Source organism: Devosia ginsengisoli (genome assembly GCF_007859655.1).
Lineage (GTDB): Bacteria > Pseudomonadota > Alphaproteobacteria > Rhizobiales > Devosiaceae > Devosia > Devosia ginsengisoli.
The window spans coordinates 793,395-850,689 of the sequence record NZ_CP042304.1; the positions used below are offsets into that span (position 1 = coordinate 793,395).

The 57,295-nt window shown below is 63.5% G+C and carries 52 protein-coding genes, 1 tRNA gene, 1 pseudogene and 1 riboswitch (2 of these 55 only partly in view); of the genes and pseudogenes, 32 read left to right on the top strand and 22 right to left on the bottom strand.

Annotation, left to right across the window (positions count from 1 at the left end; all coding sequences use genetic code 11):
- The 5 genes from FPZ08_RS03880 to FPZ08_RS03900 all read left to right on the top strand — a co-directional run.
- Positions 1–790: the 3' portion of a beta-ketoacyl-ACP synthase III gene (locus tag FPZ08_RS03880; RefSeq protein WP_146288766.1), read on the top strand. Its footprint begins 188 nt before the window's first position; only the last 790 of its 978 coding nucleotides appear in the window; its start codon lies off the left edge, out of view; the stop codon is at positions 788–790.
- A 246-nt stretch (positions 791–1,036) separates the two neighbouring features.
- Complete coding sequence (locus tag FPZ08_RS03885; protein WP_146288767.1) at positions 1,037–1,348, top strand: integration host factor subunit alpha; 312 nt, start codon at positions 1,037–1,039, stop codon at positions 1,346–1,348.
- Between the two features lie 24 nt (positions 1,349–1,372).
- Entirely contained in the window at positions 1,373–1,828 is a 456-nt protein-coding gene (locus tag FPZ08_RS03890) for a MerR family transcriptional regulator (protein ID WP_146288768.1), read from the top strand.
- Positions 1,829–1,983: 155 nt separating this feature from the next.
- Complete coding sequence (iolG, locus tag FPZ08_RS03895; RefSeq protein WP_146288769.1) at positions 1,984–3,021, top strand: inositol 2-dehydrogenase; 1,038 nt, start codon at positions 1,984–1,986, stop codon at positions 3,019–3,021.
- Positions 3,022–3,098: 77 nt separating this feature from the next.
- Entirely contained in the window at positions 3,099–3,569 is a 471-nt protein-coding gene (locus tag FPZ08_RS03900) for a hypothetical protein (protein ID WP_146288770.1), read from the top strand.
- Here the strand turns inward: FPZ08_RS03900 and iolB are convergent, their stop codons facing one another.
- From iolB to FPZ08_RS03960, 12 genes are all read right to left on the bottom strand, one after another.
- Positions 3,570–4,370, bottom strand: a complete 801-nt coding sequence (gene iolB, locus FPZ08_RS03905) for a 5-deoxy-glucuronate isomerase (protein ID WP_146288771.1) — start codon at positions 4,368–4,370, stop codon at positions 3,570–3,572.
- Complete coding sequence (locus tag FPZ08_RS03910) at positions 4,315–4,566, bottom strand: hypothetical protein (RefSeq protein ID WP_146288772.1); 252 nt, start codon at positions 4,564–4,566, stop codon at positions 4,315–4,317. The genes iolB and FPZ08_RS03910 overlap by 56 nt, the downstream gene beginning before the upstream one ends.
- A 45-nt stretch (positions 4,567–4,611) precedes the next feature.
- The gene (gene iolE / locus FPZ08_RS03915; protein ID WP_146288773.1) at positions 4,612–5,529 is read right to left on the bottom strand and encodes a myo-inosose-2 dehydratase; all 918 of its coding nucleotides are present in this window, start codon (positions 5,527–5,529) and stop codon (positions 4,612–4,614) included.
- 11 nt (positions 5,530–5,540) lie between these two features.
- Positions 5,541–7,388 (bottom strand): 3D-(3,5/4)-trihydroxycyclohexane-1,2-dione acylhydrolase (decyclizing), encoded by a 1,848-nt coding sequence (iolD, locus tag FPZ08_RS03920; RefSeq protein WP_146288774.1) that lies wholly within the window; start codon positions 7,386–7,388, stop codon positions 5,541–5,543.
- 128 nt (positions 7,389–7,516) lie between these two features.
- Positions 7,517–9,454: a bifunctional 5-dehydro-2-deoxygluconokinase/5-dehydro-2-deoxyphosphogluconate aldolase gene (locus tag FPZ08_RS03925; protein WP_246132799.1), complete on the bottom strand. Its 1,938-nt coding sequence runs from the start codon at positions 9,452–9,454 to the stop codon at positions 7,517–7,519.
- Between the two features lie 109 nt (positions 9,455–9,563).
- The gene (locus tag FPZ08_RS03930) at positions 9,564–10,406 is read right to left on the bottom strand and encodes a MurR/RpiR family transcriptional regulator (RefSeq protein WP_146288776.1); all 843 of its coding nucleotides are present in this window, start codon (positions 10,404–10,406) and stop codon (positions 9,564–9,566) included.
- A 121-nt stretch (positions 10,407–10,527) separates the two neighbouring features.
- Positions 10,528–11,505: a DMT family transporter gene (locus FPZ08_RS03935; RefSeq protein ID WP_146288777.1), complete on the bottom strand. Its 978-nt coding sequence runs from the start codon at positions 11,503–11,505 to the stop codon at positions 10,528–10,530.
- Positions 11,506–11,607: 102 nt separating this feature from the next.
- Positions 11,608–11,756, bottom strand: a riboswitch (FMN riboswitch).
- 569 nt (positions 11,757–12,325) lie between these two features.
- Positions 12,326–14,329 carry an aldo/keto reductase gene (locus tag FPZ08_RS03940; protein WP_146288778.1) on the bottom strand — a complete coding sequence of 668 codons (2,004 nt, stop codon included), beginning with the start codon at positions 14,327–14,329 and terminating at the stop codon, positions 12,326–12,328.
- Between the two features lie 125 nt (positions 14,330–14,454).
- On the bottom strand, positions 14,455–15,534 hold the full coding sequence (locus FPZ08_RS03945; protein WP_146288779.1) for an ABC transporter ATP-binding protein: 1,080 nt from the start codon (positions 15,532–15,534) through the stop codon (positions 14,455–14,457).
- Between the two features lie 10 nt (positions 15,535–15,544).
- Positions 15,545–16,357 (bottom strand): carbohydrate ABC transporter permease, encoded by an 813-nt coding sequence (locus FPZ08_RS03950; protein ID WP_146288780.1) that lies wholly within the window; start codon positions 16,355–16,357, stop codon positions 15,545–15,547.
- A complete protein-coding gene (locus FPZ08_RS03955; RefSeq protein WP_146288781.1) occupies positions 16,354–17,244 on the bottom strand; it encodes a carbohydrate ABC transporter permease in 891 nt (296 codons plus the stop codon). The genes FPZ08_RS03950 and FPZ08_RS03955 overlap by 4 nt, the downstream gene beginning before the upstream one ends.
- A 69-nt stretch (positions 17,245–17,313) precedes the next feature.
- The gene (locus FPZ08_RS03960) at positions 17,314–18,582 is read right to left on the bottom strand and encodes an ABC transporter substrate-binding protein (protein ID WP_146288782.1); all 1,269 of its coding nucleotides are present in this window, start codon (positions 18,580–18,582) and stop codon (positions 17,314–17,316) included.
- 108 nt (positions 18,583–18,690) lie between these two features.
- Here FPZ08_RS03960 and FPZ08_RS03965 point away from each other — a divergent pair, with 108 nt between their 5' ends.
- The 5 genes from FPZ08_RS03965 (at position 18,691) to FPZ08_RS03985 (ending at position 25,540) form a co-directional block, all read left to right on the top strand.
- Positions 18,691–19,605, top strand: a complete 915-nt coding sequence (locus FPZ08_RS03965; RefSeq protein WP_146288783.1) for a helix-turn-helix domain-containing protein — start codon at positions 18,691–18,693, stop codon at positions 19,603–19,605.
- Positions 19,606–19,608: 3 nt separating this feature from the next.
- Positions 19,609–21,702 carry a CHASE2 domain-containing protein gene (locus FPZ08_RS03970; protein WP_146288784.1) on the top strand — a complete coding sequence of 698 codons (2,094 nt, stop codon included), beginning with the start codon at positions 19,609–19,611 and terminating at the stop codon, positions 21,700–21,702.
- Positions 21,703–21,785: 83 nt separating this feature from the next.
- A complete protein-coding gene (locus FPZ08_RS03975) occupies positions 21,786–22,631 on the top strand; it encodes an N-formylglutamate amidohydrolase (protein WP_146288785.1) in 846 nt (281 codons plus the stop codon).
- Positions 22,628–24,481: a flavohemoglobin expression-modulating QEGLA motif protein gene (locus FPZ08_RS03980; protein WP_146288786.1), complete on the top strand. Its 1,854-nt coding sequence runs from the start codon at positions 22,628–22,630 to the stop codon at positions 24,479–24,481. Before FPZ08_RS03975 ends, FPZ08_RS03980 begins: the two co-directional genes overlap by 4 nt.
- Before the next feature lie 12 nt (positions 24,482–24,493).
- Entirely contained in the window at positions 24,494–25,540 is a 1,047-nt protein-coding gene (locus tag FPZ08_RS03985; protein ID WP_146288787.1) for a glutathione synthetase, read from the top strand.
- 203 nt (positions 25,541–25,743) lie between these two features.
- Here the strand turns inward: FPZ08_RS03985 and FPZ08_RS03990 are convergent, their stop codons facing one another.
- Entirely contained in the window at positions 25,744–27,636 is a 1,893-nt protein-coding gene (locus FPZ08_RS03990) for a bifunctional sugar phosphate isomerase/epimerase/4-hydroxyphenylpyruvate dioxygenase family protein (RefSeq protein ID WP_146288788.1), read from the bottom strand.
- Between the two features lie 496 nt (positions 27,637–28,132).
- Complete coding sequence (locus FPZ08_RS03995; protein WP_146288789.1) at positions 28,133–28,819, bottom strand: TetR/AcrR family transcriptional regulator; 687 nt, start codon at positions 28,817–28,819, stop codon at positions 28,133–28,135.
- Between the two features lie 154 nt (positions 28,820–28,973).
- Between FPZ08_RS03995 and FPZ08_RS04000 the strand changes: the two genes are divergently transcribed.
- From FPZ08_RS04000 to FPZ08_RS04010, 3 genes are all read left to right on the top strand, one after another.
- Complete coding sequence (locus FPZ08_RS04000; protein WP_342780160.1) at positions 28,974–29,888, top strand: shikimate dehydrogenase; 915 nt, start codon at positions 28,974–28,976, stop codon at positions 29,886–29,888.
- Positions 29,889–30,015: 127 nt separating this feature from the next.
- The gene (locus FPZ08_RS04005; RefSeq protein WP_146288790.1) at positions 30,016–30,609 is read left to right on the top strand and encodes a hypothetical protein; all 594 of its coding nucleotides are present in this window, start codon (positions 30,016–30,018) and stop codon (positions 30,607–30,609) included.
- Entirely contained in the window at positions 30,599–31,018 is a 420-nt protein-coding gene (locus FPZ08_RS04010) for a lysozyme inhibitor LprI family protein (RefSeq protein WP_146288791.1), read from the top strand. Before FPZ08_RS04005 ends, FPZ08_RS04010 begins: the two co-directional genes overlap by 11 nt.
- 44 nt (positions 31,019–31,062) lie before the next feature.
- On the opposite strand, the pseudogene FPZ08_RS04015 reads toward FPZ08_RS04010, so the two are convergent.
- Positions 31,063–31,735, bottom strand: a pseudogene (locus FPZ08_RS04015) (GntR family transcriptional regulator).
- 248 nt (positions 31,736–31,983) lie between these two features.
- On the opposite strand from FPZ08_RS04015, the gene FPZ08_RS04020 reads away from it, so the two are divergent.
- From FPZ08_RS04020 to FPZ08_RS04045, 6 genes are all read left to right on the top strand, one after another.
- Positions 31,984–32,964 carry a sialic acid TRAP transporter substrate-binding protein SiaP gene (locus tag FPZ08_RS04020; protein WP_146288792.1) on the top strand — a complete coding sequence of 327 codons (981 nt, stop codon included), beginning with the start codon at positions 31,984–31,986 and terminating at the stop codon, positions 32,962–32,964.
- 63 nt (positions 32,965–33,027) lie between these two features.
- Entirely contained in the window at positions 33,028–33,546 is a 519-nt protein-coding gene (locus FPZ08_RS04025; protein WP_146288793.1) for a TRAP transporter small permease, read from the top strand.
- Positions 33,543–34,853 carry a TRAP transporter large permease gene (locus FPZ08_RS04030; RefSeq protein ID WP_146288794.1) on the top strand — a complete coding sequence of 437 codons (1,311 nt, stop codon included), beginning with the start codon at positions 33,543–33,545 and terminating at the stop codon, positions 34,851–34,853. The genes FPZ08_RS04025 and FPZ08_RS04030 overlap by 4 nt, the downstream gene beginning before the upstream one ends.
- Positions 34,850–35,287: a type II 3-dehydroquinate dehydratase gene (locus tag FPZ08_RS04035; protein WP_146288795.1), complete on the top strand. Its 438-nt coding sequence runs from the start codon at positions 34,850–34,852 to the stop codon at positions 35,285–35,287. Before FPZ08_RS04030 ends, FPZ08_RS04035 begins: the two co-directional genes overlap by 4 nt.
- Positions 35,288–35,380: 93 nt before the next feature.
- Positions 35,381–35,457: transfer RNA gene (locus FPZ08_RS04040), tRNA-Pro, on the top strand.
- 66 nt (positions 35,458–35,523) lie between these two features.
- Positions 35,524–36,495 carry a phosphotransferase enzyme family protein gene (locus FPZ08_RS04045; protein WP_146288796.1) on the top strand — a complete coding sequence of 324 codons (972 nt, stop codon included), beginning with the start codon at positions 35,524–35,526 and terminating at the stop codon, positions 36,493–36,495.
- Between the two features lie 59 nt (positions 36,496–36,554).
- On the opposite strand, the gene FPZ08_RS04050 is transcribed toward FPZ08_RS04045, so the two are convergent.
- The 4 genes from FPZ08_RS04050 to FPZ08_RS04065 form a co-directional block, all read right to left on the bottom strand.
- Complete coding sequence (locus tag FPZ08_RS04050; RefSeq protein ID WP_146288797.1) at positions 36,555–37,841, bottom strand: O-antigen ligase family protein; 1,287 nt, start codon at positions 37,839–37,841, stop codon at positions 36,555–36,557.
- Positions 37,838–39,361: an undecaprenyl-phosphate glucose phosphotransferase gene (locus tag FPZ08_RS04055; RefSeq protein ID WP_146288798.1), complete on the bottom strand. Its 1,524-nt coding sequence runs from the start codon at positions 39,359–39,361 to the stop codon at positions 37,838–37,840. Before FPZ08_RS04055 ends, FPZ08_RS04050 begins: the two co-directional genes overlap by 4 nt.
- A gap of 71 nt (positions 39,362–39,432) precedes the next feature.
- Positions 39,433–40,560 (bottom strand): glycosyltransferase, encoded by a 1,128-nt coding sequence (locus FPZ08_RS04060; RefSeq protein ID WP_146288799.1) that lies wholly within the window; start codon positions 40,558–40,560, stop codon positions 39,433–39,435.
- A complete protein-coding gene (locus FPZ08_RS04065) occupies positions 40,560–41,111 on the bottom strand; it encodes a polysaccharide biosynthesis/export family protein (protein WP_146288800.1) in 552 nt (183 codons plus the stop codon). The genes FPZ08_RS04060 and FPZ08_RS04065 overlap by 1 nt, the downstream gene beginning before the upstream one ends.
- A gap of 152 nt (positions 41,112–41,263) precedes the next feature.
- Between FPZ08_RS04065 and FPZ08_RS04070 the strand changes: the two genes are divergently transcribed.
- Together FPZ08_RS04070 and FPZ08_RS04075 are read left to right on the top strand one after the other, a co-directional pair.
- A complete protein-coding gene (locus tag FPZ08_RS04070; RefSeq protein ID WP_146288801.1) occupies positions 41,264–43,573 on the top strand; it encodes a GumC family protein in 2,310 nt (769 codons plus the stop codon).
- Positions 43,574–43,588: 15 nt separating this feature from the next.
- Complete coding sequence (locus tag FPZ08_RS04075) at positions 43,589–44,629, top strand: polysaccharide deacetylase family protein (protein ID WP_146288802.1); 1,041 nt, start codon at positions 43,589–43,591, stop codon at positions 44,627–44,629.
- A gap of 65 nt (positions 44,630–44,694) precedes the next feature.
- Here the strand turns inward: FPZ08_RS04075 and FPZ08_RS04080 are convergent, their stop codons facing one another.
- Positions 44,695–44,901: a DUF2842 domain-containing protein gene (locus FPZ08_RS04080; RefSeq protein WP_186767200.1), complete on the bottom strand. Its 207-nt coding sequence runs from the start codon at positions 44,899–44,901 to the stop codon at positions 44,695–44,697.
- A 78-nt stretch (positions 44,902–44,979) separates the two neighbouring features.
- Here FPZ08_RS04080 and FPZ08_RS04085 point away from each other — a divergent pair, with 78 nt between their 5' ends.
- The 8 genes from FPZ08_RS04085 to FPZ08_RS04120 all read left to right on the top strand — a co-directional run bounded on the left by FPZ08_RS04085 (position 44,980) and on the right by FPZ08_RS04120 (position 51,185).
- Positions 44,980–46,059, top strand: coding sequence for a COX15/CtaA family protein (locus FPZ08_RS04085; protein WP_146288804.1), 1,080 nt, complete (start codon positions 44,980–44,982; stop codon positions 46,057–46,059).
- 150 nt (positions 46,060–46,209) lie between these two features.
- Positions 46,210–46,674, top strand: coding sequence for a 50S ribosomal protein L13 (gene rplM / locus FPZ08_RS04090; RefSeq protein ID WP_146288805.1), 465 nt, complete (start codon positions 46,210–46,212; stop codon positions 46,672–46,674).
- Position 46,675: 1 nt separating this feature from the next.
- The gene (gene rpsI / locus FPZ08_RS04095; protein ID WP_146288806.1) at positions 46,676–47,158 is read left to right on the top strand and encodes a 30S ribosomal protein S9; all 483 of its coding nucleotides are present in this window, start codon (positions 46,676–46,678) and stop codon (positions 47,156–47,158) included.
- Positions 47,159–47,390: 232 nt separating this feature from the next.
- The gene (locus tag FPZ08_RS04100; RefSeq protein WP_146288807.1) at positions 47,391–48,026 is read left to right on the top strand and encodes an SdpI family protein; all 636 of its coding nucleotides are present in this window, start codon (positions 47,391–47,393) and stop codon (positions 48,024–48,026) included.
- Between the two features lie 177 nt (positions 48,027–48,203).
- Entirely contained in the window at positions 48,204–49,577 is a 1,374-nt protein-coding gene (locus tag FPZ08_RS04105) for a dicarboxylate/amino acid:cation symporter (protein WP_146288808.1), read from the top strand.
- A 232-nt stretch (positions 49,578–49,809) separates the two neighbouring features.
- Positions 49,810–50,079 carry a metalloregulator ArsR/SmtB family transcription factor gene (locus FPZ08_RS04110; protein ID WP_210246857.1) on the top strand — a complete coding sequence of 90 codons (270 nt, stop codon included), beginning with the start codon at positions 49,810–49,812 and terminating at the stop codon, positions 50,077–50,079.
- The gene (locus tag FPZ08_RS04115) at positions 50,076–50,723 is read left to right on the top strand and encodes an SdpI family protein (RefSeq protein ID WP_146288809.1); all 648 of its coding nucleotides are present in this window, start codon (positions 50,076–50,078) and stop codon (positions 50,721–50,723) included. Before FPZ08_RS04110 ends, FPZ08_RS04115 begins: the two co-directional genes overlap by 4 nt.
- Positions 50,724–50,828: 105 nt before the next feature.
- Positions 50,829–51,185: a VOC family protein gene (locus FPZ08_RS04120; RefSeq protein ID WP_146288810.1), complete on the top strand. Its 357-nt coding sequence runs from the start codon at positions 50,829–50,831 to the stop codon at positions 51,183–51,185.
- A gap of 202 nt (positions 51,186–51,387) precedes the next feature.
- Here the strand turns inward: FPZ08_RS04120 and FPZ08_RS04125 are convergent, their stop codons facing one another.
- A complete protein-coding gene (locus tag FPZ08_RS04125) occupies positions 51,388–52,707 on the bottom strand; it encodes a glycosyltransferase (protein ID WP_146288811.1) in 1,320 nt (439 codons plus the stop codon).
- Positions 52,708–53,142: 435 nt separating this feature from the next.
- Here FPZ08_RS04125 and FPZ08_RS04130 point away from each other — a divergent pair, with 435 nt between their 5' ends.
- Positions 53,143–54,357 carry an LL-diaminopimelate aminotransferase gene (locus FPZ08_RS04130; RefSeq protein ID WP_146288812.1) on the top strand — a complete coding sequence of 405 codons (1,215 nt, stop codon included), beginning with the start codon at positions 53,143–53,145 and terminating at the stop codon, positions 54,355–54,357.
- Positions 54,358–54,402: 45 nt separating this feature from the next.
- On the opposite strand, the gene FPZ08_RS04135 is transcribed toward FPZ08_RS04130, so the two are convergent.
- Positions 54,403–55,896, bottom strand: coding sequence for a lyase family protein (locus FPZ08_RS04135; RefSeq protein ID WP_146288813.1), 1,494 nt, complete (start codon positions 55,894–55,896; stop codon positions 54,403–54,405).
- A 298-nt stretch (positions 55,897–56,194) separates the two neighbouring features.
- On the opposite strand from FPZ08_RS04135, the gene FPZ08_RS04140 reads away from it, so the two are divergent.
- Complete coding sequence (locus FPZ08_RS04140) at positions 56,195–57,166, top strand: iron-siderophore ABC transporter substrate-binding protein (protein ID WP_146288814.1); 972 nt, start codon at positions 56,195–56,197, stop codon at positions 57,164–57,166.
- A gap of 25 nt (positions 57,167–57,191) precedes the next feature.
- On the top strand, positions 57,192–57,295 hold the start of the coding sequence (locus tag FPZ08_RS04145) for an ABC transporter substrate-binding protein (RefSeq protein WP_146288815.1). Its footprint extends 874 nt past the window's final position; only the first 104 of its 978 coding nucleotides appear in the window; the start codon lies at positions 57,192–57,194; the stop codon falls past the right edge of the window.

Genomic DNA, 57,295 nt, shown 5'->3' on the forward strand with positions numbered 1-57,295 from the left:
GCAGGCCATGGCCAATGCTGGCGTTACCCCTGATGAGATCGATCTCATCATCGTCGCCACCACCACGCCGGATTATACGTTCCCGGCTGCCGCGACCCTGGTGCAGATGAAGCTGGGCATGCATCACGGCATGGCCTTCGACATACAGGCGGTGTGCTCGGGCTTCGTCTATGCCATGGCCACGGCCGACAGCTACATCAAGAATGGCATGGCCAACCGCGCCCTGGTTATCGGCGCCGAAACCTTTTCGCGCCTGCTCGACTGGACCGATCGCACCACCTGCGTGCTGTTTGGCGACGGCGCCGGCGCGGCCGTGGTGGAAAAGCTCGAACTCGACGATGACGCCCCCGAGCGCGGCGTGCTGGCCTCGGCGCTTCGCTCAGACGGGCACCATTGGGACAAACTCTATGTCGATGGCGGGCCTTCCACCACCGGCACGACCGGCCATGTGCATATGCAGGGGCCGGAAGTGTTCCGTCATGCGGTCGGCAAGATCACCGACGTCGTCTATGCGACGCTCGAAAAGACCGGCTACACCGTGGCTGATCTCGACTGGTTCGTGCCGCATCAGGCCAACAAGCGCATCATCGACGGGGCAGGGGCCAAACTCGGCCTGCCGCCCGAAAAGGTGGTGATGACGGTGGACCGGCATGCCAATACCTCCGCAGCTTCCGTTCCTCTGGCGTTGAGCGTCGCAGTGGCCGATGGCCGCATCAAGCAGGGCGATCTCGTCATGCTCGAGGCCATGGGCGGCGGCTTTACCTGGGGCGCGTCCCTCATTCGCTGGTAGAGGCCACCGCGAGCCGATTGACCTTAGCCGTTTCAAGGCGTTAGTGTCTTTTGGGCGGAGGAACCCAGCGCAGAAATCGATCGCACGAGGGTCTTGTGACGAACCGATAGCGCTGAGCGAAGGGAAGGATTCCCGCGGTATGGCTCAACTCCCATCAGGGTTGCGCCGAAGCCAATTTTGATCAGGGACGTGACCCATTCGTCCCGGCGTGGGGGTTTTGCACCTTTCGGCAACACGGGGGTACGAATGACGCAGAGGACGATAACGCGGGCCGATCTGGCTGAGGCAGTCTATGGCACTGTCGGACTATCGCGGACCGAGTCGGCGGAACTGGTGGAGAGGGTGCTCGAGCTTATCGGCGATGCCCTGGTCACCGGGGCGAACGTCAAGCTGTCATCCTTTGGCTCCTTCCAGGTGCGGTCCAAGAACGAGCGTATCGGCCGCAATCCCAAGACCGGCGAGGAGGTTCCGATCCTTCCACGGCAGGTTCTTGTGTTCAAACCATCCAACGTGTTGAAGTCCAAGATCAACAAATCTATGGTTCGTGCTGGAAAATAAGCCATCCAGCGAGTCTAAGCCTCCGTGGATAAGTCGCCAGACGCCTTCCGGACGATATCCGAAGCCGCCGATGAGCTGGACCTGCCCCAGCATGTCCTGCGCTTCTGGGAGACGCGTTTCTCCACCATCAAGCCGCTGAAGCGCGGCGGGGGGCGCCGCTATTACCGCCCCGAGGACGTGATGCTGCTGCGCGGCATCCGCCATTTGCTCTACGATCAGGGTTTCACCATCAAGGGCGTGCAGCGCATCCTCAAGGACCAGGGCAGCCGCTATGTCATCGCCGTGGGCGAGGGCCGGCCGCTCGAAGATATCCTGCCGATGATCGAACAGGCCGAAAGCGCCAGCGACGAGGCCGAAATCGAAGAAGCCGTCATGCTGGCCAGTCCCGGTCTCGACCGGGAGGCACGCGACAAGCTGTCTGACGTGCTGCGCGAATTGCTGGAATGCAAGCGCATCCTGGAACGCGCCAGGGAAACTTGAGCGCGGCCCGCAGGGACAAATCGCTCCAGTGGAGCGATTTGAGCGCTCAAGGCCATGAGGGCTACGCCCGAATGGCGGTCATGGAACGAACGTTCTAGATTGACACTATGGCGGTGCATATGTTGCATCGGCACATCGTTCCCGGAGACTTCAAAATGACCACTCGCTTCGGCCTGCTCGGCGCTGGCCGCATCGGCAAGGTGCATGCCAAGGCCATCTCGTCCAATCCCAAGGCCCAGCTTGTGGCGGTGGCCGATGCCTTCGAAAAGGCCGCCAATGATCTGGCCTCCCAGTACGGTTGCGCCGTGCGGAGCGTGGGTGAGATCCTGAAGTCATCCGATATCGATGCGGTGGTGATCTGCACGCCCACCGATACCCATGCCGACCTGATCGAGCAGTTTTCCAAGGCCGGCAAGGCCATCTTCTGCGAAAAGCCCATCGACCTCGATGTCGAACGTGTCAAGGCCTGCCTCAAGGTGGTCGATGCTGCCGGAGGCACGCTAATGGTCGGCTTCAATCGCCGCTTCGACCCGCATTTCCAGGCGGTCAAGCACACGATCGACCAAGGCGAGATCGGCGCCGTGGAGATGGTCACCATCGTTTCGCGCGATCCCGGCGCCCCGCCGGTCGACTATATCAAGCGCTCCGGCGGCATTTTCCGCGACATGACCATCCACGATTTCGACATGGCCCGGTTCCTGCTGGGCGAGGAGATCGACACCGTCTCCGCCCAGGCCTCGGTGCTGGTCGATCCTGATATCGGCACGGCCGGCGATTATGACAGCGTCTCGGTGATGCTCTCCACCGCCTCGGGCAAGCATGCCACCATCTCCAATTCGCGCCGCGCCACCTATGGCTACGACCAGCGCATCGAGGTGCATGGTAGCAAGGGCGCCGTTTCCGCCGAAAACCAGCGCCCGGTTTCCATCGAAGTGGCCAATGCGTCGGGCTATACCCGCCCGCCGCTGCATGACTTCTTCATGACCCGCTATACCGAGGCCTATGCCAACGAAATCAGTGCCTTTATCGACGCCGTTGAATCGAAATCTCCGGCTTCCCCCAGCGGCATTGACGGGCTGATCGCCCTGGCACTGGCGGAGGCGGCGCTGAAATCGGTCAAGGAAAGCCGGGCGGTGAAGGTGAGCGAAATCACCGGCCCGCTGGCCGACAGGTCGGTCTTCCAGGGCCGCTGATCGCAAACGAATACGAGGGGCGCCGCTTTGGCGCCCTTTTTTGTCTAGGCTGCGATTGGTCCAAACGCGATGAACCAATGAAATTTTTGCCCTTGCTTGCCGGTCTGTTGCTTGCCTCGCCTGCCGCCGCGCAGGGCACCGACCCGCATACCGTCCTCACCCTGCGCGGCGAATGCCAGGCGCTTGCCGCCGGCTCCGAGGACCTGATCGACATCTGTGCCGGCGAAATCATGCAGGTGATCTACACCGACCACCGCATGGAACTTGCCATCTGGACAGACAGCCCAAGCGGCCGTTTCCTGGTTTTCAGCGGCCCCGCCACCGAGGACGAGGCGGGTCTGGCCCAGCAGATCGACCTCGTGATCGATGGTCAGGATGGCAGCGGCAACAACAATGTCGACCGCGCAGCCACCGGCCAATGCACCCTGAATGGCAATCCCTCGGAAGGCCCGGTCCAGTTCACCTGCGAGGCCACGGACGACGCCGGAAATGGCTATCGCTTCGCCTTCCTCACCGATGGCGGCGTGCCGGAAAACATGCTGGATTAGCTATTTCAACAGCCACTCATGCTCGGCCGCATTGTGGAATTTCCACACCCGCTTCGGCCCTGCCATGACGTTGAGATAATAGAGATCATACCCCGCCGTGGTCGCCACCGGGTGATACCCCCTGGGCACCAGCGTTACGTCGCCATCTTCCACCGCCATCGCCTCGTCGAGGCTCCGGTCGTCGGTATAGACGCGCTGGAAGGCAAAGCCCTGGGGCGGGTTGAGCCGGTGGAAATAGGTCTCTTCCAACTGGCTTTCATGGGGCAGGTTGTCCTGGTCATGCTTGTGCGGCGGGTAGGACGAGGTATTGCCCTGCGGGGTGATCACTTCCACCACCAGCAGCGAATGGGCCGCGCCGTCATCCTCGGGCATGATATTGTAGACATGGCGCACATTGGCGCCCGTGCCACGGCTGATGCGCGGATGCGTGCCGGGCGGAATGACCCGGGCGGGATAATCCCCGCCGCCCGGCGCGGCACAGACAGCCAGCTCCAGGTCAGTCGTCGCGTCGGCGGCCCAGGTGGCGCCCTGCGGCACATAGACGGCCCATGGCGCGCCCTCGAACGGACTCATGCGCTCGCCGATCTCGCCCAGATCCACGCCATTGACGGAAATCCGCGCCTTGCCGCCCACCAGCACCAGGCACAATTCCTGCGTGCCGGATTCGCCGCCGGTCACTTCACCCTCGGCCAGCTTGTGCAGGGCGAAGCCGACATAGGTCCAGCCGGCTGAGGCCGGTGTCACCTCATGGACGAGGCCCGTCGTCCCCTTCGGGCGTATCAGGAGGTTGGATTTGCTCATTGGTCGGCTCCTCCTTGGGAAAGGCATAGAAGAAATTATACAGCGAATAGGCGAGGGCAGCGCCCACCAGCAGCGCCCAGAACATGTCGCCGCTCCACAGCAGCTCCCAGCCGAGCCAGAGCGCCAGGAACAGCACCACGGCCACGCGCCGCCAGAGCGGGCGGAACCAGTTCAGATCACTTTGCTTGAGCGCCATCGGGTCCCCTCGGACAAATCCACATTGACCATGCTCTAGCACAGCTCACCCCTTGGGAAAGCCCTCGGTCTCGACCGTGTAGCCCGCCGCCGTCATCACGCGCATGAGTTCCCTGTGGCCCACCTGCGCCATTCGGAGCGGCGTGTTCTTGACCGGATCCTGTTCGGCCTCGACCACGAACCAGCCTTCATAGCCGTAATCGGCGAATTTCTGCACGATGGCCCCGAAATCCAGCGATCCATCACCCGGCACGGTGAAGGCGCCAAGTGCGACCGCATCGAGGAAGCTCTGCTTGCTGCGGTCCAGCCCGTCGACCACGGCGCGGCGAATATCCTTCACATGCACATGGGTGATGCGGGCGTGGTGATTGTCGATGGCGCGCAGCACATCGCCCCCGGCAAAGGCCAGGTGCCCGGCATCGAGCAGCAGCGGAATGCCTTCGCCCGAATGGCGCATGAAGGCGTCGAGCTCCGGCTCGGTCTCCACCACGGCGGCCATATGATGATGATAGGCGAGGGGCATGCCCTGTTCCGCGCACCACTCGCCAAAGGCCGTCACCTTCCGCGCATAGGCCTTCATCTCGTCATCGGAGAGTTTGGGCTTCTGCGCCAACGGAATTTCGCGCTTGCCCTGAATGGAACGGCCCACTTCGCCATAGACGATGCAGGGCGCGTTGACCGCCTTGAACAGGTCGATCATCGGCGCGATGCGGTCCTGGTTGGCCGAAATGTCTTCATCGACCAGCGTGCCGGAAAACCAGCCGCCGCACAGCGTCACATCGGCCGCCCTAAGAATGGGCAGCATGACGGCAGGATCGTCAGGAAAACGACGACCTTTCTCCATGCCGGTAAAGCCCGCCGAGCGAGATTGGCGCAGGCATTCCTCCAGCGACACGTCATCGCTCAATTCCACCAGATCGTCGTTCCACCACGCGATGGGCGACATGCCGAGTTTAGCTTTCATCTTCGTTCCTCTCAGCCGGCTCGCTGCGCTTTCAGCGCCACCACATAGGCCTCGCGTGCTGCATTTACCTGCGGCCGGTCGCTGACTTCTGGCACCGCCACGTCCCACCAATGCCCACCGGCATCGGTGGTGATGAGCGGGTCGGTGTCGATGACGATAACAACGGTGCGGTCGACGCTCTCTGTTTCCTGCAGGGCCGTTTCCAGCTCGGCGACGGACGCCACCTTGCGCGCTACCGCACCCATCGACGCCGCATGGGCGGCAAAATCGATTCCGGGCAGAGTGACATGCTGCGTATCCTTCAAGAGATTGTTGAAGTTGGCGCCGCCGGTCGCCATCTGCAGCCGGTTGATGCAGCCATAGCCGGCATTGTCCAGCAGCACGATGGTCAGCTTGGCCCCCAGCATGATCGAGCTGGCGATTTCTGAATTCAGCATCATATAGCTGCCATCGCCGACCATCACGACCACGTCGTCCTTGGGCCGGGCCAGCTTGACGCCGAGCCCGCCGGCAATTTCGTAGCCCATGGTCGAGAAGCCGTATTCGAGGTGGTAGCTGCCCGGCGCATCGGCCTTCCAAAGCTTGTGCAATTCCCCCGGCAAACCACCCGCCGCGCAGACCAGAGTGGCGCTCTGCCGGGCCCGCTGCACGGCGCCGATCACCTGAGCGTCGGAAGGCAGTTCGGCATTGGTGCTTGATGTGGCCTGGTCGGCGGCCACCAGCCATTCATCCTTGCCCGCTTGCGCCTTGTCGGTCCAGGCCTCGTCGGCCTGCCAGCCGGTCAGCGCGGCGTTCAGCGCTTCCAGCCCGGCCCGGGCATCCGCAACGAGGGGCAGGGCCTGATGCTTATGGGCATCGAAAACCTGCACATTGAGCCCGATGATCTTCAGATCATCATTCTTGAACAAAGCCCACGAGCCAGTGGTGAAATCCTGCAACCGCGTGCCCACCGCCAGCACCAGGTCGGCCTCTTCGGCCAACTGGTTGGACGCCGACGTACCGGTTACGCCGACCGAACCCATATTCAGCGGATGATCATGCGGCAGGCTGGACTTGCCGGCCTGCGTCTCCAGCACCGGCACGCCATGGATTTCGGCAAACTTGCGCAGCGTATCGCTTGCCTCGGAATAGAGCACGCCGCCGCCGGCAATGATCATCGGCTTGCTCGCCTTGAGCAGCGCAGCCGCGGCCGTGGCGAATTCGTCGGCATCGGGCATGATCCGCCTGACGGTCCAGACCTTTTCGGCAAAGAAGCTCTCGGGATAATCGTAGGCCTCGGCCTGCACATCCTGGCATAGGCTGAGCGTCACCGGCCCGCATTCGGCAGGATCGGTCAGCACGGCCATGGCGCGGCGCAAGGCGGGGATGATCTGCTCGGGCCGCGTGATGCGGTCGAAATAGCGGCTCACCGGCCGGAAGCAGTCATTGACGGAAACCGTGCCGTCGCCGAAATCCTCCACCTGCTGCAAGACCGGGTCGGGCAGGCGGTTGGCGAAGACGTCGCCCGGCAGCAGCAGCACCGGCAGCCGGTTCACATGCGCCAGAGCGGCCGCCGTCACCATGTTGAGCGCGCCCGGTCCGATGGAACTGGTACAGGCCATAAAGCGGCGGCGGAAGCTGGCCTTGGCATAGGCGATGGCGGCATGGGCCATGCCCTGCTCATTCTGCCCGCGATAGGTCGGCAGTTCATCCTTCACGGCATAAAGCGCCTCGCCGACGCCGGCCACATTGCCATGCCCGAAAATAGCGAAGACACCGCCGAAGATCGGCACGGTCTCGCCGTCGATCACGGTCTTCTGCGCGGTCATGAACCGCGCCACGGCCTGGGCCATCGTCAGTCGGATCGTCTTCTGGCTCATCGGCCTGTTCCTCAATTCAGTCAGTAGACCTCATCCTGAGCTTGTCGAAGGACGGGGTCGTGGCAATGTCATGCCAGATCAACCTCGTGGTTCGACAGGCTCACCATGAGGTTGATTGTGAGCGCGGGCTAGGCCGCCTCGCTCTTGCCCAGCCGTTCCCATATCTCGACCAGCGCGCCGAACTTGCGCGCCATTTCGGCCACGGCCTGCTCGTCGCCGATCCTACCCGCCAGCCAGGCCTTTGCCGACTCGGCAAATATGGTGCGGCCCACGGCAAAGCCCTTGACGCTGCGCGCAGTGCGGGCGGCGGCAAAGCCAGCCTCCAGCGCCTCTTGCGGTGCCTCCAGCCCCAGCAGCACCACGCCGCGGCACAGCGGATCGCGCGTCTCAATGATGGTGTCGATGGCAGCCCAGGCGGCACGGCTGGCCTGCGGTTCGAGTTTCCACCAATCCGGCCTGACGCCGGCATCGTAGATCTCGCCCAACACGCGCGCCACCGTGTCGTCATCCAGCGCGCCATGCCGGCTGGCGATGATCTCGATCAGCAATTCGCGACCAACCTTGCGGGCCGCTTCATAGGCCGTGCGCAGTTTGTCGATCTGCTCGCGCTTCAACTCCTCCAGATCGTCCGGATGATAGAAGCACAGCACCTTGATGCAATGATCCACCGGCCAATCCACCAGCCGCGAGCCCAGGTCTTGGCTGAATTCGAATTGCAGCGGCCGCGAGCCGGGCAGTTCGATCGGCTTGCCGATCCAGAAATCCGGCAATGCCCCCGCGGCAAACAGTGCATCCCGCCCATATTTGTCGTCCAGCAGCATGCCGAAGCCGGGTCGGCCCTTGGCGACGTTTGCGGCCGCCTTGACGGCAAGCGCCTTGAAGGCCGGGATGCGCGCCAGCAATTGTGCATCGCCATTGGCGAGTTCTTCGAGCTGGCTGCGATGGTCGATGGCCAAGGCCATGAGGCTAGGAATTTCCCGCCGGCGATTGGTTGCCCAGTGAAGGTGGTTGAGCGCGGCATCCTTGCGCAAAGCGCGCTCCGTGCTGCCATGCTCGAGGAAGTAGGTGAGTTCCGGCCAGCTCGGATATTCCGGTGCGCAGAGCAGGCGGCTGACGGCGAAGGCGCCGCAGGCATTGGCCCAAGTCGCGCTGGTGGCGTGTTTCTCGCCGCGCAGCCAACCCCGCAGCCAGCCGCTCATGAAAGCGTCGCCCGCACCCAGTACGTTATAGACCTCGATGGGAAAGCCCTTGCCGACAATGCCCTGTTCCAAGTCGTCGGGTATCGGGCCGTCATAGACGATACAGCCCATGGGCCCGCGCTTCAGGACAATCGTGGCGGAGGACAGGCCGCGGATCGTCCTGAGCGCGGAGAGCAGGTCGGCCTGGCCGGAAGCGATGAGCACTTCTTCCTCGGTGCCGACGATGAGATCGCAATCGGGCAGCACGGACTGGTATGTCCGCGACACCACATCCGAGGCGACATAGCGCGAAAAGCCCGCTTCATGCCCCGCCAGTCCCCACAGATTGGGGCGGTAGTCGATGTCGAAGGCGATCAGCGCGCCATTGGCTTTGGCGATGCTGATCGCCTTTTTCTGCGCGGCTTCGCTATTGGCGCGGCTGAAATGGGTTCCGGTGACCACAATGGCCCGCGCCGAGCGGATCAGATCTTCGTCGATGTCGCTCTCGTCGAGCGCCATGTCGGCGCAGTCGGTGCGGTAGAAGATCATCGGCGAAACGCCTTCGGCTTCCACCGACAGCAGCACCAGCGCCGTCAGGCGTTCGGGGTCGGTGGCGATGCCCTTGGTCTCGACGCCCTCGCGGACCAGCTGTTCGCGGATGAAGCGGCCCATCTGCTCATTGCCGACGCGGGTGATCAGACCCGATTTGAGGCCGAGCCTTGCGGTGCCGACGGCAATATTGGTCGGGCAGCCGCCCACAGACTTGGCAAAGCTCCCGACATCTTCGAGCCGCGTGCCGATCTGCTGGCCATAGAGGTCGACAGAGGCGCGCCCGATAGTGATGACGTCGAGCGGCAGCGTCTCCTGCTGCTGATGCGCATTCGTCACTCCGGTCTCCTCATGGCCGCTTCGCTCTACCGAAACACGAAACATAAGTTCCGACTATTCGTCAATGTGGAATGTTCGTTCCAATTGTGGAACTTGCGCCTGCTGTGGCTTATCGGCGGCGGCGCTTCTCGGCAATGCTCACGGTAAGGGCCATGGCAAAGGCCATGCTGGCCGAAAGCGAGCGGAATCCGGCGTGGTCCGCCTCCACCACCTCGAACCATTCCCGCGAGCATTCGGCCAGCGGTGAAAAGGCGGAATCGGTGAGCGACACCACCGGAATGCCCCGCGCCGCCAGCGCCCGTGCCTGGGCGGCGCTTTCCGAGGCATAGGGCGAAAAGCTGATGGCGAAAGCGGCATCGTCAGGCGTCGCCATGGCCAGCAGGTCATCGTCTATGCCGGCCGAGGTGCCGACCAGTTGGCAGCGCACTTTCAGCTTGCCGAAGGCGTAGGCCATGTAGCTGCTGATGGGGTAGGAGCGCCGCTTGGCGATGAGGTAGATGGTCTCGGCATTGGCCAGCAGCGTCACCGCGCGCTCGAAGGCATCGGGCTCCACAGCGGTCGCTATCGTATCGATCGAGCGGTGCGCCGCAGCGATGAAGCCGTTGAAAATCGTGGTGCTTTCCGCCAGTGCCGCGCCATCCTGCTCCAAGGCGCGCAGGCGCTCCTCATAGGACGAGGTGCGTTCGCGCAGGCGGGCGCGGAACAGCAATTGCAGGCCGGAAAAGCCGTCAAAGCCGAATTGCTGGGCAAAGCGCACCAGCGTGGAGGGTTGCACATCGGCCGACAGGGCAATGCTGGCCGCCGTGCCGAAGGCGATATCGTCGGGATGGTCCAGCGCATAGGCCGCCACTTGGGTCAGCCGCTTGGGCAATTCGCCCCGCCGCTCCAGTATCGCGGCGCGCAAAGTGTCGAAATCCTGGGGCGGGGTGATTTTGGCTGATATCTCGGACATTGGCGCGCTCCGGCTTTGCGCCACTAATCCTCAATCCGCGCCGCTGATCAAGAAAAATTGGAAATTTTATTCCGCATATGGAACGGCTGCCCCCGGGACAGATGCCGGGAACAGCGAGGCGTCAGGCCATGCTGAGCGTGCGCCGCTGGTTGGATTCCACCCAGAAGATGAAGGTGGAGGCGGCGAGGATCAGCGCCGCGCCCGGCCAGAACCAGACGGACGGCACCTGCGACAGGAAGAACCAGCCCAGGAGGCCACTGAGCGGCACCTTGAGATCGCCGAAGGGCTGCAGATAGGTCGCATCGGCCGCCTTGTAGGCCACGGCCAGCAGGTATTGCGCGGCAGCGGTGAGGGCGCCGAGCAGGACCAGCAGTAGGAGGGCAGTCCCGCCGGGCAGGGCGAAGACGTTGTCGGCAAGGCCCGCCGGCAGCAGGCCGGGGGCACCGATGCCGAGCGCCCAGACGGCGAGCAGGATCAGCAGATGATTCGGCGTCACCAGCACGAGCAGCGAAATGGTCAGCGTTTCGGGGCTCTCGCCCTGCTTGCTGAGATATTTGGTCAGCACATCAGTCGTGGCCCAGAGGGCGGCGGCGATGACAGGCACCAGCGTCGACGAGGTCAGGCCTTCGGCGCCGACGCCCGAGACGATGATGGCACCGGCAAAGCCCACGAGAGCTGCCCCTATACGGGCAGCCGAAGCCCGCTCGCCGAGAAACAGCGTCGAGCCGAGAATGATGAAGAGCGGGCCGGTGGCCAAGAGGGTCACCATCTGCCAGATCGGTACGCCCGTGGCGAAACCATAGACGAAGACATGCACGCCCAACGCCGAGGCAAAGGCACGGATTTCGTGGGTGATCGGGTGGCTGGTGCGCAGATTGCCGAGGCCGATACGCAGGATCAGCGGCAGGGCCAGCACCGAGGCAATGACATATTGCCAGAAGGCCATGCCAGTCGAGCTCATGCCGAAGCCGCCATACTCCACCGGGGTCGGCAGCGCCGACTGCAGCAGATTGCTCCCGGCAAAGGCGAGACTTGCCACGATCATGAAGAAGGCGCCGGTTGCGGCGCCATTGCGGGGAAGAGAGGAAACCTGGCTCATTAAAAGTCCTTTCCGTAACCAGTTTCCTCAGGGTTACGGGAAGTGGCGCCATTGCCTGCGCCCGGCCCAAAATGGGCTGCGGACGCCGACAAGCAGCGTTGGTCCCGTTCTCTTTCATCCGGACTATACCGTCGGCTCCGGAATTACACCGGATCTGCTGACCCCTCGGACACTGGTCCGAAAGCGCTCGCGGGCTTGGCGTTGCCGCCTTTACCGCCGGTGGGGAATCGCACCCCGCCCTGAGAACAATGCCGGACTATCGCCCGACACGAGGGAACATAGGGCAGGGGGCGGGGAGGGGCAAGTAGACACAAAGGTGTAACTGTGCGCCATCAGCGAACGATGAGGAAAATCTGTTCATGCCAAAGCGCCGCCTGTGATCGCGGTTGTCGTGTGTAGGCGGCCCCCGAGACGGCAGGTGCCTCTGAGTGATTTTAAAACTGAGACGCTTGCCGTCTCGGAGTGCCGGTTTTTGGAACTGTACGGGGGATCGCGCACACGCTTCTGCCCGGACTCGAACCTGTGGGAGAGGCAAAACCCCCACCCGGCTCACTCCGCCACTGTTCGCCTGCAGGCCGCCGCGCGGAGTGATGGGGAGAGGATACGCCTGATTTTGAGCAGGGAGGATAAGATGGATAAGTCGGTGCGCGTGAGTTACCCCCACCCTCATTCCCTCCCCACAAGGGGGAGGGAAGTCTGGCCGGTGGACGCTGAAGCATCGAGGACATACGGAATGCAGTCATGCGCCTCCCTCCCCCTTGTGGGGAGGGAATGAGGGTGGGGGTATGTTTGGGCACGATCTACCTAGTCGGGTCCGATCCTAACCCCTATCCAGCCAAGCCACCTGTTCCGGCGTCAGCTTGATATCGAAGGCCTTCAGGCTGTCATCCAGCTCGCCCAGCGTGCGCGGGCCGATCAGGGGAATCGACGGGAAGTCCTGGGTCAGCACGAAAGCCAGGGCGACATGGATCGGGCTGTGGCCGAGTTTCTGTGCCAGCTCGATGGCGCGGTCGCGGCGGGCGAAGTTCTTGTCATTGTACCAGCAGCGCACCAGTTCCTCATTGTCGGTCTTGTCGCGGCCGGCGCGGTCGGTGAAGAAGCCGCGGCCCTGGCTCGACCAGGAGAAATTGGTGACCTGCTTGTCCCGCAGCCACTGCTTCCACGCATCGGTGGAGGAGGTGACGCAGCCATCCCAGATCGGTACCAGCATTTCGCTCAGGGCGAAATTGTTGCTGAGCGCCATCGGCTTGGTCTTGCCCGTGCGTTCGGCATAGGCCACCGCCTCGTCGAACCGCTCCATGGTCCAGTTGGAGCCACCGAACGGCCCGCGTATGCGGCCCTTTTTCACTTCCGCATCCATGGCATCGACGAACTCGCCGACCGGCACATCGAGATTGTCGCGATGCATGAAATAGACATCGACATAGTCGGTCTGCAGCCGGTCGAGCGACTGGGTGAGCTGCTTGGCGATGACATCAGGGTAGCAGAGCGGGCTATGCGCGCCCTTGCCGATCAGCACCGCGCCCTCGCGCGTGCCGCGATTGCGGTGCCATTCGCCGAACAGCTTTTCGGTATAGCCGGCGCCATAGACAAAGGCCGTATCGAAGATATTGCCGCCCTTTTCCCAGAAGGCGTCGAGCAGGATGGCGCCCGAGGCGAAGGTGCGGAAATCTTCGAAACCCAGCGCCACGGCCGAGGCCTGCTTGCCCAGGCCCGGAATGCTCCGCTTGGGAATGGCGCCCTCATTGGGGCCGAGCTTGCGATTGGCCAGCGTATTGACGCGGTTGGCCGATTTCTCGACCGAGAATTCGATCCCGGCATCCTTGCGCCAGGCGTCGAGCACGCGGGCATTGCCCAGGCTGTCGGCCCAGCTCATGCCCGGCGCGGCGAGCTCCTGCCGCTTGGCGAAGATGGCTTCGGCAGCGGCATCGACCTCGAAGGAATAGACGTGACGGGTCTCGTTGACGCTGACCGTCTCGGTCTTCCCGCCCTTGATGATGTCGATGCGACCCAGCCCCTGGTCCCTGTTGCCATTGGCGAACCAGAAATCGGGCACTTCGATCCGGCCTTCGGAGCCATGGATGCGCAGCACATTGTCGAGATTGGCCATGACGGCGCAGGACACCTGGGCGACAATGCCGTTTTCGAAGGTCAGGATGGCTGCGGCCCAGTCGTCGGTGCCTTCGTCATTGAGCTTGGCCGTGCCGCGCACCTTGACCGGATCGGCAAAGGGCTTGCCCATGACCTGCCCCGCGACGAAGCGGGCCATTGAGACCGGATAGCCGCCGACATCGAGAATGCCGCCACCGGCCAGCGCCGAGGCGAACAGCCGATGCTGCGGCTGGAACTTGCCCATGGAGAAGCCGAAGCTCGACTGGATCATGCGCACTTCGCCGATGGCGCCGGAGCGGATCAGCTCGGCCAATTGGGCGGCCTGCGGATGCAGCCGGTACATGAAGGCCTCGCCGGCAAAGGTGCCGGCCTTGCGATGGGCATGGAATACCGCGTCGATCTCGAAGGCCGAGAGGGCGAAGGGCTTTTCCACCAGCACATGCTTGCCGGCCTCGGCCGCCTTGATGGCCCATTCGGCATGGCCGGTATGGGGCACGGCGATATAGACGGCGTCGATTTCCGGATCGGCCAGCAGGGCCTCATAGCCATGGACCACTCGCACACCGGGAAAGTCCTCGGCCAGACCCGGCCTATTGGGATCGCGCGTGGCGATGGCGGCCAGCACGCCATGCTGGCTGCCGGCGACGCCGCCCCGGAAGGCCTTGGCGATGCTGCCCGGCCCGATAATGCCCCAGCGGATTTTGGAAGTCATTTTATGTCCTATCAGTAGACCTCATCCTGAGCTTGTCGAAGGACGAGGTCGTGGCACGATCTGTGATGGCGACCTCGTCCTTCGACAAGCTCAGGATGAGGTCTTCTTGTGGTCTGGTGGGTTCGTCAGCGCAGCCGGTGGCCCTTGTCGTCGAAGATGTAGGCCTTGTCGGCGCTGATCGAGACGGTGATGCGTTCATTGCCGTTTTCGTGGCGCGATTCCTCGCGCTCGACCACCAGTGCCTCGCCGCCGGCGCTGGCATAGACATAGCTGGTCGAGCCCAGATGCTCGGCCACGTCCACATCGAGCGTGATGTCGATATCGCCCGCGCCACCCATGCCGAAATGCTCGGCGCGTACGCCCACGATCACCGGATCGCCGACCACGCCGCTGGTGACGGGCAGGGTGAGGCGGGCCTTGTCATGATGGGTTAGCTCCACTGTGATCTTGCCGGTCGCCTTGTCCACGATGGTCGCGGGCAAAAAGTTCATCCTGGGCGAGCCGATAAAGCCGGCCACGAACTGGTTGGCCGGGTCGTCATAGAGGTCGAGTGGGCGCCCGACCTGCTCGATAATGCCGTCGCGCAGCACCACGATCGTGTCGGCCAGCGTCATCGCCTCGACCTGGTCATGCGTCACGTAGATGATTGTGGTCTGCAATTCCTTGTGCAGCCGGGCGATCTCGATGCGCATATGTACGCGCAATTCGGCATCGAGGTTGCTGAGCGGCTCGTCGAACAGGAAGACCTGCGGATTGCGGACGATGGCCCGGCCGATGGCGACGCGCTGCCGCTGGCCGCCCGAAAGCTCCTTGGGGAAGCGGTCGAGCAGCGGCTCCAGCGCCAGGATGCGCGCCGCATCGCCCACCTGCCGGGCGATCTGGTCCTTGGCGACGCCGGCAAAGCGCAGGGCAAAGCCCATATTCTCGCGCACCGTCATATGCGGGTAGAGCGCATAGGTCTGGAACACCATGGCAATGCCGCGCTTGGAGGGCTCGACATCGTTCATGCGCGTGCCGCCGATATCGAGTTCGCCTGATGTGATGTGCTCGAGGCCGGCGATCATCCGCAGCAAAGTGGATTTCCCGCAGCCGGAGGGGCCGACGAAGACCACGAATTCCTTGGACTTGATGTCGAGGTCCACCCCCTTGATGACTTCCAGCGAGCCGTAGAACTTGCGAATGCCTTTGAGGCTGAGGCTGCTCATTTCATGTCCCTCATTTGACGGCCCCCAGCATGCCCTGAACGAACTGGCGCTGCAGGACGAAGAAAATGACGAGGGTTGGAAGCGTTGCGAGTACGGTCGTCAGCAGGATGACGCCGTAATCGGGTGTGTAGGCAGCCGTGAGCGCCGAGATCACCAGCGTGATGGTCTTGTTTTCCGGCGTCTGCAGCACGATGAGCGGCCAGAGATAGTTGTTCCAGGCGTTCATGAACACGATGATCGTGGCTGCCGCATAGGTGGAGCGCATGGTCGGCAGGTAGACGAAGAGGAAAATCTGCCATTCCTTGAGCCCGTCGACCCGCGCCGCATCGCGCAACTCGCCCGGAAAGGCCTTCGTCGCCTGGCGGAAGTAGAACAGGATGAAGATCGACGCGATGGTGGGCAGGATGACCGCGGTGAAGGTGTTGGTCAGCTGCGCCCGCGAGATCATGACGAAGAGGGGCACCATCAGCGCGGCAAACGGGATCGACAGGAATAGCAGCAGGAGCTGGAAGATCCGTTCGCGCACCCGCGAGCGGAAAATCTCGAAGCCGTAGCCGGCCAGCGATGAGACGGCGAGTGTCAGGATGGTCGACACGATGGCGATCAGGAACGAGTTCCCGAAGACGCGCCAGAGATCGACCTGCGACAGCAGGGTCTGGAAATTGACCACAAGATTGCTGCCCGGAGTCATCTTGCCGGTGATGATATCGGTCGACTTGTTGGTGGCGCCAACCGCCATCCAGAAGAAGGGAAAAACCGACAGGAAGGCGGCCAGCGACAGGAACAGATAGACCCCCGCCCGCCGCAGCATGTAAAGGCTCATGCCCCCCTCCTGCGGTCGCGCGCGATCATGAACTGGATGATGCTGAGCACGGCGACAATGGCGACGATGACCCAGGAGACCGTGGCCGAATAGCCGAAGCTGGGCATCATGCGGAAGGTGAGGTTGTAGATATACATCGACAGGGTCATCGTGCCGTTGCCCGGCCCGCCCTGCGTGATGTTGTTGATCTCGTCGAACAACTGCAGCGTGCCGATGGTCGACAGGATCGTGGTGAACAGGATCACCGGCTTCAGCATCGGCACCGTGATGTTCCAGAACCGCGCCCAGGCCGGAATGCCGTCGATGCGGGCGGCTTCATAGATCGATTTGTCGACGTTCTGCAGCGCCGCCAGGTAGAAGATCATGTTGTAGCCGGTCCACCGCCAGGTGATGGCGGAGATGATGACCACCTTGGCCCAGAACGGATCGGTGAGCCACGGAATGGGCGCGCTGACCAGATGCAGCGACATGAGGGCCTGGTTGATGATGCCGTCATTGGAAAACATCGACTTGAACAGGCTGGAGTAGGCGATCAGCGAGGTCACGCAGGGCAGGAACAGGATGGTCCGGAACAGGCCGCGGAAGCGCAGGGTCGCGTCGTTGAGCGCCACTGCGAACAGCAGCGCCAGAACGATCATGATCGGTACCTGGATGATGAAGAAGATGATGGTGTTGGTCAGCGCCTGCACCAGCAGGGCGTCATTGGCCAGCCGCTGGATATTGGCCAGGCCCCCGAAGGAGAAATTGTTGCCGCGCCCCACCTGGAAGCTCATCCAGAGCGACCACAGGATGGGATAGATCATGAAGATGCCGAGCAGCACCAAAGCCGGCATCACGAATGCCCAGCCGTTGATCTGCTCGTTACGGTCCAAACGGGTCTGCGCCATGCCCCCTCCGATCAAATGCAATGGTTCCAGCGGATCGGGGCGGGCCGGAGCCCGCCCCAGTGTTGGAAACTACTGCATCTGCTGGCGGAGCTGGGCGTCGATGGCCTGCAGGGCCTGGTCGATATCGCCACCATTGGCGATGTTGGGCTGCGCCCGCACGGCCAGGCGTGCTTCGGGCGTGAAGGTGCCGTAATCGACCGCCGGAACCTGGGCCAGCCAGTCCGAGAAGTTCTGCCACACCGGCTCGTCGTTGAAGAACGGGTCGCTGGCCTTGTAGGCGTCGCCTTCACGCGCGGCCAGCAGCGAGCCGACGGCGCCCTGGTTCACCAGGATGCCCTGGTAGAAATCGACATCCTCGGCCCAGACGGTCTTGAGGAAGTCGATGGCTTCTTCCTGATGCTGGGAGGAGGCCAGCACATACCAGCTCGAGCCGCCATTGTTGGAATAGTGGGTCGCGCCATCGACGCCATCGAGCGCCGGCAGGGGAGCCACACGCCACTTGCCGGCCTGGTCGGGCATGGACTTGATGGTGCCGGTGATCCAGACGCCCTGCGGCACCATGGCCACCTCGCCCGAAGTGAAGGCGCCGGTATAGCCCGTCCAGTCCGAAACCGGCTTGATGAGGCCGGACTGCGCCATTTCCTGGAAGGTTTCCAGCGAAGCCTTGAGCGCCGGATTGTCGATGATGTTCGGTTCGTTCCCGTCCTTGAGGTACCACTGGCCGGTGGACTGCATCATCATGATGATCTGGCCGTCATCATTGTAGTCCATGTCGATGAGCTGGTGGCCGGTCTTTTCCAGCACGTCCTTGCCGATCTCGATCAGGCGGTTCCAGGTAATGTCCTGGACGTCTTCCGGCTTGTAACCGGCTTCTTCCAGATAGTCGGAGCGGTAGAACAGCCCGGTCACGCCGGAGTCGAAGGGCAGGGAATAGGATTTCCCCTCATAGGTCGCGGCCGCCACCTTGTAGGAGGCGAATTTCGACATGTCGATGGAATCGGAAAGCGGCACGAACGAGCCGGGGAAGGACTGCAGGAAGCGCTGGATATTGTCGTCCTGGATCAGCACGATATCGGGCAGGCCATCGGAAACGCCGGCCAGCAACTGGGTCTGCAGCTTCTGGTTGATCTCGTCCTGGCTGACATTGTTGATGTTGAAGGTCGTGTCCGGGTGCGCTGCGGTGTAGCGCGCGCCGGCATCGGCCATGGCGGGAATGTTGAAATTGGGGTCCCAGCACCAGACCGTCAGTTCGGCGGCGGCAGCGGCGACGCTGGCCATGCTGATACCGGTGAGGGCGATAGCGAGCGTGCGGGTCCACCGCATGACATTGCGAGACATAGTCTTAGTCCTCCCTTTTCGTTTGCTCTTCCTCTGAGCGCTACCTAAGCTATCTGTCTGGCACGTGGCGTCCCTCACAATGGGCATGCGGAGTTGGCGGAAAGTAAGATGACTGAAAGGGCTTATTACGAACCGGGGACCAATGGCGTAGAGCGCCTGCCGACCGAAATGAACATGTTTCATACCTCGCCACTGCTGATGCGGTCGGCACACTGGCATGCTCAGGTCGAGGTCAACTACATCGTGCGCGGCTGGGCCCATTACCGCATGAGCGGCCACCAGGTTCGCTTCAATGCCGGGGACATGGCGCTGTTCTGGGGTGGTTTGCCCCATTGCCTGGACGACGCTTCCGACGACCTGATCTATGCCGGCGGGCACCTGCCGCTGGTGCATTTCTTCCGGCTGCGTCTGCCGCAGAATGTGCAATCGCGGCTGATGCAGGGGGCGACGCTGATCACCCAGGCGACCGATGCCGCCGACCCCTACAATTTCGCCCGCTGGAACGACTATGCCCGTTCGGGCGACCCGATGAAGGCAGGCATGGCGGTGGACGAACTGCTGCTGCGCATCGAGCGCGTCCGTTTCGAGCCCTATGCCCTGCTGCCCGGCCCGGAAGCCGTGGTGAAGGCCGTGGATGGGCTGGACCACCATTCCTCGCCCATCGTGGTCCGCATCTGCGATTTCATCGCCGACAATTTCCGCGAGGAAATCGACTCGACCGACATTGCCCTGGCGGCCGACATCCATCCGAAATACGCGATGAACGTGTTCAAGAAATCGACCGGCATGACGCTGAACGATTATGTGAACCTCATGCGGCTCAGCTATGCTCAGGCCCTGCTGATGCAGGACGATGCGAATGTGCTGCAGGTCGCGATGGATAGCGGCTTTGGTTCACTCAGTGCATTCAACAAGTCGTTCCGCAAGATCGCCGGCATGTCGCCGTCCGATTTCCGCCGCGACCTGCGCTGCCGGCCCAGCGTGCCCATGGCCCGCGCCCTTTCCTCCGCGCCGATGAACTGAGCCATGCTGACGCGGCGGCTGGCGGCACTGTTGTTTGGCGCCGCAGTCGTCATTGCGCTGATCCTGCTGCGCGCCGCCGATCCCTATGCCGTGCGCGTGGCGCGCGAAACCACCTTCGATACCTTCCAGCAGATCAGGCCGCGCCCCGAACCGCTGGACCTGCCGGTTCGCATCGTCGATATCGACGAGGCCTCGCTGGCCGCCGTGGGGCAATGGCCATGGTCGCGGCGCGATATGGCGACGATTGCCAGCCGGCTGACCGAACTGGGCGCTGCCGCCATCGCCTTCGATATCCTGTTTTCCGAACCCGACCGGCTGTCGCCCGCCATCGGGGGCAACGGCGCCGATTACGATGCCCAATTCGCCGCAGCGCTGGCGACGGGACCATCGGTCCTGGTGATGAGCCGGGCAGTGGCCGGCAGCGCACCGCCACCGCCCAAGGCCGGCTTTGCCATGACCGGCGCGGATGTGCTGCCCAGCCTGCCGGCGCTTGACAGCGTGGCTGCGCCGCTGCCGGTACTGACCCAGGCTGCCACCGGGCTCGGCGTGGCGAGCCTCGACCGCGAAGGGGCCGGCGTGGCGCGACGCCTGCCACTGCTCTGGTCCAACGGCGCGGCGCCATTGCCGACCCTGGCCGTGGAGGCTCTGCGCGTGGCGCAGAACGCTTCCACCTTGGTCGTGCTGGGCGATTCCGCCGGGGCAGGGACGGTCAATGGCCTACGCATAGGCCAGTTCGAAGTGCCGACCGGCCCCAGCGGCGATATGTGGCTCTACTATCGCGACCTGCCTGAAACGACCTATGTGCCGGCTGCGCGGCTGCTGGGCGCGGATTATGCCGAACTGGCCCCCATGCTGTCAGGCCATATCGTGCTGGTCGGGGCCTCGGCCGCCGGCCTGCTCGATATCCGCGCCAGCGCATTGGGTGAGGCCGTGCCCGGCGTTTCCATCCACCTGCAGGCGCTGGAGCAGATGCTGACCGGCACCTTCCTGCAGCGGGCCGACTGGGTCGGCGGGCTGGAATTGCTGATCATCGCCGTGATGGGCCTGGCCGTGGTGCTGGTCCTACTGCTGACCGGCCCACTGGTGGGATTGCTGTTTTCACTGGCGATTGCCGCCGTGGCGACGGCCGGAAGCTGGCTGGCCTTCAGCCAGTTCGGCATCCTGCTCGACCCCAGCTTCGCCCTGTTTGCGGCCCTGGTGACCTATGCTGCCATGGCCTTTTTCCGCTTCGCCGTGACCGACGCCGACAAGCGCCGCATCCGCCGGGCCTTTGCCCATTATGTCGAGCCGGCTCTGCTGATCCAGATCGAGGCCAATGCGGGCCTGCTCAAGCTGGGCGGCGATGTGCGCGAAATGACGGTGATGTTTTCCGACGTGCGCAATTTCACCGCCCTCAGCGAGCGCACTGCGCCGGCCGAACTGGTCGCCATGCTCAATCGCCTGTTTGCCGGGCTCGGCGCGGCCATCGTCGCCCATCACGGCACGATCGACAAATTCATGGGCGACGCCATCATGGCCTTCTGGAACGCCCCGGTCGACGTGCCGCGCCACGCCCGCCACGCCTGCGAGGCGGCTTTGGACATGCGGGCGGCCCTGCGCGCCCTCAATGCGCAACAGGCCGAGCCTGTCGCCATCGGCATCGGCATTTCCACCGGCCCGGCTCTGGTGGGCAATATGGGTTTCGAAGCCCGCTTCGACTATTCCTGCATTGGCGACACCGTGAATGTGGCCAGCCGGCTGGAAGGTGCCTGTCGGCGCGTCGGCTACGACATTCTCGTCACCGCGGAAACCCGCGCCGCCGCACCGGAACTGGCCTTTCTGGCCGCCGGCTCCGTCGTGCTCAAGGGCATCAGCCAGCCCGAGCCGATCCACCTGCTGGTGGGCGATGCGGCTCTGGCGGAGTCCGACGCATTCCAGGCGCTGGCCACCGCGCATGACGCCCTGCTGGCGGCCTGGGTCGACGGCGCAGATGCGGGTGCCTTGGTGGAACGCTGCCGCGACCTGGCAGCGGCCATCGATACCAGGCTCGTCGAATTCTACGACGCCGGCCTCACGCGCAGCGAAGACTTCCGCACAGCGCAGCCCGCCAACGCCTGACGCATCGCCGTTCGGGAACTGCCATCGCCGATGGCCCGTTACTGTGACGTCGCCCATTCTCGGGCCCCAAGGCAAAGCGTCCAATGACTTACGCCCCGTCGCATATCTCGCCGAGCGCCAGTGACCTCACTGCCGCGATCGACAAAAACGCCCTCTGGTCCGTCGACCGCGCGGCCTCGCCGCTGATCGGCACCGCCATTCACAATGGCCATGCCCTGCGCGACGAAGTGGCCGCCATCATGGGTCTCGATGCGGCCGGGCGCCTGCGCGAGGAAGACCCCTTCACCGCCTATGCCATCCGCGACGTGCCCAATCGCATCATCTTCCATCGCTCGCGCTTCGAGATCGACCTCAACCGCGATACCGAAGGCGCCGTCTATCTGCGCCCCGACCAGGCCTGGGGCCTCGATATCTGGGCGCAGCGGCCTGAAGACGCACTGGTTCGGCGCTCGCTGGACGTTCACGCCGCCTACTATGCCATGCTGCACCAGATGCTGTCAGCCATTGCAGCCGAGCACGGCCAATTCGTGCTGCTCGACATCCACAGCTACAACCACCGCCGCAACGGTCCCGACGCCGATCCGACCCCGGAGGCCGACGCGCCGCAGATCAATATCGGCACGATCTCCATGGATCGCGCCCGCTGGGCCCATGTCGTCGATCCCTTCATGGACAGCCTGCGCGGCTTCTCCTTCCGCGGCCAGCCGATGGATGTGCGCGAAAACATCGCATTCGAGGGCAGGGGCGAACAGACCCGTTTCGTCCATGCCAATTTCCCCGATAGCGGCTGTGCCATCGCCATCGAGTTCAAGAAATTCTTCATGGACGAGTGGACGGGCGAGCCCGATATCGAGGCGCTGGAAGCCATGCGCGCCATGATCACCGCGTCGCTGCCCGTGCTGCTCGACAGTCTCAAGGCGTCTGCATGAGTGCCGCCAACGACAAGCTGCTGGCCGAGTTCGCCAAGGCGTTGGAGGCTGGCGAGCCCATCCGCCGCGATTTCGGTCGGGGCGAGCGGCTGCATATCGACCGGCCCCTGCCATTCCTCGTCGTGCATGTCGGACGCCGTCGCGAACCGGCCGCGCTGGATGTCGTCACTGCCAATTCGTCCTACCTGCTGGTCCGCAATCTCGGCACGGCCACCGCGATCATCAAGCTGGTCGCCGAGGCGATGACGGCGCGGTTCGGCGCCTTTATCCTGCTCGATATCGGCGAGCTGGCGCGCGACCTGCTGGCCAGCGACGCCGACTATCTGCCGCCCTTCGAAATGAGCGTGTCGGCCTCGGGCAATGGCCCGATCAAGCAGGCATTGCTGGCCTTTTCGGCCGCCGTCGAACAGGCCGAGGCAAAATATCGGGCGCCCCAGATCGCCCGGCCGAAAATCGCCGACGATCCGGCGGCGAAGTTGGCCCGCCAATTGCCCGACCTGGCCTCGTTGACGGTGCGTTTTGCGCCCATCTACCGGGTGCCGGAACCGGACGCGGTCTATCCCGAGCTGCTCGAGCGGCTGGTCGCCAATATCGTCGATGCCGGCCTGCGCGCGGTGGCCGCCTTTGTCGATGCCACCGGGAGCCTGGCCCTCTCGTCCCATCGCGCGCTCGGGCGCCGGGCCTTTGTCGATGCGGTGACCCGCGCCGACCGCGCTATCGACGAAGTGGCCCAGTCCTTCGATTTCCTGCTGGCCGTCACGCCGATCAACGCCTTGGCAGCCCGCGCCGAATTCGCCGAGAATGGCAGTGAGCGGGCGCCCCGTTTTCTCTACCGGCCACTGACCATCGATATATCCAGGCAGAAAAAGGCGCTGTTTTCCGTCGCGCTGGACCATTTCGAAGACCCGGTGCTGACCACGCTCTATCGTGAGAAACAGCAGGAACTCGACCTGCAACTCTCCCTGCTGTCAGCCCGCGAGACCCCGCGCTACGTCGAATTTGGCCGCGCGCTCTATGGTCCGGTCGAGCCGAGCCTGCTCAAGGCCGCCCGGAAAATCCTCGACGAAACCAAACCCCGCCGCGGCAAGCGCAAGGGCGATGGCGATGATGCCGACGTCGCCTTCGTGGAACGCCGCGCCCGCGCGATGATCAAGTCCTATGCCGGTGACTATGACGGCTTTTCGGCCAGCGTCGAACTGCGTGACGATCTGCCTTCGGGCCTGATGGTATCCGGCGGACGACTGCTGATATCGAGCAATACCACCATGGCCCGCCAACGGGTCGAAGCGCTGCTGAGCCACGAAGTCGGCGTGCATCTGTTGACCTATTTCAACGGCTCGGCCCAGGGCCTGCGCCTCTTCCGCTCGGGCCTGGCCGGCTATGAGGGTGTGCAGGAAGGCCTCGCCGTGCTGGCCGAATATCTGGTGGGCGGCATGACCATTGCGCGGCTGCGGCTCATCGCGGCGCGGGTCGTCGCCTGTGCCGACATGCTCGATGGCGCCACCTTCGTCGATTGCTATCGCCTTCTGGTGCGCGACCTCGGCTTTTCCGATGCAGCGGCCTTCAACCTGGCCTTGCGCGTCTATCGCGGCGGCGGCCTGCCCAAGGACGCGGTCTATCTGCGCGGCTTGCTCGAAGTGCTCGCCCATCTGCGGGCCGGCGGTTCGCTCGATCCCTTCTGGATGGGCAAGATCGCGGCCAGCCATTTCGGCGTCATGCAGGAATTGGGCACGCGCGGCCTGCTCAAGGCGCCGCGCCTGCTGCCCCAGTTTCTGTCCCATCCCGAGGCCGACAAGCGGCTCAAGGCGGCTTATGCCGGCATCACCCCACTAGAAATGTCGGCCAACTAGGAGCGTCACCCCATGCGCATTGCGTTTTTTGTCAATTCCATCAAAGGCGAAACGGTCAATTACTCGACCACCCACCTGGCGCTGGCTGCGCTCAGCCGGGGCCACGATATCTGCTACCTAACCCCCGGCGATTTCGTGCTGCGGCCGGATGACAGCCTGCTGGTGCGGGCATTGACCCTGCCGGCGAGCAATTACAAGAAGGCCGAAACCCTGTTCAAGGACCTGCAGGGCAAGGAGACCAAGGTGGAAACGCTCGACGTTTCCGAGATCGACATCCTGCTCCTGCGCAACGACCCGTCCGAGGACTCGGCCGACCGGCCCTGGGCCGCCCAGGTCGGGGCGATCTTCGGTCGCCTGGCCGCAGCGCGCGGCGTCATCGTGCTCAACGACCCCGATGGCCTCGCCCGCGCGCAGAACAAGCTCTATTTCCAGGATTTTCCTGCCTCTGTGCGCCCCGAGACCCTGATCGCCAAAAGCCTCGATGAAATCCGCAGCTTCATCGAGCAGCAGAAAAAGGGCGTCATCCTCAAGCCCCTGCAGGGCTCTGGCGGCAAGAACGTGTTCAAGATCGCCTCGCCCAAGGAATCCAACATCAAGCAGATTTTCGAGGCGGTGAGCGAGGAGGGTTACCTGATCGCCCAGAGCTTCATGCCCGAGGCATCGGAAGGCGACGTGCGCTTCTTTCTGATGAATGGCGTTCCCCTGCAGCGCGAGGGCAAGTTCGCCGCCTTCCGCCGCGCCCCCGCCAAGGGCGAAATTCGCTCCAATATCCATGCCGGCGGCAGCGCCGTACCCATCGAGGTCAACAAGACCATGCTTGATATCGCCGAAACCGTGCGGCCCAAGCTGGTGCAGGACGGCATGTTCCTTGTCGGGCTGGATATCGTCGGCGACAAACTGCTGGAGATCAACGTCTTCACGCCGGGCGGCCTCAACAATCTCAGCCAGATGTACGAGGTCGATTTCCCCATGAGCGTCATCGAAGCGCTTGAACAGAAGGTTGAAATCAAGAAGGGCTATCGCGGCGCGCTGAGCAACCGCGAACTGGCGACGCTGTAAGTGTCGATTTCTTCCTGAGCGCCCGCCCTTCTTCCCCTTCTCCCCTTGAGGGAGAAGGTGCCCGAAGGGCGGATGAGGGGTCCTGCGCTATCCATCTGCACTGAAGCATGGGAAGGCGCAGCACCCCTCACCCGGTTCTTCCGCTGGACGCGGAAGAACCACCCTCTCCCTCAAGGGGAGAGGGGCGAAGAAGCGAAAATGACCTACTGCCGCGGCATAGTGGCTGGCGTAAGGCTGCGCTTCTGCGCCGCGATGCGGAAGGGTGCATTGGCCGCGCCATAGCCACCATAGCCGCCCGCCCGCTGCACCACTTCGAAGAAAAAGCCTTCGCCCACATTGGTCGAATAAAGCTGGAAGAATTCCCCGCCCGCGTCACGGTCATAGAGGATGTTGGCCGCCCGCAGCCGCTCCAGCAGGTCCCCGCCAATGCCGAGCCGCGCCTGCAAGTCACTGTAATAATTCGGCGAAATCTCCAGCGTCTTCATGCCATTGGCCTGCAGCGCCGCCGCCGTGGCGAAAATGTCGTCGCTGGCAAAGGCCAGATGCTGGATGCTGGAGCCGAAGGTTTCGGCAATGAAATGCCCGGCCAGCGTGCGGTGGCTCTCGGCCCCGTTGAGTGTCAGCCGCAGCGACCCCGCCGCATTCTCGATCACCTGGCTGCGCACCAGCCCCGAGGGATCGACCACATCGACCATGGGGCTCTTCTCGGCCACGAAGATGGAGCGGTAGAACAGGATCCAGGTCAGCATCTCCTCGTAATTCATCGTCTGGGCCACATGATCTACCCGTCGCAATCCGGCATCCCGGCTTGGCTCGGGATCGCTTACCGGCTCGAACTCGATATCCCACACCCGACCCAGCGGGCTCTTCTCGTCGAGAAAATAAATCACCCCGCCACCAATGCCGCGAATCGCCGGAATGCTGAGCTGGTTCGGCCCGACGCGCTGGCTGAACAATTGCGCCCCCAGGGCACGCGCGCGATCCACCGTCGCCGCGGCATCATCCACCATCAGCCCCAGCGCATAGGCCGAGGTGCCATGCGTGAGATAGGCCGAATGCGCCAGTCCCTCGCGCTCGGTATTGATGACGATATTGATGTCACCCTGCGTGAAGCGCTCGACCGCCTTGCTCTTGTGCCGCCCGGTCAGCCGGAAGCCGAGCCGGCGCAGATGCCCCGCCAGCACCTGCGCTTCAGCCTCGTCGGCCGCGAATTCGACAAAAGCTACCCCCTGCACATCGACGCGCGGCGGCAGCACAGGCACATCGATGGCAATGTCCGGCTCGCTGTTGCGCACCTGATCCATCAGATAGACCAGCGAGCGATGGCCATCGGCGGCAATGGTGCGCGGCGAGCCGGAGCGGAACTGGTCGTTGAAGATTTCCAGCGAAATTGGACCATTATAGCCGGTGGCCGCCACCGCCCGCATGAAGTCGGTGACATCGAGATCGCCTTCGCCCGGCATATTGCGGAAATGCCGGCTCCAATAGAGCAGGTCCATGTCGATTTCAGGCGCATCGGCCAGTTGCACGATGAAGATTTTGTCGCCGGGAATAGATCGGATCGAATTGGGGTCGATTCCCCGCGCCAGCGTGTGAAAACTGTCGACAATGATGCCGATATTGGCGTGATCCGCCCGCCGCACGATCTCCCAGGCGTCTCGGTGGTCATTGACATGCCGGCCCCAGGCCAGCGCCTCATAGCCGACCCTGAGATTGCGCTTGGCTGCCCGCTCGCCCAGTTCGCGCAGGTCCGCAGCGGCACGATCGATCCCGCCCAGCGCCAGTGGCGACACGCTGGAACAGACCAGCATCAACTCGGTCCCCAGCTCCCCCATCAGGTCGAACTTGCGCTCCGCCCGCTCGAAGGCCTGGCTGCGCTGCGGCTCCGGCAGCCCCTCGAAATCGCGGAACGGCTGGAACAGCGTAATGGTCAGTCCGAGATCGGCCACCATCACCGCCACGTCGCGCGGCGAGCGGTCATAGGCCAGAAAGTCGTTCTCGAAAATCTCGACGCCATCGAACCCTGCCGCCGCAATGGCTTCCAGCTTCTCTCGCAGATCGCCGCTGATCGACACGGTGGCTATCGAGGTTTTCAAGGCGCATCCTCCAGTTCGCACAAAGAGTACGAACTAGTTAGTACATTTGCAAGGAGGGTGGCTGAGGGGTGGAGGGAGCGGGGCGGGGAAGGGGTGGAGCAGAGTGGGAAGCGGAGGGCAGAGCGGCGAGATAGGGTGGAGGTAGGGTGAGGGTGGAGGAGATAGGAATGAAGGGGCCCTGATGCGGCTAACGTGCGATGCCGGCAATGGTGTGCAGATCCCGCACCAAGAGTGGAGCCACCCCTCGCCCCTTGCGGGAGAGGGGGTAATTTCCTCGTTCAGAGGAAATTACGGGTGAGGGGCTTCGAGCCGGCCGAAGGCAAAATCGCTCCAGTGGAGCGATTTTAGGCGAGAAGGCCATGAGCGCTATGCGCGAATGGCTCCCTCCCATGCTTCAATGCCGACGTATAACGCGGCGCCCCCTCATCCGCCCTTCGGGCACCTTCTCCCGCAAGGGGAGAAGGGGGTCACCGCGGGGTTTGTGGCGAGGCGCCGCTCACACCCCGCCCAGCTCGTCCGCCTTCACCACGAACCGGATCACCATGTCTACCGTCTGCCGCCGCAGCGATTCCTGATAGGCCGGGCTCCCCACATCCTTGCCGAAAATCTTCGAAAACGTCGCCCGGTTGGACACGTTGAAGAAACACAACGCGCTGATCTGCCAGTGGATTTCCAGCGGGTCGAGTCCGGCGCGGAACACGCCATCGGCCAGCCCCTTGGCATAGATCGCCTCGATACTGCCGATGGCCGTGACATTGAGGTCGCGGATCACCCCAGACCGCTCGAGAAATTCTCCATGGTGGATATTCTCGATCATCACCATGCGGATGAATTCCTCATGCTGGTGATGGTGGTCGAAGGTGAATTCCACCAGGCGCTTCAGCGCATCCAGCGGCGGCAGGCCTTCGATATCGAGCTTGGCCTCGCCCTCGCGCACCTGGCGATAGGCGTTTTCGAGGGCGCTGACATAGAGCCCTTCCTTGCTGCCGAAATAATAGTAGATCATCCGCTTGGAAGAGCGGGTCTTGGCGGCGATTTCGTCGATCCGCGCGCCGGACAGCCCATTGAGCGCGAATTCCTGCGCCGCCACTTCGATAATGTTCTGTTTCGTGCCCTCGGGGTCCTGGACCCGCGAGGTGCCGTCCCGGGATTTGGTGCGGGATGTCGAAACTGGAGTGCTCATGCCGTCGTCGCCTTCCTCGGCGGCAATTGACTAAACTAACCAGTTCGTACATTTTGCCGCAAATCGCCTTGCAGCATTTATCCTTGTGCCGCGAGGGAAAGACAAGGCCGCCGCCGCTTTTCTGCCGGCCGGCGGCTGTCAGGGAGACTTCGCCTTGTCCACCGCCAGCAGCCAGCCCGCGCAGTCCTTTCGCGTCTCGGTCCTGCACAATCGCCTGCCCAGGCCCGATGGCATCACCATCGGCCTGGTCGGCCGGGGCATTGCCGCCTCGCTCTCGCCGCTGATGCACGAGCAGGAGGGCGCCAGGCAGGGTCTCGACTATCGCTATCACCTGATCGATTTCGACCGGCTCGAGCTCGACGATACCAGCCTGCCCGATATCCTGGCCGAAGCGCGAGACCTCGGCTTTGCCGGACTGAACGTCACCTATCCCTTCAAGCAGGCGATCCTGCCGCTGCTCGATGACCTGGCGCCCGATGCCGCCGCCATCGGCGCGGTCAATACCGTTGTGCTGGGCGGCGCGCGGAGCGTGGGTCACAATACCGACTGCTGGGGTTTTGCCGAAAGTTTCCGCCGCGACCTGCCGCATGTAGCGCGGGGCAGGGTGCTGCAACTCGGCTCCGGCGGAGCAGGCGCCGCCGTGTCGCAGGCCTTGCTGCAATGCGGTGCCGAGCGACTCGATATCTACGATACCGACGCGCCACGCGCCGAGGCCCTGGCCGAGCGGCTGCGCCGCCTGCTCGGCGCCAGTGCGCAGGCAGTGACTGATGTAGCAAGTGCCGCAAAAGGGGCCGACGGCATCGTCAACGCCACGCCGGTCGGCATGACCAGGCATCCCGGCCTGCCCATAGACGCCGCTTTGCTCGAAAGCCGGCACTGGGTCGCCGATGTGGTCTATTTTCCGCTGGAAACCGAACTAGTCCGCCACGCCCGCGCGCTCGGCTGCTCCGTGCTGTCAGGCGGCGGCATGGCCGTCTATCAGGCGGTACGGGCCTTCGAGCTGTTCAGCGGCCGCCAACCTGACCCCGTCGCCATGACTGCGAGTTTCAGCGCCGCGGTCAAAGCGTAACCGCGCGCTTTCGGGTTCGCTCCCGGCCAGTGGCCACTTCGCCCCAGTCCAAGCGCTATTTTGCTACGGCGGCTAAGCTCAAGCCGGGGCACGATTGACATGGCAACGGCCATGGACTGGAGGCGTGATGAATCCCGCCATATGGCTGCCGCGGCAGGCCTGTCTCGCTCTGCCGCTCGCCTTGATCGTCTGCGGGCAGCCGCTGGCACAAGAGGCCCTTCCGAGCGGGGCGCAGGGGGCAACACTGGCCGGGGCATGCTTTACGGCCGGCAGTCCGGGCGGCGCCCGCTTGCACCCGCCATCCGACATCGTTGCCCTGATGCTCCGCCCCCGCGATCCACAACGCGACGGCGACGGCAGCTTCCCGGCCGATGGATCGGTGACGCGGGAACCCGCCGGTCCGGACGATGTCCCGGTGACCCTGACCGCGGCTTACGCCGATGATGCGGTCGACGGCCCGATCTGGGGCCAGCGCTTCACCTGCTCGCCATATGACGGGCGTTTTATCTGCGGGGTCGCCGACTGGTGCGCCGATGTCGGCTTCGACCTGACCATTGATGGCTCGGATGGGATCACCCTGGAAATACTGGATGACGCCGGTTCGATCGGCGTTCTGGGGGATTCCTGCAACGAGGCCGGGCGCGCGCTGGGCGACGAGACGACCCCGACCATGAGCTTCCACCTGGACCGGCGCCCGATCGCGATCTGCCATGACCAGTGAGCGCCCGGCTTTGAGTATCCGGGCGGCCTGTCTCGCTGCTGCGCTGCTGTCTGCGCCCGCGCCGGCCCTGGCGGCCCCGGCCGGTGCCCATGCGCTCTACGCGCAATGTCTCGAAGGCAGCGACGGCTCGAACTTTGAATGGGAACAGTGCGGTCTGGACTATATGGCGCGCGAGCGGCAGCTTCTGGACAACACCTGGAAACAGCTGCTCGACGGCAGCACGGGCCAGACCCGCCGCGACCTGATCAACGAACAGGATGCCTGGACGACGTTCAGCACCTTCGCTTGCATCTTCTACGCCAATGGCGATCTCGGCCGCGAGGGGCAGGTGCTGGATTACCCCGCCTGCGTGGCCAGCATGTTCGCCGATCGCACCCGAAGCTTGCGATCCTATATGGGCGTGCCATGATCCGGTCATCTGCCGACGATTGGTGAGGTCGCGAGCGAATCGACCTAGATTCGCCCGGTGCTCAGCACGTAATCGACGCCACTCCTGATATGCCCCGTCAGCTTGCCGACAATGCCTTCGGCATCGCGCCGCATGGCCAGGTCGAACAGCGCCCGGTGGTCGTCCATCACCGCCGAGCCGCGAAAACTGGCTGCCAGCATGTGGTAGCGGATGAAGCGGTCGAACACCGAGGCATGCAGGTCGAGCAGCGTGCGCGAGCCGCAGGCCGAGATCAGCGCATTGTGGAAAGCAAAGTCGTACCGCACCCACTGCGCCGTACGATCGATCTCGCCGGCCAATAACTGCGCCTCGACCACGCTCAGCTTGTGGTGGGCCGCTACCACGCGCCCCTCCCAGTCGAGATCGCCGGTTTGCAGCGAAAGCCTGATGGCGTGGCTTTCGAGCAGCAGGCGCAAATCGGCCACCTCGAGCAGGTTTTCCGCCGTTGCCGGAGCCACCTCGAAGCCGCGCTGCCCCTCGGCCACCACGAACTGTTCGCTGGCCAGCCGATTGAGAATCTCCCGCAGCGTGCTGACGCTGGCGCCATAGCGGGTTTTCAGCGAGATCGAGCTTGAGCTTTTTGCCGGGCGGCAGGGCGCCGGCAATGATGTCGTCCCGAATCCGCCGGAAGGCGATATCGCCAATGCCTTCGTCTGTGAGCTGTCTGTCGTCTGCCAATTCTGCCTCCGTCACCGGCTTTTACCCAAGGAAACGCCTGACGTCAAAGCAATCAGAAAATATCAGATGAATTAAAAAACACATGACAAACGGAAAACGGGCCGCTAGTTTTCCACCAGTGGGAAACGTGCCATTGACTTGAACGAACTATTTCGTACATTGTGCGTCGGGACGGAAAACGACGGTGATACGGCCGTGCGTCCGGTGAGGATGGCCCGCTTGCTGCGGGCACAAATGGGAGGATGACAATGCGTTTTGGATTCACGCGCCGCGCGGTGCTGCTTGGTGGCCTGATGCTGGCGGCTGCGATGCCCGCCATGGCACAGGACAAGCCCGTGCTGCGGTTTTCGGCGGTGTTCTCGGCCGAGGATATTCGCGCCGAGATGATGGACCTGTTCGCCGGCCAGATCATCGAGGATTTCACCCTCGAGCCCTATTATGGCGGCAATCTCTTCAAGCAGGGCACCGAACTGGTGGCCTTGCAGCGCGGGAACCTGGAAATGGGCAATATCGCCCCGCAGGACGTGTCCAACCAGATCCCGGCCTGGTCGGTGCTGACCTCGGCCTACCTGTTCCGCGACGCCGCCCATCTGCGCACCTTCTTCGACAGCGATGTCGGGGCTGAATTCAAGCAGATGGCCGAAGACCAGCTCGGCATCCACATTCTGGGCCCGACCTATTTCGGCGCCCGCCAGGTCGGCCTGCGCATCGACAAGGAAATCAAGACTCCGGCGGACATGGCCGGCATCAAGCTGCGTATGCCCGGTGGCGATGCCTGGCAGTTCCTGGGCGAGGCGCTGGGCGCCAATCCCACGCCGATGGCCTATGCCGAGGTCTATACCGGCCTGCAGACCGGCGCCATCGACGGCCAGGACAATCCGCTCCCCAACGTCGAGAACATGAAGTTCTACGAAGTGATGGACCAGATCGTGCTGACCTCGCATCTGGTGGGCTATGACCTCCTGGTCATTTCCGGCGATGCCTGGAATGCCATGACGCCCGAACAGCAGGAAAAGGTGCAGGCCGCCGCCACGGCAGCCATCGACTTCAGCCAGCAGGCACATCTCGATCGCGAAGCCGAGCTGCTCGAGCAGTTCAAGACCGTCGGCCTCAACATCTATGAGCCGGACCTGGATGCCTTCCGCGCCCATGCCCAGCAGATGTACCTGGACTCCGACCTGGCCAAGGACTGGCCGGAAGGCGTGATCGACCGCATCAACGCCCTCTAGACTGAACTCCGCATGCGGCGGTACCGGTTTGCGGTGCCGCCGTACCTGCCTCGGAGACTGCTGATGAATTCCCGACTTGCCGGCCTCGGCGCGTGGTTCCATGCCCGCGCTGAAAACATCCTCGCAGCCATGCTCGCCGTTATGTTTTCGGTGTTCATCCTGCAGATCGTCTTCCGCTACATCCTCAACCTGCCCATTGGCTGGACGCATGAAATCAGCGTCATCATGTGGTTGTGGATGGTCCTGTTCGGTACTGCCTTCGTGGTGCGCGACAGCGAGGAAATCCGCTTCGACATCGTCTATTCGGCAGTCAGCGACCGCTGGCGGCGGGCTATGGTGGCGATCACGGCCATCACGCTCATCTTCTTCTTCGCCATCTCGCTGCCCGCGGTCATCGACTACGTGCTGTTCATGAAGGTCGAGAAGACCGCCTATCTCAAGATCCGGTTCGACTGGCTCTATTCCATTTACGCCATCTTCGCGGTGGCCACCATCGTCCGCCAGTTCTGGCTCGGCTGCCAGGCTATCTGGGGCAAGGGCCCCGAAGCGTTCGATCCGACCAAGGCGAGCTCCGGCATATGATCCTCTCCACCGCTTTCACTCTCGCCCTCGGGCTGATCATCGTGCTGTCGGTGTTCGGCCTGCCCATGGGCCTCTCCATGATCTGCGCTTCCGTGCTCTACCTGCTGATGCGCGGGCAGGACATGGGCATCGTTGCCGAGCAGTTCCTCAACGGCATGTATTCCAACTACATCATGCTGGCCGTGCCGCTCTTCATTCTCGCCGCCGAGATCATGAATTCGGGCACCCTGTCCGAGCGCCTGCTGCGCTGGTGCGATGCCGTTGTCGGCCGCTTCCGTGGCGGCCTGGCCCAGGTCAATATCCTGCAATCCATCGTCTTTGCCGGCATGTCCGGCTCAGCCATCGCCGATGCCGCCGGCTCGGGCAAGATGATGCAGCACATGATGACGCAGGACGGCAAATATACGCCCAGCTACGCCGCCGCGCTGACCGCCGTCACTGCCGTGATCGGGCCGATCATTCCGCCCTCCATCCCCATGGTGCTCTACGCGCTGATTGCCGATGCCTCCATCGGCTACCTGTTCCTGGCCGGTGTCGTGCCGGGCCTGCTCATGGCCGGCGTCATGATGATCCAGGTCGCCGTCACCGCCCGCACGCGCAACTTCCCGGTCGAAAAGCCGGTCCCCCTGCGCCAACTGCCCAAGATGACCTGGCATGCTTTGCCGGTGCTCTTCATGCCGATCGTGCTGATGTACGGCATCTATGGCGGCATCACCACGCCGACCGAGGCCGCCGCCGTCGCTGCCTTCTATGCGCTGGTCGTTTCCATCGTCGTCTATCGCAGCGTCAGGCTGCCCGACCTCTATGCCGCGCTGCTGACATCAGCCAAGACCACCGCCTCCATCGGCATGCTGATCGCCGGCGCGCTGGTGTTCAACTATGTCGTCACCATCGAGAACATCCCGCACAGCCTCAGCGCCATCCTGCTCTCCTGGGATCTCAACCCGATCACCTTCCTGATCGCGGTCAATATCCTGCTGCTGATCCTGGGCTGCGTGCTCGAAGGCACCACCATCCTGCTGGTCATCGTGCCGGTGCTGATCCCCACCGCCTCGGCGCTGGGCATCGACATGGTGCATTTCGGGGTGGTTGTGGTGGTCAACATCATGCTGGGCCTGGTGACGCCGCCCTATGGCCTGCTGCTCTTCATCATGACCCGCATATCCGGCGCCCCGATGAAGGCCATTGTCGGTGACGTCCTGCCATTCCTCGGCGGGCTGGTCCTGGCGCTGATCCTCTTCACCTTCGTGCCCGAAACGGTGCTCTGGCTGCCCCGGATGTTCGGCTATGGCGGTGGTGGCCTATGAAGCCGATCTATGTCCTTAACGGCCCCAACCTCAACCGGCTGGGCAAGCGCGAGCCGTCCATCTACGGCGCCACCACGCTTGATGAGGTCGAGCAGATTTGCCGCGCCACCGCCGGCGACCGGCCCATCGTGTTCCACCAGACCAACAGCGAGGAAAAGCTGATCGATCTTGTGCACGAGGCCATAGACGAGGGGGCAGGGATCATCATCAATCCCGCCGCCTTCACCTTCACCTCGCTGGCCCTCCTCGATGCCCTCAAGATGTTCGAAGGCCCTGTCATCGAGTTCCACATCTCCAACATCCATAAGCGCGAGCCGATCTATCACCGCTCCTACGTGTCGATTCGCGCCGACGCCGTCATGGCCGGCCTCGGCGCCCGCGGCTACGCCACGGCCGTTACCGCCATGCTGACGATGCTGGCCGACCGCGCCTAGGGCACGATCGGCGTTGAATTTTTCGTTTGGTTCCGTTTCGGGCAAAATCGCCTCTTGCCTCAGATGCCGAGCTTGTCTATGTCACGGGCCAGTCGGGGCGTAGCGCAGCCTGGTAGCGCATTTGTCTGGGGGACAAAGGGTCGTCGGTTCAAATCCGGCCGCTCCGACCATTCTCACTTTTCGCAGAACTCGCGCCGCCCGGCATCGGGCGGCACTGCCAGCCTGGAGCCTTGCCCATGCCGCTGACGGCGCGTGAAATAGAGCCCGTACTGGCATGCTGGGATGAAGTCGAAGGTGCCCAGGCCCGACTCATCAATCACTCCGAAAACCACACCTTTCAGCTCGACACCCCGGCGCGGGGCAGTTTTACCCTGCGCATCCATCGTGCCGGCTATCAGTCGCGCGGCTCGATCGAGAGCGAACTGGCCTGGCTGAAAGCCCTGCGGCAGGATACGTCGCTCCCCATCCCCGAACCGGTCCCCGGTCGCGATGGCCAGATGCTGCAGCGTTTCGGCACAGATGATGGTGAGCGACTGGCCGTGCTGTTCCGCCACATCCCCGGCAGCGAGCCGCAGCCCGAGGGCAAGCTGGACGACCTGTTCGGCACGCTCGGTATCTACGCCGCCACGATGCACAACCATGTCACCACCTGGCAGCGCCCGCCCGGTTTCGAGCGGCAGGTCTGGCAGGCCGCGACCATTCTGGATTCCGATGGCCTATGGGGCGACTGGCGCATTGCCCCCGGCGTCAACCGCAACAACAGGCCAGTGCTCGACCGGCTGGATTCCGCCCTCTGGTTGCGCCTGGCCGCCTATGGCACCAGCCCCGACCGCTACGGCCTGATCCATGCCGATATGCGCCTGGGCAATCTGCTGGTCGATGGCGACAAGCTCACGCTGATCGACTTCGATGATTGCGGCTTCTGCTGGTTCGCCTACGACTTTGCCGCCGCCATCTCGTTCTACGAGACCAGCCCGGCCATTCCCGTGCTCAAGGCGGCCTGGCTCAAGGGCTACCAGTCCGTGCGTCAGCTGGGCGCCGAGGATATCGCCGCCATCGACGCCATGGTCATGCTGCGCCGCATGGCGCTGCTGGCCTGGATCGGCTCGCATGCCGAAACCAACCTTGCCCAGCAGCATATGAACGGCTTTGCCGATGGCACGGCCCAGCTCGCCGAGCGCTACCTGCGCGGCTCTCTCTGGCCGTAACGCTACCCTGGAGACCTCACGGTGAGCTTGTCGAACCATGCGGCCGGCCGACACCCGTCCTAGATCAGCATCCGCTCCCGTGGCGCCGAGGCGCGGGCGTCATTGCCGATGGCGCTGGCAATGCCCCAGATCAGCCCGGCCACCAGATAATAGTGCCGCCAATGGTCGGAATCGATGATCGCCGATTCGCCGACCAGCATGGTGAAGGTCGCCACCAGCGGGATCATCATCAGGCGATAGGGGGAGGGGCGGGTCAGCGCCGCAATGCCGCGCCACAGCGTCAGGATGACCAGCAGGTAGTAAAACGCCCCGCCGCCCCAGCCATAGACATGCAGCACCGAGACATAGACGTTATGCGGCTCCTCGATAATGCGCAGGTTGTGGAATTCGCTCGGCCCGATGCCCAGTGGATGGTCCAGCGCCAGTTCGAACGCATAGCCCTGGCGGCCGAAACGGCCGGTTTCCCCTGAATCGTAGTTCTGTCCGGCGGCGCGGGTCTCGAACAGGTCGGCCACCGAGGGAATGCTCAGCAGCCCCGCCAGCGCCACGACAAGCATGGCCGCGCCCACCAGCGACATGATCATGATGCGGACCTTGTCGCGCGCTGCCGCCTCCAGCCAGAAGCACAGCACCAGCACAATCAGCGACGACAGCGCGAAATGCCCCCACGCAGCGCGCGAGAAGCTGACGAACACGCCCACGAACAGCACCAGGTAGATGAGGGCGGCAATGATCGCGCTGCGCCCCGAACTCAGCAGGACCCGCTGCAGCGCATACATGGCCGGCAGCACCAGGAAGGGGCCGAACACATTGGGATCGTTGAAGGCGGCCTTGGCCCGGCCATAGCGCAGGAAGATATCAGCCCCCGGCATGATGCCGAGATAGGCCAGCGTTCCCACCAGCGCTGAAATCACGGCGGTCGCCGTATAGGCATTCATCACCAGCCGCATGCGCCTTTCGGTCGCCTCGGCCACGTAATTGGCGATGAAATACGTCGTCAGCAGCAGGAAGATGGTGACGATGGAAAAGATCAGCGCATCGGTGATGTCAGTGAACCGCACCTGGAAGCATGCGATCAGCGCGAAGGGCGTGAAGCCGATGAGAATGGCCAGCAGCCCGAAGGTCGACCGATAGAGCCCCAGCCCGGCCACAAAGGCCAGCGGCAGCACGACGAGAAAGGTCAGCTCGTACGGCGAGGGCTCGAACAGCACCAGCCCGCCGGTAAAGATCCACACCGCCACCATGACATCGAGCAGGCGCATGGCGCGCGCGCGGATGACGGCAAGGCCGAGTCCATTGGACCCGGCCCCGGAATGTCCGCCCTCAAGGGTTCCGGTGGCGCTCAATAGGCATTCTCGTTCTTGGCCACGAGCGAGACCGGCGTCATCACCACGATGTAGAGATCGAACAGGATCGACCAGTGCTCGATATAGTAGAGGTCGTGGTTCACCCGCTGCATGATCTTTTCGATCGTGTCGGTTTCCCCGCGCCAGCCATTGACTTGTGCCCAGCCCGTCATGCCCGGCTTCACCCGATGGCGGGCGAAATAGCCTTCCACCGCTTCGTAATAGAGCAGGTTGTCGGCCTTGGCCTGCAGCGCATGCGGCCGTGGCCCGACAATCGACAGCTCGCCCTTAAGCACGTTGAACAGTTGCGGCAGCTCGTCGATGGACGTCTTGCGGATGAACTTGCCGACCTTGGTGACGCGCGGATCGCCCTTGGTCACCTGTTTGACGGCATTGTGGTCCAGCGTTTCGGTCCGCATCGAGCGGAATTTGTAGATCTTGATCAGCTCGTTGTTGAAGCCGTGCCGGTTCTGCCGGAAGAACACCGGCCCCTTGCTTTCGAGCTTGATGGCGATGGCCGTGACGATCATCACCGGCGACAGCAGGATCAGCGCCGTCAGTGCCACCACCTTGTCGAACACCCATTTGAAGACCAGGTTCCAGTCCGAAATCGGCCGGTCGGCCATGTCGAACACGGCGATATCGCCGACATAGGAATAGGCCTTGTTGGTGAATTTGAGCTTGCTCATATGCGCCGACAGGCGGATATCGACAGGCAGCACCCAGAGCTGGGTCAGCATATCCAGCACGCGCTTTTCCGCCGAAAGCGGCATCGACACCATCACCAGGTCGACAGGTGTGCGTCGTGCGAATTCGATGAGGTCGGCCACCTTGCCCAGCTTGGCATAGCCCGCCACCATGTCGGGCGAACGGTCATCGATCCGGTCGTCGAACAGGCCCAGCAGCAAGATGTCATTGCTGGCGCTGGCGCCGATCTGCTCGATCAGCACTTCGGCATCCTTGCCGCCACCGACGATGACAGTGCGCCGCCGCAGCCGTCCTGCCGCCGTCCAGTGCTGCACCAGCGCCCGCAGGCCCAGGCGGAACCCGATCAGCAGTGCCGCCCCGCCAATATACCAGCTGATCAGCCAGACGCGCGAGAACAGGTCCCCCGCCTTGAAAAAGAAGATGCCGACCGTCAGCAGCGTCATCACCAGCGTCCAGGCGACCAGCGTGCGGCCAATCTGGTTGAACACGGTGCGATACGCCGCGATACGATGCGTGCGCGCCGCGTTGAACAGCACATTGGCCATCAGGCACGCGGCCAGGATCACCGGGACATAGAAGGCCGGCTGCCCCAGCTCCACGTAATATTCGTAAATGCCGTAGCCCAAAGTCGCCAGCAGCACGGCCTCGACCACCTGCGCCACCCCGACTACGACGGCGCCCGAAATACCGCGCTCCACCGGAGCGGCGATAATGGCCTCGGCCTGATCGGAAAGCGAGCGCCCCGCTTCGCCTGCGGCGCTTTGCTTGGATACGTGCTCCAGCACGGCCTGCTTGGGGTCAACTCGATACATGGGACGCTACCGGAACAGAACTCTCCCGGCACTATCGGCTCAATGGGTTTATATCAGATGAAGTTGAAGCCTCAACCTCGCGCCAATACGGCCTGGTAGAGCGCCTCGATCCCGTCGGTCATCGTGGCCAGTGAAAACCGGCTTTCGATATGGGCAAGACGCGCCAGCATCTCCGCCTCCGCCGCGTCGGGATCGTCCAACACGCCCTGCATCGCCGCACCCAGTGCCACGGCGTCACCTGATGGCACCAGGCTTGCCGCAGTCGGCCCGAAAATCTCGGGAATCCCGCCGACATTGGTGGTGATCACAGGCAGCCGCGCCGCTGCCGCTTCCAGCACCACATAGGGCAGGGACTCCGCCAGCGACGGCACCACCGCAATGCGCCCCCTGGCAAAGGTCGGCCGCGCCGGCTGCGCCCCCAGCAGCGTGATGCGTTCGCCCAGCCCCAGTCGGGCAATCTGCGCCTCGAATTCGCCCCGGCTGGGCCCGTCGCCTGCCATCACCAGATTGGCCGGCGTCCCGTCGGCGCGCTTCACCCCAACCAGCGCCTCGGCCAGCACATGAATGCCCTTGAGCTCCCGCAATTCGCCGACAAACACGAAATCCGCCGCATCCGGCTCCGGTACCATCGGAACGAATTCGTCCGGCGCCAGGCCGTTATGGATCACCTCGGTGGGGCAGGTGGGCGCCCCGATCAGCGCCGCATAGGTGGCCTGTGCATAGGCGCTCTCGAAGACGACCGCCCCGGTTCGCGCCATCAGCCAGCGCTCCAGCAGGTGGAACACCCGCCCGGACAGCGAAGACCGTGAAAAATGCAACACCCCGCCATGCGGCGTATAGAGCGCCACCGCCTTGCCGCCGCCCAGCAGCGCCAGCCGGGCGTAAAACCCGCCCTTGGCCCCATGCCCATGCATCACATCGATATCAAGCGAGCGGGCCAGCTTGCGCACCGCGAACGGCGTCTTGAGATCGCCCCCGCCCAGCACGCGGGGCATGGCAAAGCGGTGGATGCCCAGGCTCGCATGCGGCAGCAATTCGGCCAGCTTGCTTTCGGTCTGCGCGTCGTTGGCCAGGCTATCGACCACCAGGCCCACAGCGTGGCCATTGGCCGCCAAGGCCCGTGTCAGGTCCGCCACATGGCGGAACAGCCCTCCCACCGGTGCCCGCATCACCTGCAGGATACGCAGTGGTTTGGCCATTAGAACCAGCGTTCGAGAATGACGATCGTATCGCCCGGATAGATGGGGAAATCGAGATCGACATTGCCCTTGACCATCTCGTTGCCCTGGCGGCGATAGACCACGGCACGATTGCGGTCCGCCGTATCGGAGAACCCGCCCGACGTGCTGATCGCCGCCCGCACGGTCATGCCGTAGACATATTGGAACTGCCCGGCATTCTGCACCTCCCCCTGGATGAAGAAGGGCCGGTATTCCGCCACTTCCACCGCCACATCGGGATTGCGCATATAGCCATTGGCCAAGGCCCCGGCCAGCCGGCTGGCGGCCATGGTCGTGGTGACGCCGCGCACCTGCACCGGCCCCACCAGCGGGAAGGCGATCGAACCGCTATCATCGATGCGATAGGTGTCGCTCAGTTCAGTGTCGCCATAAACGGTCACCCGCACCGTGTCGCCGGTGTCGAGCTGATACGGCCCCTTGGTCTCGACCAGATAGGTCGCCGGGCGCGTTGTGGCGCATCCCGCCAGCGGCAGCATTAGCGCGATCGTGAGGACAGGCAGCCAGCGCATGAGAATCCCGGGTCATTCAGTGCACCGCAATGTCGCGCGATCGTGGTTAACAAAGTCCTTCCGCGGCCATGGTATTCTTGCGATCTGCAAATGGGTTAACGGATTGATTACCACGATGAGGCGATAAGACGGCGCAGGAAAGAGGGGTGGCGATGACGTTTGAGTCGCAGATGGTGCGTGATGCCCGGATCGATGTCGGCGCGGTGCTTGGCGTCGTGTTCAGGCGCCTGCCGCGCATCGCCATCGTGACGGTGGGCCTGCTGGCGGCAACCTTTGCCGTCGTCATGTTCATGCCGCGCCTTTATGAATCGTCCGCCTCCATCCTGGTCGAGCCGCGCAGCAACATCTATTTCCGCTCGCCCGGCGAACAGGTGCCGACCTCCCCGAGCGCCGATGCCGGCGTGGTGTCCAGCCAGATCGAACTGATCAAGTCACGCGACACGCTGCTGAACGTCATCGACAAACTCGATCTGCGCTCGGTTCCGGAGTTCAACGGGGCAGGGGGCGGCGGCTTTTCGCCCATCGCCATCGTCTCGCAACTGCTCGGCCGCAAGGCCGCGCCGGTCAGCGTCGACGAAGTCGTCCTCAATACGCTCTACGATCGCCTGACCGTCATTCAGGAGCGCGACTCCCGTATCATTTCGGTGCTGGTGCGCTCCACCAGCCCGCAGCTTGCCGCCGATGTCGCCAATGCCGTCGCCAGCGCCCACGTTGCGCGCCGCACCCAACTCTCGCTGTCCGATACCGCCGAGGCGTCCGGCTGGCTGGCGGACGAGATCGCCAAGCTTCGCGTCTCGGTCACCGCGGCCGAGACGGCCGTCGCCAATTTCAAGGTCGATAACGACCTCTTCATCGGCACCAACAATACCAGCCTGGCCGACCAGCGGCTCTCCACCATTGCCACGCAGATCACGGCCGCCCAGGAGCGCAAGAACACCGCCCTGTCTCGCGCCGCCCTCATTCGCGGCCTGATCGAGCAGGGCCAGCCCATCGATGGCGTGGCCGATGTCCGCGAATCCGTGGTTATCCAGCAGCTCAGCCAGGAAAAGGCCCGCCTGCAGGGCGAAAAGGCCCAGCGCGCGGCCACTCTGCTCAGCAATCATCCGACCATCCTGGCGCTGACCGCCCAGATCGCCGAGCTGAACAACCAGATCACCCTCGAAGGTCGCCGTGTCGCCGATGCGCTCGAAGCCGAGGCGCAGATCGAGGCCGACCTCGAAACCTCCCTGCAGGCCGACCTGACCCGCGCCAAATCCTCCGCCTCGACAGCCACGCAGGATACCGTCACCCTCGATGGCCTCGAACGCGAGGCCAAGGCCCAGCGCGACCTGCTCGAAGGCTACCTGCAGCGCTACAGCGAAGCCATGTCGCGCACCGAATCCAATTCCGCTCTGCCCGATGTGCGCGTCGTCAGCGTCGCCGCCCCGGCGGTTTCGCCGGCCTCGCCCAAGACCGCGCTTATCCTCTTGGCCGTCGGCATCGTGGCGCTGGCGACCCAGCTCGGCATCATCATCTTCGGCGAGCTGATGTCCGGCCGCGCCATCGTGCCGCTGCGGGAGCCCGAGCGTCCCCAGGACGAGCTCGACGAAGTGCCCTTCATCGAAGCCGAGCTCGAGCCCGAACAGCGCTGGGAAGAGCCATCAGATCGCGCCATGCTCGAACCGGCGCCGGATGAGGATTTCGAGGTGGCATTCGAGCCCGACCTGGAACCCGAACCCCAGTTCGAGCCCGAACCCGAAATGGCCGAAGTGCCACCGGTCATGCCCGCCGAACCGCTCGCGCCTGTCCCCGATCCCGCCGAACTCGAACATCTGGTCGAGTCGCTGGCCCGCTTCGGCACGACCGAGGACGTGACCCCTGCCGAACCGGCACCGGTCCACGAACCCGCTGCCGCGCCGGTCCCCGATAGCCTGCCAGGAGTCATTGGCTTGGCGTCGCTCTCCTCCGATCTGGTGCTCGGCCGCACTCATCTGCTCATCCTCGCCGCGCATAGCGACAGCGCCGACTGCGCTGCCCTCGCCGAAGAACTGGTGGCCGATGCGCTGGCCCGTGGCCTCAGCGTGGCCCTGATCGATGCCGGCAGCGCCCAGGCGGGCGACGAACCCGGCCTGTCCGATCTCAGCACCGGCACGGCCAGCTTTGGCGACGTGGTGCAGAAATCGGCCGATAACAGCTTTGCCGAAGTCGCGTGGGGGCAGGGGACCATTATCGACCGCGACTCCACCAAGCCGCTGACCCTGGTCGAGGCGCTTGGCGATATCTACGAAGTCGTGGTGCTGATGACCGGCCGCGTCGGCAGCGCCTCCACCCTGCCCATGTTCTACGACCTCGAAGGACGCCTCGTGCTGGTTGCCGGCGATGACGACGACCTGGCTTCGGTCGCCCGGTCACGCGAGCAATTGCTGGCCGCCGGTTTCGACCGCTGCGAAGTCGCCGCCGCCCCGGCCCGTGTCGCTGCCTGACCTGGAGATGCATTCGTGTCAGCCAAATATGCGGCCATTCGCGCCATGTTCGAGGCCCTTTGGCTGTCGCGGCTGCCCGGCCTGATCCGCACGCTCTCGTCCTCCCGCGGCGTGATTTTCACGCTGCACCGCGTCTTGCCTGAAGAGCCGGCCGATTTCTCGCCCAATGCCATCCTGCAGGTGCGGCCCGATTTCCTCGACTATGTCATCGAGCGCGTTCGCGATCTCGATCTCGACATTGTCAGCCTCGATGAGGCCCTTGAACGCCTCGCCGCGCCCCAACCCGGCCGCCGCTTCATCGTCCTGACCTTCGACGATGCCTATAAGGACAATCTGCGCCACGCGCTGCCCATCCTGCGTCGGCACGATGCGCCCTTCACTCTCTACGTGCCCACGGCACTGGTCGATGGCGTCGGCCAGCTCTGGTGGCAGGCCATCGAGGACATTATCACCCGCCAGGACGCCATCGCCATGACGTCGGACGGTCAGACCGACTATGTCGATACCAGCACCACTGTGCGGAAGAACGCGGCCTTCAACACCCTCTACTGGCAGATGCGCAAGATGCCCGAACCCGACCGGGTCGCGCTGGTACGCAGCTTCGCCACCGCCTATGGCTACGATCTCGACCGGCAATGCCGCGACCTGATCATGGATTGGCAGGAATTGCGCCTGTTTGCCGGCGATCCGCTCTGCACCATCGGCGCCCATACCGTCCATCATTACGAACTGGCCAAGCTCCCCATCGAGCAGGCCCGCAGCGAGATGGCCCAGTCGGTCGATATCCTGCTGGCGCAATTCGGCCAGCGTCCGGCCCATTTCTCCTATCCGCTCGGCGGCCCGCTCTCGGCCGACCAGCGCGAATTCGACCTCGCCCGCGAACTCGGCTTCCGCTCAGCGGTGACGACACGCCCCGGCGGCCTCTACGCCCGTCACGCGGCCTCGCCGCACGCTCTGCCGCGCGTGTCCTTGAACGGATACTTTCAATCTCGCCGCTATGTCGATGTTTTCGCTACCGGAGCAATCTTCTCCGCCATGGGCAAACTGACCGGATAGGCGGTTAGACTTTCCCAGTAGACCTCATGGTGAGCCTGTCGAACCACGAGGTCGTGGCACCAACCCTAAGCGTCCGGCTTCGCCATCCAGCGAATAATCCACATGGCCGGAAACAGCCAGCCCATGCCCGCCACGATGAAATACGGCATCAGGATCCAGATCGGCAGGCCGGGCGGAAATGCCAGGTAGATCGAGGTGAACACCGACAGCCAGGCCACGATGGAGCCGAGGATCAGCAGGATTCCGAGTGCCTTGCGGCTGCGCTGGGTCATGTGCGGCATCGCGCCTGTTGCGGTAAGGTCCGCTCGGGCATACCACTCCGCCACGCCCATCGACACCGGGAATCTGCCGTGACCACCATCCAAAATGCCGCACTGAGCCAGACCACGATAGCCGGGGACCGGCTGCGCCCCGTGCGCATCTGGCTATACCTGCTGGCCTTCATGGTACTGTGCATGGTCATGGTCGGCGGCATGACGCGGCTGACCGGGTCGGGCCTCTCCATCACCACCTGGCGCCCGATTTCCGGCATCATTCCGCCGCTGAACGAAGCCGATTGGTTGGCCGAATTCGCCGGCTACAAGCTGATCCCGCAATATGATGTCTATAACCACTGGATGACGCTGGAGGACTTCAAGGGCATTTTCTGGTGGGAGTGGATTCACCGTTTCCTCGGCCGCATGATCGGCTTCGCCTTCGCAATCCCCTTCGTGGTCTTCCTGGTGCAGAAGCGCCTGACCCGCGACATGGCCGTGCCTTTGGCCGGCCTGTTCCTGCTCGGCGGCTTCCAGGGCTTTCTGGGCTGGTGGATGGTCTCCTCCGGCCTCACCGAACTGACTTCGGTCTCCCAATACCGTCTCGCCACGCATCTCACCGCCGCCGCCTTGCTGCTGCTGGCACTGGTCTGGGTCGCCCGCCGCATGCGGCCGCAACCCACCGAGGGCAGGGTCACCCGCTTCAACGTGGTCTCCATCGCCCTGCTGCTCGTGCTGCTGGTGATCCAGATCGCCGCGGGCGGCTTCGTGGCGGGCATCGATGCCGGCATGGGCTACAACACCTGGCCGCTGATGGAAGGCAAGCTCATCCCCGACGGCCTGGGCGCCTATGAGCCGGGCTGGCGCAGCATGTTCGAGCATGGCCTCACCGTGCAGTTCAACCACCGCATGCTGGCCTATTTCATCACCGCGGTGATCGCCGTGCTGCTGTTCCTGCAGGCCCGCAAAGCAGGTTTGGGCGGCGTCCATCGCTGGCTGGTCCTCATCGCCGTGCTGGTGCTGGCGCAGGTGGGGCTGGGCATCGCCACGCTGCTCTCCATGGTGCAGATCGATCTGGCCGTCAGCCACCAGGGCCTGGCCTTCATTCTCGCCTCGAGCGTCTGCGCCTATCTCGCCGACCTCACCAAGACGCATTCACTGGGCGCGACGCGGTAATATAATACCGCATCCGTAACCCATTGAAATACAACGCTCTTTTAAAGGCGCTTGACCCATATCGAATCCTGCTCTAGTGGAGCGGCCGAACGGGCTGCTTTCCTCCTTGGATGAAGGCTGCAAGCCCCAGGAAATCTAGGGAATTCTAGCATGAGCACTTACTCGGCAAAACCGAGCGAGATTGAAAAGAAGTGGATCCTGATCGACGCCAATGGCCTCGTCGTGGGCCGCGTCGCTTCGATCATCGCTTCGCGTCTGCGCGGCAAGCACAAGCCGACCTTCACCCCGCATATGGACATGGGCGACAACATCGTTGTCATCAATGCCGACAAGGTGAAGCTCACCGGCCGCAAGCTGGACCAGCATAAGTTCTATTGGCACACCGGCTTCCCCGGCGGCATCAAGGACCGGTCTGCCCGTCAGATCCTGGAAGGCCGTTTCCCCGAGCGCGTGCTCGAAAACGCCGTCCGCCGCATGATGCCGGGTGGTCCGCTGACCCGCGCCCAGCTCAAGAACCTCCGCGTCTATTCCGGCGCCGAGCATCCCCATGAAGCGCAGAACCCGGCCAAGCTGGACGTTGCTGCGATGAACTCCAAGAATGCGCGGGTGAAGTAATATGGCTGAAACCATCAACTCCCTCGAAGACCTCGCGACCACTGACGTCGCTCCGGCCGTGAACACCGCTCCGGTGCATGTCCAGAAGCTCGACGCCCAGGGCCGTGCCTATGCCACCGGCAAGCGCAAGAACGCCGTTGCTCGCGTCTGGATCAAGCCGGGCAAGGGCAATGTCGTGGTGAACGGTCGCGAATTCGCCACCTATTTCGCTCGTCCGGTGCTCCAGCTCATCGTCAAACAGCCGATCGTCGCCACCGAGCGCACTGACCAGTATGACGTCGTCGTCACCGTTGCCGGTGGTGGCCTGTCCGGTCAGGCCGGCGCCGTGCGTCACGGCATCTCCAAGGCGCTGAACTTCTTCGAGCCGGGCCTGCGTCCGATCCTCAAGAAGGGCGGCTTCCTGACCCGCGACAGCCGCGTCGTCGAACGCAAGAAGTACGGCAAGGCCAAGGCCCGTCGTTCCTTCCAGTTCTCCAAGCGCTAAGCTTCGGATCGAATGTGCAAAGGGCCGGGAAACCGGCCCTTTCTTTTTGCCCGGATACCCCCTCCTAACCTCCCCCTGATAGGGGGAGGAATCTGGCCGGCGAATGGGGCAAGATCGCGCCACAAACGCGATCTGTTCCTCCCCCTATCAGGGGGAGGCCCCCGCCCTTCGTTCAGAAGAAATTACCGGGTGAGGGGTTGCGATCTCTCCGCGTCCACCAGATTTTGTCAGCATGCAAATCCTCGTCACCCGTTTCCATCTCCTGCTGCTGACCGTCACGCTGGCCATGACCGGCGTCGGCATGCTGCGGATTCCGGAGGATTTCGTCTTTCTCGCCCACTGGTCCGGCACCAGTGCCGACTGGCTCTGGCCGCGCCTGGTCATCTTCGTGGCGCCGGCAATCCAGTTGCTGCTCATGGCCATTTTCTTCCTGCTCGGCCGCCTGCTGACGAAAAACCAGTATGCCAAGGCCCAGCATATCCTCCAGCCGGCTTTGACCGCGCTGATGGGTGTCGTTGCCGCCACCCAGCTCGGCCTGCTGCTGTCAGGCATCGGCTCCGATCTCGATTTCGTCCGCGTCACCGCCTTTGCCCTTGGCGCGGCGCTGCTCCTGCTCGGCGTCGTCCTCTACGAAGCCGAGCGCCACACCTATGCCGGCCTGCGCATGCCCTGGCCGGTGCGCTCCGACCTGGCCTGGCGCATCGTCCATCGCGCCACCGGCATGAGCTACGGCCTCGGCGGCGTCTGCGTGCTGGTCCTGGCCTGGCTCGATGCCGGCATCGGCATGCTGATCCTGTCCTTCGCCGCCGCCCTTCTGCTGCCCGCCGTGGTGGCCGGGCTGGTCACCGTGCTGTTTCTCAACCGCTGACCGCGCAGCATGGCCATTGCTGGGAATGGCTCGCTCCCGGCAGGAAATTTCCCGCAAAGCCCCCGAAACGCAATGCTTTGCGCTGCGATTTTTCCGTTAAGGGCGTAGAATCGTGCTTAATTTCGAGGCGTGCCGCCCAATTGTTGGGCGTGCCCTCGGCTCATTGCAGGTCAACACATGTCTCCAACCGTTGTTTCCGCTGCTCGGGCGCCGCGCGCGCCCAAGCCGTTTTATGCATCCTTCGGCTTCCAGGTCCTGGCCGCCATGGTCATCGGCCTGATCCTGGGCTACATCGCTCGCCAGATGGGTCCTGACGCCGCTGGCGGCGCCAACTGGCTGGTCCAGACGCTCTCCACTGTCGGCTCTGCCTTCGTGTCGCTGCTGCGTGCACTGGTGCCGGTGCTGGTCTTCACCGCCATCGTGGCCTCGATCGCCAATCTCCGCGAACTGCAGAATGCGGCCAAGCTGGTCTGGCAGACCCTGCTGTGGTTCGCCATTACCGCGCTGATCGCCGTGGCCATCGGTATCGCCCTCGGCCTCATCATCCAGCCGGGCCTCAACACTGCCGTCGCCGAAACCGCGGCCCGCGCCCCGTCGTCGTCGGGTTCCTGGCTCGATTTCCTCAAGGGCCTGATCCCCGCCAATATCTTCGGCCTCCAGGCGTCGACCCGCGTCACCGATAGCGGCGCCACCACCAGCCTGAACTTCAACGTGTTGCAGATCCTGGTGGTCTCCATCGTGGTCGGCATCGCCGCCCTCAAGGTCGGCCCGGCTGCCGATCCGTTCCTCGCCTTCAACCGCTCCTTCCTCAAGATCGTCCACAAGATCCTGTGGTGGGTCATCCGGCTGACGCCCATCGGCACCATCGGCCTGCTCGGCAATGCCGTTGCCGTCTACGGCTGGGATGCCCTGGCTCAGCTCGGCTGGTACTCGGCGGCCATCTATATCGGCCTGGCCCTGGTGCTGTTCGTGGTCTATCCGGTGCTGCTGCAGGCCCATGGCCTCAACCCTATCCGCTACTTCCAGAGCGCCTGGCCGGCCATCCAGCTCGCCTTCGTGTCGCGTTCCTCCATCGGCACCCTGCCGGTCACCGAGCGCATTACGGAAAAGAACCTGGGCGTGCCGCGTGAATATGCCGCCTTCGCCGTGCCGCTCGGCGCCACCACCAAGATGGACGGTTGCGCCGCCATCTACCCGGCGATCTCGGCCATCTTCGTGGCCCAGTTCTTCGGCGTGCCGCTCGGCATCGAGCACTACCTGCTGATCGCCTTCGTGTCGGTCATCGGTTCGTCCGCCACCGCGGGCCTCACCGGCGCCACCGTCATGCTGACGCTGACGCTCTCCACCCTCGGCCTGCCGCTGGAAGGCGTCGGCCTGCTGCTCGCCGTCGATCCGATCCTCGACATGGGCCGCACCGCCGTCAACGTCGCCGGCCAGGCGCTGATCCCGACCATCGTCGCCAAGCGCCAGGGCATTCTCGATCAGTCCGTCTACGACGCGGGCGAAAGCATCGACTCGCTGGACACGGCGGACGCGGTTCCTGCCGAATAAAGCAGGGCACATAGCCAGACGAAAAAGGGGAGGCGAAAGCCTCCCCTTTTGTTTGTCTCGCTACCCAACACGTCATTCCCGCGAAAGCGGGGATCCACTTTTCCACGGGCCCAACGAATGGATTCCCGCCTTCGCGGGATGCCGCAGCGGCACCGCACAGGTTCTATTTCGTCTTGACTCTAATTAGTCATTTAACTAATTAGCGTATGAACGAAATAAGGACCACCACGCCGTGGGCATCAACACCGTCTTCGAAGCCCTGTCCCATCCGGTCCGCCGCAAGGTCCTCGCGCTGCTCAAGGCCGGCCCGCTGAGCGCCGGAGACCTCGCGACCCATTTCGACATCAGCCGGCCCACCCTCTCGGTCCACTTCGTCAAGCTGCGCGAGGCCGATCTCGTCGTGGTCGAGCGGCAGGGCACCAGCCTCATCTACCACCTCAATGCCAGCATTCTGGAAGCGGCCCTGGCCAGCCTCCTCTCGCTCAAGGATGATGAAGAATGACCGCTTTGCGCGTTTTCACCCGCCTCAACCATCTCCTGTTGTCGCTGATCGCCGTCGCCACCATTGCCGGCGTGGTCAGCATCCCCGCCGATGCTCGCCTGCCCATCCACTGGGACATATTCGGCCAGCCAGACCGCTTTGCCGGCCGCGACGATGCGCTGATCCTCACGCCCGCGCTGGGCCTTGCCATGCTGGCGCTGTTCTGGGCCATCGGGCGCTTCGCCAGCCCGGAACGGCTGGCCGGCGGCCGCCATGTCATGGAGGCGGTGTTGCCCGTCATCCTCGCCATGTTCCTGGCCTTCCAGCTCGTCCTGGTCTTCCAGTTCGATTTCGCGCTTCCCCGCGTCGTCGCCTGGAGCGTTGCCGCCCTGCTGATCGTGCTTGGCAATATCATGCCCAAGTCCCAGCCCAACCGCTATGGCGGCATAAGGCTCCGGACTACTTTGGCCGATCCGGCCAACTGGGCAGCCACCCACCGCTTCACCGGCCTCGCCATGATGATATCGGGAGCCCTGCTGGTCATCCTCACCCTGTTCACCGGCGCCGCCCCGATCCTCATCATCGGATCGCTGGTCGCGGTATTGCTGCCGCTGCTGCTGGGCGTGCTCCACAGCTACCGGATGGCGCGACGGGGCAGGGAATAGGAAGAGTTCCTCGAAGAGAGTCGGCGCGCTCGATCCAACGCTCATGCCACACCCTGTCAGCAGGTCATGGCACGACATGCGGGCAACTGAACCGGAGAGATTTCCATGCTGGACCATGTCGGCCTTCGCACCACGCAATTCGACCACCTGATGGCCTTCTACAAGGCGGTATTGGCGCCCCTTGGCTATACCGTGATGATGGAATATCCCGGCGCCGCCGGCCTGGGCCGCGCCTATCCTGATTTCTGGATCGGCGCCGATGACAAGGGCAGTTCCAACATCCACCTGGCCTTCAAGACCGACGACCGCAAGGCAGTGGACGCCTTCCACGCCGCCGCACTCGCCCATGGCGGCAAGGACAACGGAGCGCCCGGCCTGCGCGACTACACCCCGACCTATTACGCCGCCTTCGTCATCGACCCCGACGGCAACAATCTCGAAGTGGTCTGCAACGAGGAATAGAAGCTGCCCCCTCAGGGGAGCGCTCACTTCGGACTTCTGTGGCTCCCGTCACCCCACCCTCAATCCCTCCCCATCAAGGGGAGGGAGGCGCTAACTCGGAATCCTGTGTTCATCGTCTCCCTCCCCCTTGTGGGGAGGGATCAAGGGTGGGGGTGGGCCGCACAAATCGGACTACGAAGAAGTTCGGAGCAGGTGCCCGCACTCACCCCACCAGCTTCAGCGCCGGCTTCTTCGCCTTCCGCACTTTCTTCGCCTTGGGCATGCGGGGCACGTAATTGTTCATCACCCGCTCGATCACCTTGATGGCCTTTTCCGCCCCATCCTCGCCATGCAGCTTCTCGGCCACATCGGCGGCATTGCGGCGATAATCTTCGTTGGTGGAAAGGTCGGCCAGTGCCCCGGCCAGGATTTCCGAGGTCAGCTTGCGCAGCCGCACCGGCTTGGGTCCGCAGCCCAGCTCATAGACGCGGCGGCCCCAATAGGGCTGGTCCACCGTCTGCGGCACCACGAATGTCGGCCGCCCCAGATGCAGCCCCGCCGAGGTCGTGCCCGCCCCGCCATGATGCACCACGGCCGAGACATATTTGAACAGCTTGTCGTGCGGCGCCTTCTCGATGGCGAAGATCGTGTCGGGCAGGTCCTGCGGATTGATGCCGCCCCAGCCACGGGCCACCACGGCGCGGCCGCCCCACATCGACACGGCCTCCTTGAGAATCTTGGTATTGCGCTCCGCCCCGAACGGCATCGAGCCAAACCCGATATAAACCGGCGCCTCGCCCTCGGAGAGGAATTGCTGGAACTCGGCTGACGGCTGCCAGTCGGTCCGGTCATGCAATTGCCAATAGCCGGTCACCAGCGCGCTTTTCGGCCAGTCGCGCGGGCGCGGCGATACCACCGGCGAATAGGCGTAGAGCGTGGTCAGCGATGTGCCGTCCGTATTGCGGAAGAAGCCGCCCTTCTTGCGCGCATCCAGCCCCATCAACTCACGGCGCAGCTTGTTGCGCGGCAGGTTGTAGTAGATCTGCTGCACGGTCATCGCCGTATAGGTCAGCTTGTTGAAGGCCGGCCCGAAATCGGCGCCGTAATAGATGCAGAGTGGGAATTCGCTGGTCGAATTCAGCGGCTGCAAGGCCACCATGATGGCCGGAATGTTCATCGCCTCGGCAATGTCGATGCCGAAGCTGGTATTCATGTTGAGGATCAGCATGTCCGCGCCCTGGCACATATGCCAGGCGTGGCGCGCTGCCGTATCCACGATCTGCTGGCCCTGCCGCAACAGGCTCGGGCCGTTGATGAGCATGGACTGGCTCATCGCATTTTCGAATCGCTGCTGCGTCAGGAAAGACTGGATCGACGGACCCAGCGTATGGAACTCGATTCCATAGCCTTCCACCATGCCCTGGAACTCTTCGGAAGCCCCCAGGACAACCGAATAGCCGCGCTCCTTGAGCGCAATCGCAAGGGCCAGATAGGGTTGAACGTCGCCTTGCGTGCCGATCGTGACAAGGGCAATCCGCTTCAAAATCTTACCTCACCATATGACCGTCTGAGCCGAAGGTTGGCACCCCTCGGACCATTTACAATACCCTGTGGAGGATTTATGAACGGCCTGTCGATAGCTGATTTCCTTACAAAAATCGCATCTGAAGGGCAAGGGACATGCAGTCTCTGTACACTATTGCCAAGGTTGGAGCCTCGCTCGCCGCAAGCGTAGTGGCCCATATTGCCTTTGCATTGGCTGCACCCGCGCCCGTGGCGGCGGCAAACGCCCGCTAGCTCTTCCCCTATGGCCTAGCCGGGCCGGGAAGAGCCGAACACGAGACCGGCCCCTGCCAAGGGCCACTTAACCCGTTCACAACCACAATTCCGCGATAATATCCGCCTCTAACAGCAGAGGCGTGGCGCCCCGGGCGCGTCGCGGCCAGTTTCAGGTCCCAGCAGGACCGTCGAGGAAATCATGAGCGCCGACTTCCACAAAATCCGTCGTCTTCCCCCTTACGTCTTCGCCCATATCGATCCGCTCAAGGCCAAGGCCCGCGCCGAAGGCGTCGACGTGATCGATCTGGGCATGGGCAATCCCGACATGCCCACCCCGCAGCATATCGTTGAAAAGCTGCAGGAAACGGTCAAGGACGGCCGCACCCACCGCTATTCCACCTCGCGCGGCATTCCCGGCCTGCGCAAGGCCCAGGCCAGCTATTACGGCCGCCGCTTCGGCGTGAAGCTCAATCCTGATACCCAGGTCGTGGCCACTTTGGGCTCCAAGGAAGGCTTCGCCAATATGGCCTCGGCCATCACCGCCCCCGGCGATGTGGTGCTGGTGCCCAACCCGACCTATCCCATCCATTCCTTCGGCTTCATCATGAGTGGCGGCGTCGTCCGCTCCATGCCCGCCGATCCGAATGAAGATTTCATGCGCTCGCTCGATCGCGCCGTGCGACACTCGATCCCCAAGCCCATCGCGCTGGTGCTGAACTATCCGGCCAACCCCACGGCCTATACCGCCAGCCTCGATTTCTACACCGAGGTGGTCAAGTACTGCCGCGAGCACGACATCTTCATCCTCTCCGATCTCGCCTATTCCGAGATTTATTTCGACGAGAAGGACCCGCCGCCCTCCGTGCTGCAGGTCCCCGGCGCCATGGACATAACGGTGGAATTCACCTCCATGTCCAAGACCTATTCCATGCCCGGCTGGCGCGTCGGCTTCGCCGTCGGCAATGAGCGCCTGATCGCGGCCCTCGCCCGCGTCAAATCCTACCTCGATTACGGTGCCTTCACCCCCATCCAGGTTGCCGCCGCCGCCGCCCTCAACGGCAGCGACGATGTCATCGACGAAGTGCGCAAGGTCTACAAGCACCGCCGCGACGTCATGGTCGAGAGCTTCGCCCGCTCCGGCTGGGACATTCCGGTCCCGAAAGCCACGATGTTCGCCTGGGCCCCGATCCCGGCCCAGTTCGCCCATATGGGCTCGCTCGAATTCGCCAAGCTCCTGATCAAGGAAACCGGCGTCGGCGTCGCCCCCGGCGTCGGCTTCGGCGAATATGGTGACCAGTATATCCGCCTCGCCTTCGTCGAAAACGAACAGCGCATCCGCCAGGCCGCCCGCAACATCAAGAAGCTGCTGGGCTCCAAGAGCGGGGCAGGGAACGTGGTACCGCTCGTCGGGTAGGGCGTTTGGCCTTCCCTCTCTTGTGAGGAAAGGGAAGGCCTTGCACTATTTCAAGAGTGCGGCGAAGGCTTCGTCGAGCTTGGCATCGGCTTCTGCAAGCGCGCTCTGCTGCTGTTCCAGCCACGCCTTGTCGGACGCGACGGTACTGTTCATTTCCTCAATCATGCTGGCAACTTCGCTGGATTGCGGTCCGCCGAAACCCTGGCTCTTCTCCACCATGTTCTGAGGCTTGAGGGCTGCCAGGAAGCTCTCCTCACCCAGCGCCAGCTCAGCTGGCAACTGCAATTCCTCGGCTGCTTCGGCATAGACAGCCTTGAAGTCTTCATAGGTGATGTCGATCGGGCGAAGATCGTTGGTTCGACCGAAATTCACGACCAGGGCTGCGATGTGATGAGCTTCCCGGAAGGGGATATTTGCTTCACGCTGGAGGGTATTGGCCAGCTCAGTCGCCGTAGCGTAGTCGCCAAGGACAACGTCCAGCGCGCGATCTTCGTGAAACTCGAAAACCTCGAACATGTCCTCTATGCGCTTGAGAACCCCTGTTGTTGCCGTCAGCGCCTCGATCGGTTCCTCGCCGATCATGTCGGTGTCGCCACTCGCTGACTTGATGGAGTCGAACATATAGGCGGCGCCAATTCCCACCACATCGCTGGCTCCGGTGCGGGTGCTGTTGACGCCACCCGGATTTTGCTTTTGCGGCATGATGCTGCTGCCGCCGTCCAGGTCGTAGGGGAAGGTGAACCACGGCTTTACCATGCGGAACTGGTTTTCCAGGTCCGAGGACAATTGGCTCGACGTCATGGCGATAGCCGAGGTGACGCCGACAATATGCATGGCCGATTCCAGCGTGGCCAGATGCACCGAGTCGAACGAATTGCGGATCGGTGCGGTGAAGCCAAGGAGGTCGGACAGTTGCTGGCGGTCGATTGGATAGCTGGACGTCCCCATGGCTGCCGACCCCATGGGTGAATAGTTGACCACGTCATAGGTCTGCTCGATATAGTCGGCGTGACGTTCAAATGCGCCGGCATAGGCGGTGAGGTAGTGTCCCAGCGAGATGGGTTGCGCCTGCACCCCGAGCGTATAACCGGGCACGATGGCGTTCGGATATTTCGCGGCATAGTCGAGCAGAGCCTGACGGGTGTTGATCAGCTGTTCGTATGTCGACAGCAAGAGGTCCCGCTCACGCAGTCGCAGGCCGCTCCTCCCCATGTCGATGGTGCTGCGGCCGGTGTGAAGCCTGGATATATCGACGCCACCGATCTCGATCATCAAGGGCTCCAGGCCCAGATGGTATCCAGACCGGGAGAAGCCCGGCTCCGACGACAACGCGTAGACCTGCTCGATTGTGTCGGCGATGGTTTTCGCCTGCTCCGGCGTGATAACGCCCTGATCCGCCAACATGACGGCCGATGCCCGGTTCATGCGATCGAGCCAGTCGAAGTCGTCGCGCGGGTCTTGTGCCATCAGCGGCGACGCACTCCAGCCGGTCAGGGCCGTCGCCAGGGCCAGCGATGCGAGCAGAGTTTTGGTAGTCATATCTTCCTCCTCGGTTCCACGGGTCGTCCGTGGACAGCGCCTCTAGTGCAAACGACGTGCCAGCCCGAAATGCGCTATCGACCGGGGAGGGGTGCCAGCCAATGGGCAATTTACTGCCGATCATTCGAGGTCAAATGAGCAACTTATTGCCGCTTCCTGCTCTGCAAAACGTCTATTTCTTCTGGACTGGCAGTTATTTACCCGTAACTGGACGACCTGCGGGAGGTCCGGCAAATAATTACATGACAAACATACTCATCTTTCGTATAGAGCGGCACCTCCCTCGATAGGTGCCCCCATGCCCAAGCTCCTCCACACAATCCTGGTCGCCATTCCTCTGGCCTTCACAACCCCTGCCGCTTTCGCCCGGGCCTTCCCTGTCAGCGTGGACCATGCCTATGGCACCACCACCATCCAGGCCGCGCCGCAGCGTGTCGTCACCTGGGGCTGGGGTACGCAGGATGCGGTGCTGGCCCTGGGCGTCGTGCCCGTCGGCATCCCGTCGATGACCTATGGCGGCGACGGCGAGGGCCTGCTGGCCTGGACCCGCGCGGCGATCGAACAGAGCGGCCAGCCCATGCCGGAAATTCTCGGCGATGGCGCCGGCACCCCGAATTTCGAAGCCATCGCCGCGCTCGACCCCGATGTCATCATCGCCGTCTATTCCGGCATCACCGAAGCCGAATATGCCCGCCTGAGCCAGATCGCCCCCACTGTCGTCTTCCCCGAAATCCGTTGGACCGCCAGTTGGCAGGACGTGGTCCGCCTGACCGGTGAAGCCCTCGGCAAGCCCGGCGAAGCCGCCCAGCTCATCGCCGACACCGAGCAGTTCATCGCCGACGAGGTCGCCAAATACCCCGCCATTGCCGGCAAGACCGTCATCAACTTCGTCGATAGCGGCGAAGGCTCCATCTCCATCCGCAAGGCCATCGACCCGCGCACCAAGCTGCTGCTGTCCTTCGGCCTGCTGCCCGCCCCCGAACTCGACAACAGCGATCCCGCTGCCTTCAACTACCTGCTGAGCTACGAAAACCTCGCCTCGCTCGATGCCGATATTCTCGTCGCCTTCATGGACAGTTCCGAAGCGTTCTTCGCCCAGCCCTTCGCTGCCCGCGCGCCGCAGGTCGAAAAGGGCGCTCTCGTCTTGGTCGATGGTGCCTCCACCACTATGGCCGTGGGCGGTGCGGTCACGCCGCTGTCCCTGCGCTGGGCCTTGCCCGATCTGGTCTCCGCCGTCGGCGCCGCTGCCGAAGCCGCCGAAAAGCCCTGATGTTCCAAATCCCTGGAAGACTATCATGAATCATCTCGTCAGATCCGCCATGGCCGCCGCCATCCTGGCAACAGCCGGCTTTGCCACCGCCGCGCAGGCGCAGACCTTCCCCGTCACCATCGCTCACGC

Bases quoted from the DNA above. Each gene is read 5' to 3' on its own strand.
- FPZ08_RS03970 (WP_146288784.1), top strand. From the start codon at position 19,609: ATGCTGACGCGGCGGCTGGCGGCACTGTTGTTTGGCGCCGCAGTCGTC.
- FPZ08_RS03885 (WP_146288767.1), top strand. From the start codon at position 1,037: ATGACGCAGAGGACGATAACGCGGGCCGATCTGGCTGAGGCAGTCTAT.
- FPZ08_RS03950 (WP_146288780.1), bottom strand. From the start codon at position 16,357: ATGAGCCTTTACATGCTGCGGCGGGCGGGGGTCTATCTGTTCCTGTCG.
- FPZ08_RS04045 (WP_146288796.1), top strand. From the start codon at position 35,524: ATGCCGCTGACGGCGCGTGAAATAGAGCCCGTACTGGCATGCTGGGAT.
- FPZ08_RS03945 (WP_146288779.1), bottom strand. From the start codon at position 15,534: ATGAGCAGCCTCAGCCTCAAAGGCATTCGCAAGTTCTACGGCTCGCTG.
- FPZ08_RS04025 (WP_146288793.1), top strand. From the start codon at position 33,028: ATGAATTCCCGACTTGCCGGCCTCGGCGCGTGGTTCCATGCCCGCGCT.
- FPZ08_RS03935 (WP_146288777.1), bottom strand. From the start codon at position 11,505: ATGAGCCAGGTTTCCTCTCTTCCCCGCAATGGCGCCGCAACCGGCGCC.
- iolB (WP_146288771.1), bottom strand. From the start codon at position 4,370: ATGAGCAAATCCAACCTCCTGATACGCCCGAAGGGGACGACGGGCCTC.
- FPZ08_RS04140 (WP_146288814.1), top strand. From the start codon at position 56,195: ATGCCCAAGCTCCTCCACACAATCCTGGTCGCCATTCCTCTGGCCTTC.
- FPZ08_RS03975 (WP_146288785.1), top strand. From the start codon at position 21,786: ATGACTTACGCCCCGTCGCATATCTCGCCGAGCGCCAGTGACCTCACT.
- FPZ08_RS03995 (WP_146288789.1), bottom strand. From the start codon at position 28,819: ATGAGCACTCCAGTTTCGACATCCCGCACCAAATCCCGGGACGGCACC.
- FPZ08_RS04010 (WP_146288791.1), top strand. From the start codon at position 30,599: ATGACCAGTGAGCGCCCGGCTTTGAGTATCCGGGCGGCCTGTCTCGCT.
- iolG (WP_146288769.1), top strand. From the start codon at position 1,984: ATGACCACTCGCTTCGGCCTGCTCGGCGCTGGCCGCATCGGCAAGGTG.
- FPZ08_RS04060 (WP_146288799.1), bottom strand. From the start codon at position 40,560: ATGGCCAAACCACTGCGTATCCTGCAGGTGATGCGGGCACCGGTGGGA.
- FPZ08_RS04055 (WP_146288798.1), bottom strand. From the start codon at position 39,361: ATGTATCGAGTTGACCCCAAGCAGGCCGTGCTGGAGCACGTATCCAAG.
- FPZ08_RS04105 (WP_146288808.1), top strand. From the start codon at position 48,204: ATGTCTCCAACCGTTGTTTCCGCTGCTCGGGCGCCGCGCGCGCCCAAG.
- iolD (WP_146288774.1), bottom strand. From the start codon at position 7,388: ATGAGCCAGAAGACGATCCGACTGACGATGGCCCAGGCCGTGGCGCGG.
- FPZ08_RS04020 (WP_146288792.1), top strand. From the start codon at position 31,984: ATGCGTTTTGGATTCACGCGCCGCGCGGTGCTGCTTGGTGGCCTGATG.
- FPZ08_RS03985 (WP_146288787.1), top strand. From the start codon at position 24,494: ATGCGCATTGCGTTTTTTGTCAATTCCATCAAAGGCGAAACGGTCAAT.
- FPZ08_RS04130 (WP_146288812.1), top strand. From the start codon at position 53,143: ATGAGCGCCGACTTCCACAAAATCCGTCGTCTTCCCCCTTACGTCTTC.
- FPZ08_RS04135 (WP_146288813.1), bottom strand. From the start codon at position 55,896: ATGACTACCAAAACTCTGCTCGCATCGCTGGCCCTGGCGACGGCCCTG.
- FPZ08_RS03955 (WP_146288781.1), bottom strand. From the start codon at position 17,244: ATGGCGCAGACCCGTTTGGACCGTAACGAGCAGATCAACGGCTGGGCA.
- FPZ08_RS03980 (WP_146288786.1), top strand. From the start codon at position 22,628: ATGAGTGCCGCCAACGACAAGCTGCTGGCCGAGTTCGCCAAGGCGTTG.
- FPZ08_RS03960 (WP_146288782.1), bottom strand. From the start codon at position 18,582: ATGTCTCGCAATGTCATGCGGTGGACCCGCACGCTCGCTATCGCCCTC.
- rplM (WP_146288805.1), top strand. From the start codon at position 46,210: ATGAGCACTTACTCGGCAAAACCGAGCGAGATTGAAAAGAAGTGGATC.
- FPZ08_RS03965 (WP_146288783.1), top strand. From the start codon at position 18,691: ATGACTGAAAGGGCTTATTACGAACCGGGGACCAATGGCGTAGAGCGC.
- FPZ08_RS04070 (WP_146288801.1), top strand. From the start codon at position 41,264: ATGACGTTTGAGTCGCAGATGGTGCGTGATGCCCGGATCGATGTCGGC.
- FPZ08_RS04005 (WP_146288790.1), top strand. From the start codon at position 30,016: ATGAATCCCGCCATATGGCTGCCGCGGCAGGCCTGTCTCGCTCTGCCG.
- FPZ08_RS04065 (WP_146288800.1), bottom strand. From the start codon at position 41,111: ATGCGCTGGCTGCCTGTCCTCACGATCGCGCTAATGCTGCCGCTGGCG.
- FPZ08_RS03930 (WP_146288776.1), bottom strand. From the start codon at position 10,406: ATGTCCGAGATATCAGCCAAAATCACCCCGCCCCAGGATTTCGACACT.
- FPZ08_RS04120 (WP_146288810.1), top strand. From the start codon at position 50,829: ATGCTGGACCATGTCGGCCTTCGCACCACGCAATTCGACCACCTGATG.
- FPZ08_RS03940 (WP_146288778.1), bottom strand. From the start codon at position 14,329: ATGACTTCCAAAATCCGCTGGGGCATTATCGGGCCGGGCAGCATCGCC.
- FPZ08_RS04035 (WP_146288795.1), top strand. From the start codon at position 34,850: ATGAAGCCGATCTATGTCCTTAACGGCCCCAACCTCAACCGGCTGGGC.
- FPZ08_RS03910 (WP_146288772.1), bottom strand. From the start codon at position 4,566: ATGGCGCTCAAGCAAAGTGATCTGAACTGGTTCCGCCCGCTCTGGCGG.
- rpsI (WP_146288806.1), top strand. From the start codon at position 46,676: ATGGCTGAAACCATCAACTCCCTCGAAGACCTCGCGACCACTGACGTC.
- FPZ08_RS04030 (WP_146288794.1), top strand. From the start codon at position 33,543: ATGATCCTCTCCACCGCTTTCACTCTCGCCCTCGGGCTGATCATCGTG.
- FPZ08_RS04100 (WP_146288807.1), top strand. From the start codon at position 47,391: ATGCAAATCCTCGTCACCCGTTTCCATCTCCTGCTGCTGACCGTCACG.
- FPZ08_RS03900 (WP_146288770.1), top strand. From the start codon at position 3,099: ATGAAATTTTTGCCCTTGCTTGCCGGTCTGTTGCTTGCCTCGCCTGCC.
- FPZ08_RS04080 (WP_186767200.1), bottom strand. From the start codon at position 44,901: ATGACCCAGCGCAGCCGCAAGGCACTCGGAATCCTGCTGATCCTCGGC.
- FPZ08_RS04115 (WP_146288809.1), top strand. From the start codon at position 50,076: ATGACCGCTTTGCGCGTTTTCACCCGCCTCAACCATCTCCTGTTGTCG.
- iolE (WP_146288773.1), bottom strand. From the start codon at position 5,529: ATGAAAGCTAAACTCGGCATGTCGCCCATCGCGTGGTGGAACGACGAT.